Genomic DNA, 51405 nt, shown 5'->3' on the forward strand with positions numbered 1-51405 from the left:
AGAATCCGCTGCCGACGACCCTCATTTGCAGGCCGTCTTCGGTTTCAGACCATTCAAGCTCATAAATCGTCCTGACTTTATCTTTCACCTCGGTTTTGGCCGTGCAAAAACTTGTGAAATCGTGGGTGCCGACCAAAAACCGCGATGCTTTCTCCACCTTCTGCATATCGAGTTCGTACGGGATGTGATATGCGTAATGGCGTTTGAACACATTCGGGTATCTTCCCCTGTAAATCATGTACCTGTATTCTTTTTTCTTTGCAGAAAACCGCGCATGAAACTGGTCATCGACAACCTCCGCTTTCGTGACCGCTACATCGTCAGGAAGCAGAGCATTTAAAGCATACGGCCATTTTGCCACAGGGATGGAAAGCGGACTGTCAAAATGAATCGTCTGTCCGACCGCATGAACGCCGCTGTCGGTTCTTCCGGATGAAACGACGGGAATGCGCTCCTTCGTTTTATGAAGGGTTTTCAGCGCCTTTTCCAGCTCATCCTGCACGGTTCTCTGCCCAGGCTGGACCTGATAACCGTAAAAAAGATGTCCGTCGTATGAAATGGTGCACTTTACTCTCATCATGTATCACCTAAGTCCGCAATAGGATTAATAAGGCTGCAAGAATGACTAAAATGAGGAGAACGGCAGTGTCCTTCCCTTTCCATGTCAGCTGCCTGTACTTCGTACGGCCTTCCCCTCCCCGGTAGCCGCGCGCCTCCATCGCCGTCGCCAGTTCTTCAGCTCTTTTAAAGGCGCTGACAAACAGCGGGACAAGAAGGGGAACGACCGCTTTGACGCGGTCTTTCAGCGGACCGCTTGTAAAATCTGCGCCTCTCGCCATTTGCGCCTTCATGATCTTATCCGTCTCTTCGATAAGAGTCGGTATAAATCGAAGCGAAATGGACATCATTAAAGCGAGTTCGTGAACGGGCAGCTTCAGTTTTTTAAACGGGCCGAGCAAACGCTCAAGCCCATCCGTTACTTCGATCGGAGTGGTTGTCAGCGTTAAAAGCGTCGTGATGACGATCAAATAAATAAACCGAAGCGAAATAAAAATGCCCTGAACAAGACCCTGCTCATAAATTTTAAATAAGCGGAGATCGGCGAGGACGGGTCCTTCACGCGTCATTAGGATATGGAGCAGAAACGTAAACAGCACGATCCATACCACCGGTTTCATCCCTTTTAAAAGAAAGCGGACGGGGACTTTCGACAAGGCGGCCGCAAGAACGGTAAACACGCCGAGCAAAGCGTATGTTACGGTGTTATTGGCAAAAAAAACGATAAAGACGAAAAGAAATATGGATAACAGCTTCGTACGCGGATCAAGACGATGGATAACCGAAGAACCAGGAACATACTTGCCGATAATGATACTATCCATCATAGGGCATTTTCCTCCTGAAAGAGCGCTTTAATTTCGGAAGCCGCTTCTTCGATCGTCAGGATCGGCGATTTAAACCTGATGCCGAATGCCTCTTCAAGCCGTTTTTGAAATTTAATCGTTTCCGGCATATCAAGGCCGAAAGCCGAAATTTCATCGCTTTTTGAAAAGATCTCGCGAGGGGTTCCTTTTGCTTTTACAGTCCCCTTGTGCATGACGATCAGCTCGTCGGCATATGCTGCTGCGTCTTCCATACTGTGGGTGACGAGAATTGTCGTCAGCTTTCTCTTTTTGTGCAAATCGTAAAACATGTCCATGATTTCTTTGCGGCCTCTTGGATCAAGCCCTGCAGTCGGTTCATCGAGAACGAGAACCTCGGGCTCCATCGCCAGCACTCCCGCAATTGCCACGCGTCTCATTTGTCCGCCGCTCAGCTCGAACGGAGACCGGTCGCTCAGCTCCTCAGGCAGTCCAACAAGCTTCAGCATTTCCCTTGCCTTTTCTTCAGCCTGCTTTTGGCTTACCCCAAAATTGACGGGTCCAAAAGCAATGTCCTTTAAAATCGTTTCTTCGAACAGCTGGTGTTCCGGAAACTGAAACACGATGCCGACTTTTTTTCGGAGCGCTTTTAAGTGCTTATTCTTTTTTCCTGCTTCAATCACTTCTTTACCGAGGCGGATCTGTCCTTTCGTCGGCTTTAACAGCCCGTTCAGGTGCTGAAGCAAGGTCGATTTCCCTGACCCTGTATGCCCGATAACGGCGACATAGCTTCCCTCGTTGATCACGGCATTGACATCGTAAAGCGCCAGGCGTTCAAAAGGCGTTTTCATCTGGTATCGGTGCTCTACATCTTTGATCGCAATGTCCATAGCTCATTCACCAATCCTTCTTGTGTCAGATGATCGCCGTTTACAGCCAGTCCTCTTTCTTTTAAGAGCCGGCCAAGCTGAACGGAAAAAGGCAGGTCAAGTCCGATTTCAATGAGTTCTTTATCGCGGCGGAAGACTTCTTCCGGCGATCCTTCGGCATATTTTTTTCCGCCGTTCATGACGATGATCCGGTCCGCCTTTGCCGCCTCGTTTAAATCATGGGTAATCGAAATGACCGTCACCATTCCTTCGTCTTTTAACCGTCTGACCGTCTCAAGCACTTCCTCTCTTCCCATCGGGTCGAGCATTGAAGTGGCTTCATCAAGGATCATGATGTCAGGCCGGGCGGCAAGCACTCCCGCAATCGCCACACGCTGCTTTTGCCCTCCTGAGAGATGGTGCGGCTCTTGATCGAGAAAGTCCTGCATATTCACCTGTTGAACAGCCCAATCTACCCTTTCCACCATGTCTTCTCTTGGAACGCCGTTGTTTTCTAAACCAAAAGCCACATCATCGCGAACGGTGGTCCCGACAAATTGGTTATCGGGATTTTGAAAAACCATGCCGACTTTTTTCCTGACATCCCAGACCGTTTCTTCTGTCAGCTTGATGCCGCCGACTTCGATCGATCCTTCATCAGGCAGAATCAGGCCGTTTAAAGCCCGGGCAAGCGTCGATTTCCCTGAACCATTGTGGCCGACGATCGCGAGCCATTCTCCTTTCGAAACATGAAACGATACATGATCAAGCGCAGCACTGTCCGCGTCTTTCTGGTAACGGAATGTGATATCCTCTACAGCTATCAATCGCTCTTGATTCATTTTGCCCATCCGGCCTCCTCTCATCTAAAAACTCTGCTTATCTGACTATTCGTTAACGACAAAAAAACCCGATATCTAAAAAAAGGGCATAGATCCAGTTAAAAACTGTCCCGCCCTTCTTTAGACACACAATATATGTGATTAAACCAATTCGATGATAGCCATTGGTGCTCCGTCACCACGGCGAGGACCAAGCTTCATAATGCGTGTGTATCCGCCTTGGCGCTCTTCATAACGAGGTGCTACTTCAGAGAAAAGTTTTTGAAGTGCATCTTGGTCTTTCTCTGCGTCTGCTACCTCGTTGCGGATGTATGCAGCTGCTTGGCGGCGTGCGTGTAAATCTCCACGCTTGCCAAGTGTAATCATTTTTTCTACAACAGAGCGAAGTTCTTTCGCGCGAGCTTCTGTTGTTTCGATTCTTTCGTTGATGATCAAGTCTGTTGTAAGATCACGCAGCATTGCTTTACGCTGTGCACTAGTGCGTCCCAGTTTTCTGTATGACATGTGGTGTCCCCTCCTTTATTGAAATACTCTATCTGAAATAAAAAACACACGAAAATCCTAGTTCACATGGAAACTAGTCAATCGTCTTTGCGAAGGCCGAGTCCAAGCTCTTCAAGTTTCGCTTTCACTTCTTCAAGTGATTTGCGACCCAGGTTGCGAACTTTCATCATATCTTCTTCAGTCTTGTTCGCAAGCTCTTGAACCGTATTGATGCCCGCACGTTTCAAGCAGTTGTAAGAACGGACGGAAAGGTCAAGTTCTTCAATTGTCATCTCCAGAACTTTTTCTTTCTGATCCTCTTCTTTTTCAACCATGATTTCAGCATGCTGGGCTTCGTCGGTCAAGCCGACAAAAATATTAAGGTGTTCAGTTAAAATCTTTGAACCAAGCGCAATCGCTTCTTTTGGTCCAGTGCTTCCATCTGTCCATACGTCAAGCGTAAGTTTGTCATAGTTTGTAATCTGACCCACACGAGTATTCTCTACTTGATATGAAACGCGAGAAACAGGTGTATAGATGGAATCAATCGGGATGACGCCAATCGGCTGATCGTCTCTTTTATTCGCATCAGCTGGTGTGTACCCGCGACCTCTTTGAGCTGTTAAGCGAACTCGGAAACTCGCGTTTTGGCCAAGAGTCGCAATGTGAAGATCAGGATTCAAAATCTCAACATCACTGTCGTGGGTAATATCAGCAGCCGTTACAACTCCTTCACCCTGAACATCAATCTCAAGCGTCTTCTCTTCTTCAGAGTAGATTTTCAATGCAAGTTTTTTAATGTTTAAGATAATCGTTGTAACATCTTCAACAACGCCTTCAATCGTCGAGAATTCATGCAGTACACCATCTATCTGGATCGATGTTACAGCGGCACCAGGGAGTGAGGATAAAAGGATACGACGTAAGGAGTTACCCAAAGTTGTACCATATCCACGCTCAAGTGGCTCTACGACAAATTTACCATACTTGGCATCGTCGCTGATTTCAACCGTTTCGATTTTTGGTTTTTCAATCTCGATCATTTCATAAAACCCTCCTTCAAAACGTCGAAACCCCGGACAGAATTCCTCTCATTCTATCCGAAATTCCCCATTGTTTAGTCCCGTATGTGCTCAGGCAACGAGTGTGCATTCGTTTTATAAATTAACTGTATCATAACCCATTATTGACAGGGACACAAAATCTATACAAACAAATTACACGCGGCGACGTTTTGGCGGACGGCAACCGTTATGAGGAACAGGCGTTACGTCTCTGATCGCAGTAACTTCAAGTCCGGCAGCTTGCAGTGCACGGATTGCAGCTTCACGGCCAGAACCCGGTCCTTTAACAGTAACTTCAAGAGTTTTCAGTCCATGTTCCATTGAAGCTTTTGCAGCTGTTTCAGCGGCCATTTGTGCAGCGAATGGAGTGGATTTACGAGATCCTTTAAATCCTAGAGCTCCGGCACTTGACCAAGAAAGAGCATTGCCATGAACATCAGTAATTGTAACGATCGTGTTGTTGAAAGTTGAACGAATATGAGCGATTCCAGATTCAATATTCTTTTTCACGCGGCGTTTACGCGTGTTTGATTTACGAGCAGCAGCCATTGTTCAAATACCTCCCTTGCTTATTTTTTCTTGTTAGCTACAGTACGACGCGGACCTTTACGAGTACGCGCATTGTTTTTCGTATTTTGACCGCGAACAGGCAATCCGCGACGATGGCGAATTCCGCGGTAGCTTCCGATTTCGATCAGACGTTTGATGTTAAGAGACACTTCACGGCGAAGGTCACCTTCAACTTTCAATTTGTCGATCGCGTCACGGATTTTACCAAGTTCCTCTTCAGTCAAATCACGAACGCGAGTATCTTCAGAAACACCAGCTTCTTTTAATACTTGCTGAGCCGTTGTACGGCCGATTCCATAGATGTATGTCAATGAAATAACAACACGTTTGTCACGTGGGATATCTACACCAGCAATACGAGCCATTCTCTCTCGCACCTCCTTAAAAATTAGCCTTGTTTTTGTTTATGCTTTGGATTTTCACAGATCACCATTACTTTTCCTTTTCTGCGAATGACCTTGCATTTTTCACAGATCGGTTTAACTGATGGTCTCACTTTCATGTGTTTCCAACCTCCTTCAATTTCCGGAGTGCCTTATTTGTAACGGTACGTAATTCTACCACGAGTTAAGTCATATGGAGATAATTCTACCGTAACTTTGTCTCCAGGTAAAATGCGAATGAAGTGCATACGGATCTTACCGGATACATGAGCCAAAACCGTGTGGCCATTTTCAAGTTCAACTTTGAACATTGCGTTTGGCAGCGTTTCGACTACTGTACCTTCCACTTCAATTACATCGTCTTTCGCCATTCAAGTGTTCTCCCTTCTTCAAATCAGTAACTTGCTCTCTGACAAATTTCAAAAGAGAATATCTCAATTTTCCATTTGTCACACGCCCAGTTTCGTTTATACTGTTCTGAACTTCCGGAGATACGCAATCATAAAAGGTTAAATGATTGATATTCTTTTTCTTAGGAGAATGAAATTTACGTTTTTCTCCGTCTGCTACCAGCACATGATGATGATCGAAGATATCGATAACAACTGCGTATTGGTTCGTTTCGCGTCCTCGTGTAATACGTACGAACTGTCCAATTTCAGGCGTTTTCCGAATCATCTCATTCACCTAGGCTTTTGTCAGTATATCAAAACCTGTCTCCGTAATCGCAATCGTGTGTTCAAAATGAGCACACTTTTTCCCGTCCACAGTAACAACCGTCCAATTATCAGCCAGCGTTTTGACATACCGGCTGCCTGCGTTGACCATCGGTTCAATGGCCAAGACCATGCCGGGCTTTAACCGCGGACCTTTATTCGGCGGACCGTAGTGAGGAATTTGCGGGTCCTCATGCAGATCCTGCCCGACCCCATGTCCGACATATTCCCTGACAACAGAAAAATGTTCGCTTTCGACATACGTTTGTATTGCGTGGGAAATATTCGACAAACGTTCTCCCGGTTTTGCTTCCTGCAAGCCTCTATATAAAGATTCCTCTGTCACGTCCAGCAGCTTTTGATCCTCATCGCTGATCGTTCCCACTGGATACGTCCATGCAGAGTCACCATGATAACCGTTTAGCTTCGCACCGATATCGATGCTGATGATGTCTCCGTCACGAAGCACCCGGCTTCCAGGTATACCGTGAACCAGCTCTTCGTTGACTGAAACGCAAATGCTCCCGCGAAAACCATTATACCCTTTAAAAGATGGGATTGCACCCTGCTTCGTAATAAAACGTTCGGCAATTTGATCCAATTCTTTTGTCGAGATTCCGGGTGTAATGTGCTTTTTAAGCTCCTCGTGAGTTAAAGCAACAATCCGGCCTGCTTCACGCATGATTTCGATTTCTCGGGGAGTTTTACAAATAATCATTTGTCCCGGCCTCCGAGAAGCTCTTTTATATCTGCGTAAACTTCATTGATGTGCTGTTGCCCTTCAATGTTTACAAGATATCCTTTATCCGCATAAAAATCGAGTAAAGGCTGAGTCTGCTTCAAGTTGACCTCAAGACGCGTGGATACCGTAGCCTCATTATCATCTTCGCGCTGATAGAGTTCTCCTCCACACTTGTCGCATACATTTTCCTTTGCAGGCGGATTAAAGACTAAATGATAAGTTGCACCGCAATTTTTGCAGATTCTGCGCCCAGTAAGACGTTCCATCAAGGCATCTTTATCGACTTGAATATTGATGACATAATCAATCGACTTGCCCAGTTCTTTAAGAATTTCCTCTAGTGCCTCAGCTTGAGCGACTGTTCTCGGAAATCCGTCCAGAAGAAAACCCCGGTCACAATCATTCTTGCCAAGTCTCTCCCTGACAATACCAATCGTCACTTCATCCGGAACAAGTTCACCTTTATCAATGTATGATTTGGCTTCAAGTCCAAGATCCGTTTCTTCTTTCATGGCAGCGCGGAACATGTCTCCTGTTGAGATATGAGGTATCCCAAAATCGTCAACAATCCGTTCAGCCTGTGTTCCTTTACCGGCTCCAGGCAGTCCCATTAAGACTAAGTTCATTTCGGATTCCCCGTCCTCTCTATTTTTAGAGGGAATGGGCACATCCCATTTCCTCTAGTGCTTCATAAATCCACGATAGTTTCGCTTCACCAGCTGGCTTTCAAGCTGCTTCATAGTTTCAAGTGCTACACCGATCACAATCAGCAAGCTCGTGCCGCCGATTTGTGCAGAAGAAGGCAGCCCAGCAAAATTAACGAACAAGACAGGAAGAATGGCGATCACAGCCAAGAATATGGAGCCGACAAATGTAAGTCGATACAAAATGCTCGTAATTCTTTCCTGAGTCATTTTTCCTGGACGAACTCCCGGAATATAGCCACCTTGTTTTTTAAGATTATCGGCCATTTGCTCAGGGTTTACCTGGACAAATGCATAGAAGTAGGTAAAGGCAATAATCAATGCTGCATAGACGCACATTCCGACCGGATGCGTGTAATCAAACGTTTTTTGGATCCAGTTCGTTACATCGTTGGAGCCAAAGAATGATGCCACGGTCCGCGGCGTAATGATAAACGAAACAGCAAAGATGACCGGAATGACACCCGCCGGGTTAACTTTCAGCGGCAGATGCGTTGACTGACCGCCAGGAGCAGGTGAACGGCCTGAACCTTTTGCATATTGAATTGAGATTTTTCTTACCGCCTGTTGAATAAAAATAACTCCAACGACGATCGCCAAAATCGCAACCAATATAATGACAACCTTTAAGATTTGCATGAATAACTGATCTCCAGCATCTACAAACTGCTGAGCATAGATCTGATTGATCGTCTGCGGAATACCGGCAACGATACCAGCAAAGATGATGATGGAAATTCCGTTGCCAACTCCATGAGCCGTGATTTGTTCACCGAGCCACATTAAAAAAGCAGTTCCGGCAGTGAGTACAATCGCAATGGTCAAATAAGTGCCGACTCCCGGGTCATTGATTAACGCGCCGCCGGCCATGTTATTAAACCCGTAGGACATACCTAAAGCTTGGATGAAACCAAGAACGATTGTGAAGTACCTTGTGAACTGAGCTAATTTACGGCGGCCAACTTCACCCTGCTTCGACCATTCCGTGAACTTCGGAACAACATCCATCTGCAAAAGCTGAATGATAATTGAAGCGGTGATGTATGGCATAATCCCCATCGCGAGAATGGAAAAGTTGTATAATGCACCGCCGCCAAATGTGTTTAGGACCCCAAATACGCTCATTTGATCCTGTGCCTTCAGAACCTCTGTATTTACATTCGGCACAGGAATGAATGAACCGATACGAAAGACGATAAGCATTAAAAGAGTGAAGATAATCTTATTCCGAATATCCTTCACACGCATAAAATTGGAGATTGTCTTAAACAAGTTAGATCACCTCAGCTGTACCGCCAGCAGCCTCAATTGCTTGTTTAGCAGAAGCGGAGAATTTATTGGCTTTAACAGTTAATTTCTTTTCTAATTTACCGTCGCCAAGAATTTTCACTCCAGATTTCAACTTGCTGATTACACCTGTTTCTAAAAGAAGTTCAGGAGTAACTTCCGTCCCTTCTGCAAAGCTGTTGAGTTTGTCTAGGTTGATCACAGCGAATTCCTTGCGGTTGATGTTTGTAAAACCGCGTTTAGGAAGACGTTGGAATAAAGGCATTTGTCCACCCTCGAATCCAGGACGTACACCGCCGCCAGAACGAGCGTTTTGACCTTTATGACCTTTACCAGCTGTTTTACCGTTACCTGAACCAATACCACGACCTACGCGGTTGCGCGTTTTGCGTGAACCTTCTGCGGGCTTTAATTCATGAAGTTTCATTAGGACACCTCCTTAGCCTATCATTTATTTTTATTGTTGTTCTTTAACAGAAACTAAATGAGATACTTTGTTGATCATGCCGCGGATCGCAGCGTTATCTTCGTGAACAACGGTTTGGTTTGTTTTCTTTAAACCAAGCGTTCTCACAGTGATGCGCTGATCTTCCGGACGGCCGATTACACTGCGTTTGAGGGTAATTTCTAATTTAGCCATTAATGTTCCCTCCTTATCCTAACAGTTCTTCTACAGATTTTCCACGAAGCTTCGCAACATCCTCAGCGCGCTTCAGTTCGCTCAATCCTTGGATTGTTGCACGGATCATGTTGATCGGTGTGTTAGAACCTAAAGATTTAGAAAGGATATCAGATACACCGGCAAGCTCAAGCACCGCACGTACTGGGCCTCCAGCGATAACTCCCGTACCTTCAGAAGCAGGTTTTAACAAGATGTTTCCTGCACCGAAATGTCCGATGATTTCGTGTGGAATTGTAGTTCCAACCATTGGTACTTCGATCAAATTCTTTTTCGCATCTTCAACAGCTTTGCGGATCGCTTCCGGCACTTCTTGTGCTTTACCAGTTCCGAATCCGACGTGACCGTTCTTGTCACCGACAACGACTAGAGCTGCGAAACGGAAACGACGACCACCTTTAACAACTTTCGCTACGCGGTTAACCGTAACTAAGCGTTCTTCTAACTCTAATTTGCTTGGGTCAATACGACGCATATTCACATGTCCCTCCTTCTTTTATTAAAATTCCAGACCAGCTTCGCGTGCAGCGTCAGCCAATGCTTTTACACGTCCATGATACAGGTATCCGCCACGGTCGAACACGACGTTTTTAATACCTTTCTCAGAAGCGCGTTTTGCAACAAGCTCTCCAACTTTTGCAGCCGCAGACGTATCGCTGCTTTTTTCAGCGTCAAAGTCTTTATCAAGAGTAGATGCACTCACAAGTGTAACACCGTTCACGTCATCGATCACTTGTGCGTAGATATGTTTGTTTGAACGGAAAACATTTAGGCGAGGTCTCTCAGGCGTTCCTGAAAGCTTCGCGCGAACACGGGCGTGTCTTTTAAGACGTGCAGCATTCTTGCTTGTTTTCGTAATCATCCAGAGTCACTCCTTTCTCACTTTAAGCGGTTTTACTTAGCAGATTTACCTTCTTTACGACGAACCATTTCTCCTTCATAGCGGATCCCTTTGCCTTTGTAAGGCTCTGGAGAACGTACAGCGCGGATGTTTGCAGCAGTTGCTCCAACACGCTCTTTATCTGTACCTTTTACGACTATTTTCGTTTGAGACGGAACTTCGATTTCAATTCCGTTTTCAGGAACGATTTCTACCGGATGAGAGTATCCAACGTTCAAAACAAGTTTGTTTCCGGACTTAGAAGCACGGTAACCGACACCGACTAATTCCAAACCTCTTTCAAAACCTTTAGATACACCTTCAACCATGTTTCCGATGATGCTGCGTGTCGTACCATGCAGCGCGCGATGTTCTTTGTTATCAGAAGGACGTTCTACAGTAAGTACATTGTCCTCAATTTTAATGTTCATATCAGGATGAAACGTACGAGTTAATTCTCCTTTTGGTCCTTTCACGGTTACAGTGTTGTCGTTAAGAGTAACTGTAACGCCAGAAGGAATCTCAAGTAGCTTCTTACCTACACGAGACATACCAAGCACCTCCATTCATGTTAAACTTCTTACCAAACGTATGCTAAAACTTCTCCGCCAGCTTGTTTAGCGCGGGCTTCTTTATCTGTTAACACACCATGTGATGTAGAAAGAATCGCGATTCCAAGTCCGTTCAGTACGCGAGGCACTTCGTTTGACTTAGCGTATACGCGCAGACCAGGTTTGCTGATTCTTTTAAGACCAGTGATGACACGTTCGTTGTTTTGTCCGTATTTCAAGAATACACGGATGATGCCTTGTTTGTTGTCTTCAATGTATTCTACGTCACGGATGAAACCTTCTCTTTTCAAGATTTCAGCGATTTCTCTTTTCAATTTAGAAGCGGGGATTTCAAGCTTCTCATGACGTACCATGTTTGCATTACGAATACGAGTCAGCATATCTGCAATCGGATCTGTCATAACCATTATTTAATAACCTCCTTCCCATTAACGGGGATTACCAGCTGGCTTTTTTAACGCCAGGAATTTGTCCTTTATATGCAAGTTCACGGAAACAAATACGGCAAAGTTTAAATTTACGAATTACAGAGTGCGGACGGCCGCAGCGTTCGCAGCGAGTGTACTCTTGCACTTTAAACTTCGGTGTGCGTTTTTGTTTCGCAATCATTGACTTTTTAGCCACGATTTCGCCTCCCTTTCATTGATTATTTCTGGAATGGCATACCTAATTGAGTTAATAGTTCACGAGCTTCTTCATCCGTATTGGCAGTCGTTACGATAACGATGTCCATACCGCGAACTTTAGTTACCTTATCATAGTCAATTTCAGGGAAGATCAGCTGTTCTTTAATTCCCAGCGTGTAGTTTCCACGTCCGTCGAAAGACTTTTTAGAGATACCGCGGAAGTCGCGTACACGTGGTAAAGAAACAGAAATCAGTTTATCAAGGAAATCATACATGCGCTCTCCGCGAAGAGTTACTTTCGCACCGATCGGCATTCCTTCACGAAGACGGAATCCAGCAATAGATTTCTTCGCACGAGTAACGACAGGTTTCTGACCTGCGATAAACGTTAATTCTTCAACAGCGCTATCGATCGCTTTAGCGTTTTGAACAGCGTCACCAACACCCATGTTGATTACGATTTTTTCGATTTTTGGCACTTGCATCACAGATTTGTAATTAAACTTGTTCATTAATGCAGGTGTAATTTCTTTAGTGTATTTTTCTTTAAGGCGGTTCATGAGATAGACCTCCCTTCCTTTATTACTAGTTATCTAGAACTTGCCCAGATTTTTTTGCAATACGAACTTTTTTGCCATTTTCAACTTTGTATCCTACGCGAGTCACTTCACCTGTTTTAGGATCGAGCGGCATTACGTTTGACACATGAATTGGCGCCTCTTGGTTTAAAATTCCGCCTTGAGGATTTGCTTGCGTCGGTTTAGAGTGCTTCTTCACCATGTTGACACCCTCAACGATTACGCGGTCTTTTTTAGGGAACGCTGCAAGGATCACTCCTTGTTTCCCTTTATCTTTACCAGAGATAACCATTACTTTATCGCCTTTTTTAACATGCATCCTGATCGCACCTCCTTAAGTCCGGCATTGATATCATTAAAGTACTTCTGGAGCTAGAGAAACAATTTTCATAAAGTTGTTGTCACGAAGTTCACGTGCTACAGGTCCGAAGATACGAGTTCCGCGCGGGCTTTTGTCGTCACGGATGATAACACATGCATTCTCATCGAATTTGATGTAAGATCCGTCGTTTCTGCGCGCACCGCTTTTTGAACGAACGATAACAGCTTTTACGACATCACCTTTTTTGACAACGCCTCCTGGTGTTGCTTGTTTAACCGTGCAAACAATGACATCACCGATGTTAGCCGTTTTACGTCCGGAACCGCCAAGAACTTTGATCGTCAGAACTTCACGAGCACCAGAGTTGTCAGCTACTTTTAAACGAGTCTCTTGTTGAATCATTATTTGTTACCTCCCTTCGGAAAAAGGTTTCCGAACTTTATTAGATAATAACAGCTTCTTCGACAACTTCAACTAGACGAAAACGTTTAGTCGCAGATAATGGACGAGTTTCCATGATCTTTACGATGTCTCCGATTTTAGCCTGATTATTTTCATCATGTGCTTTGAATTTTTTAGAGTACTTTACGCGTTTACCGTAAAGAGGGTGTTTTTTGTAAGTTTCTACAACAACAGTGATGGTTTTATCCATTTTGTCAGAAACGACACGTCCTTGGTAAACTTTGCGCTGATTGCGTTCGCTCATGTTTTAGAGAACCTCCCTCCGGAATTATTTGTTGGCAGCAATTTCTCTTTCCCGAATCACAGTTTTCATGCGCGCGATTGACTTGCGCACTTCACGGATGCGAGCAGTGTTTTCAAGTTGTCCTGTCGCTAATTGAAAGCGAAGATTGAAAAGTTCTTCTTTAAGAGACTTTACTTTTTGTTCAATTTCAGCAGTGGTAAGGTCACGAATTTCATTAGCTTTCATTTGATTCACCACCAATTTCTTCACGTTTTACGAACTTCGTTTTAATTGGCAATTTGTGAGATGCAAGACGAAGAGCTTCACGAGCGACTTCCTCAGACACACCAGAAATTTCAAATAAAACTTTGCCCGGTTTTACAACAGCTACCCATCCTTCAGGAGCACCTTTACCGGAACCCATCCGAACCTCTAGAGGCTTAGCTGTGTATGGTTTAGAAGGGAAAATTTTGATCCAAACTTTACCGCCACGTTTCATGTAACGAGTCATCGCGATACGGGCAGCTTCGATTTGGCGGTTTGTGATCCAAGAAGCTTCTTGAGCTTGGATACCGTATTCACCGAAATGCACTTCAGTGCCGCCTTTGGCACGGCCGCGCATTTTTCCGCGATGCTCTCTGCGATATTTAACGCGTTTTGGCATTAACATATTATTTTCCTCCTTCCTCAGTTTTCTTCTTAGTAGGAAGAACCTCTCCACGATAGATCCAGACTTTTACACCAAGCTTGCCGTAAGTTGTGTCAGCTTCTGATGTAGCATAGTCGATGTCAGCACGCAATGTGTGCAATGGAACAGTTCCTTCACTGTAGTATTCAGAACGGGCGATATCTGCGCCGCCAAGACGACCGGATACCATCGTTTTCACACCTTGTGCACCAGCGCGCATTGTGCGTTGGATTTGTTGCTTTTGCGCACGACGGAATGAAATACGGTTTTCCAATTGACGAGCGATATTGTCTGCAACCAGCTGAGCGTCAAGATCAGCTTTTTTGATTTCAAGAATGTTGATGTGTACACGCTTGCCAGTAAGGTTGTTAAGGGCTTTGCGAAGCGCTTCGACTTCAGAACCGCCTTTACCGATAACCATACCAGGCTTAGCTGTGTGGATCGTAATGTTTACACGGTTTGCCGCACGCTCGATTTCCACTTTAGAAACAGAAGCGTCAGACAGGCGTTGATTAATAAATTCACGGATTTTAAGATCCTCATGAAGGAAGTCAGCGTAATCTTTGCCAGCGAACCACTTAGATTCCCAATCACGAATGACTCCGATACGAAGACCGACTGGATTTACCTTTTGACCCACGAGTTATCCCTCCTTCTTTTCTGATACAACGATAGTAATGTGGCTCGTACGTTTGTTGATTTGGCTTGCACGTCCCATAGCGCGAGGACGGAATCTTTTCAACGTAGGGCCTTCGTTCACGTAAGCTTGAGTAACAACCAGGTTGTTAACATCCATCTCATAGTTGTGCTCAGCGTTAGCGACAGCAGATTTTAAAACTTTTTCAATAATCGGGGAAGCAGCTTTTGGCGTGTGGTTCAAAATCGATACTGCTTCACCTACTTGCTTGCCTCGAATCAGGTCCATTACTAGACGTGCCTTACGAGGAGCAATACGGACTGTTCTTGCGACAGCTTTAGCTTGTTGCATTTAAAAGCCTCCTCTCATTAGCGTCTTGTTTTTTTGTCATCACTAGCATGACCTTTGTAAGTACGAGTCGGTGCGAATTCACCCAACTTGTGACCTACCATATCTTCAGAGATGTAAACAGGCACATGTTTGCGTCCGTCATAGACTGCGATTGTGTGACCGATAAATTGCGGGAAAATTGTAGAACGGCGAGACCAAGTTTTTACAACTTGCTTCTTATCCGTTTCATTTAATTTCTCGATTTTTGTCATTAGATGATCATCGACAAATGGTCCTTTTTTCAAGCTGCGAGCCATTTTGGAACCTCCCTTCGTGATTGCACTACGGTCCGATAAGAACCGTAGACAACCCCGTTATTTATTTTTACGACGACGTACGATGAATTTATCTGATTTGTTCTTTTTCTTACGGGTTTTGAATCCAAGAGTTGGTTTACCCCATGGAGACATAGGTGATTTACGTCCGATTGGAGCGCGTCCTTCACCACCGCCGTGCGGGTGATCGTTAGGGTTCATTACAGAACCGCGAACTGTAGGGCGAACGCCTTTCCAGCGTGAACGTCCCGCTTTACCGATGTTGATCAGTTCGTGCTGTTCGTTACCCACTTGACCGATCGAAGCGCGGCAAGCAGAAAGAATCATGCGGACCTCACCGGAGTTAAGACGTACAAGAACGTATTTACCTTCTTTACCAAGAACTTGGGCAGATGTACCAGCAGAGCGTACAAGCTGTCCGCCTTTTCCAGGTTTTAATTCGATGTTGTGCACAACTGTACCAACAGGGATGTTGATAAGTGGAAGTGCATTACCTACTTTAATGTCAGCTTCTGGTCCTGACATAATTTCAGTTCCTACTTGCAGGCCCTTAGGAGCCAGAATGTAGCGTTTTTCTCCGTCTACATAGTTAATTAGAGCAATGTTCGCTGAACGGTTTGGATCGTATTCAACTGTAGCAACGCGTCCAGGTATACCATCTTTATCGCGTTTGAAGTCGATAATACGGTATTGGCGTTTATGTCCGCCGCCTTGATGACGTACAGTCAATTTACCTTGGTTGTTGCGTCCGCCTTTTTTGTGAAGCGGGGCAAGCAAGGATTTTTCCGGCTGATCTGTCGTGATTTCAGCGAAATCAGAAGATGTCATGCCGCGACGTCCGTTTGAGGTCGGTTTGTACTTTTTAATCGCCATTTTGAATTTCCCTCCTTCTTTTTACAAGTGATTAAGCTTCAAAAATTTCGATTTCTTTGCTGTCTGCAGTAAGCTTCACAATTGCTTTTCTGCGACGGTTTGTCATACCAGAGTAGCGGCCGACACGTTTGAATTTCCCTTTGTAGTTCATAATGTTGACTTTTTCAACCTTCACTCCAAAGATTTCTTCAACTGCGTCTTTCACTTCTGTTTTATTAGCTTTAACGTCTACTTCAAACGTATATTTCTTTTCAGCCATTAAATCAGCAGAACGTTCAGTAATGACGGGGCGCTTAAGAACATCACGAGGATCTTTCATTATGCAAGCACCTCCTCTACTTTTTCAACCGCTGCTTTTGTCATCACAAGCTTCTCGTGACCGACAACATCGAGAACGTTGATTCCGTTAGCTTCAACGACCGTAACTCCCGGAAGGTTGCGAGCAGATAGCGCAACTGTTTCGTTAGCATCTGCAGTTACGATTAAAGCTTTTTTCTCGATAGACAGACCTTTAAGGATGGCTGCCATTTCTTTTGTTTTAACCGCATCAAGAGTAAGATCTTCAAGAACGATCAAGTTGTTGTCCTGCACTTTAGAAGACAATGCTGATTTGATTGCCAAGCGGCGAACTTTTTTCGGTAATTTATAAGAATAGCTGCGTGGTGTCGGACCGAATACGATACCACCTCCGCGCCATTGCGGTGAACGGATAGATCCCTGACGGGCACGCCCAGTACCTTTTTGACGCCAAGGTTTGCGACCTCCGCCACTAACTTCAGAACGATTTTTGACTTTGTGAGTTCCTTGTCGCAAGGAAGCTCTTTGCATAATAATAGCGTCGAATACCACGCTCTCATTCGGCTCGATTCCAAATACAGAGTCGTTTAATTCGATATCACCAGCAGTAGAACCGTTTTGGTTGTATAATGCTACTTTTGGCATGATCAATTTCCTCCTTTCCTAAGAGAATTATTTAGATTTAACAGCACTTTTTACAGTGACTAGTGATTTTTTTGCACCAGGAACGTTACCTTTAACTAAAAGAAGATTGCGCTCAGCATCAACTTTTACGATTTCAAGGTTTTGAACAGTGATTTGATCTCCGCCCATACGTCCAGGCAACAGCTTTCCTTTGAATACACGGTTAGGGTCTACCGGTCCCATTGAACCAGGACGACGATGGTAGCGGGAACCGTGAGACATAGGTCCGCGAGATTGTCCGTGGCGTTTGATTGCACCTTGGAAACCTTTACCTTTTGAAATTCCTGTTACATCTACGATATCTCCGTTAGAGAAAATATCAACTTTGACTTCCTGACCAACTTCATACGCATCCATATCCACTCCGCGTAATTCTTTAACGAAGCGCTTAGGTGCAGTTTCCGCTTTTGCGACGTGTCCTTTTTCCGGCTTGTTGGCAAGCTTTTCACGCTTGTCTTCAAAACCGATTTGGATCGCTTCATAACCGTCGTTTTCAACTGTTTTCTTTTGAAGTACAACGTTAGCTGCAGCTTCGATAACAGTTACCGGAATAAGATCACCGTTTTCTGCGAAAACTTGCGTCATACCAATTTTTCTTCCTAAGATTCCTTTGGTCATTCGTCACACCTCCTGTTAAGATCATTCTATATTTAGATTAAAGTTTAATTTCGATATCAACACCAGATGGTAAATCCAAACGCATAAGAGCATCGACAGTTTGCGGTGTTGGGTTCACAATGTCGATTAAACGTTTATGTGTACGCATTTCAAATTGCTCACGAGAATCTTTGTATTTGTGCACCGCACGAAGGATTGTGTATACTGATTTCTCAGTTGGCAACGGGATCGGACCAGATACGCTGGCACCGGAGCGTTTAGCCGTTTCAACAATCTTTTCAGCGGATTGATCAAGGATTCTATGATCATACGCTTTTAAACGAATACGAATTTTTTGTTTTGCCATTATTTTCCCTCCTTTTCGCCTACTTACATTAGACAATTCTCCGTGAGAAAAACCTGAATCACCTTGCCATGGCAAAGCGGCCGGGTGTGTCAGCAACCTCTCACTTCATCGCAGTCAAAGACCAACATGCACTATTATACAAAATTTATAGGCATGTTGCAAGGCAATATTCAATATTACCGGCATTTGCACACTTTTTTAATTATACAGATCAAACCTCAGGTTATCAAGGACTTATCAGCGGAAAAATTCTCCCATTATATCTAGTATAATCACACATGAACTAAGGACGCCCAAATAAAAAAACGAGACCCTAGCGGATCTCGTTTTTCATTTTATTAGTATTATTCAACGATTGAAGTAACAACGCCTGAACCAACAGTGCGTCCGCCTTCACGGATAGAGAAGCGAGTACCGTCTTCGATCGCGATGTTTGAGATCAGTTCAACGTTCATTTCAATGTTGTCTCCAGGCATAACCATTTCTACGCCTTCTGGAAGCTGAATGATACCAGTTACGTCAGTTGTACGGAAGTAGAACTGAGGACGGTAGTTAGAGAAGAATGGAGTGTGACGTCCGCCTTCTTCTTTAGAAAGAACGTAAACTTCAGCTTTGAATTTTTTGTGTGGAGTGATTGTACCTGGTTGAGCAAGTACTTGGCCACGTTGGATTTCTTCACGAGCTACACCGCGAAGAAGCGCACCGATGTTGTCTCCAGCTTCAGCATAGTCAAGAAGCTTACGGAACATTTCAACACCTGTAACAGTTGTTTTCTTGTTTTCTTCTTGAAGACCGATGATTTCAACTTCGTCACCGACTTTAACTTGACCGCGTTCTACACGACCAGTAGCAACAGTACCACGACCAGTGATTGAGAATACGTCCTCAACAGGCATCATGAACGGTTTGTCAGTTTCACGTTCTGGAGTTGGGATGTACTCGTCAACAGCAGCCATAAGCTCAAGAATTTTTTCTTCGTATTGAGCGTCGCCTTCAAGAGCTTTAAGAGCAGAACCTTTGATAACTGGTACATCGTCACCAGGGAATTCGTACTCAGAAAGAAGATCGCGAACCTCCATTTCAACTAGTTCAAGAAGCTCTTCGTCGTCTACCATGTCGCATTTGTTCAAGAATACAACGATGTAAGGCACGCCTACGTTACGAGAAAGAAGGATGTGCTCACGAGTTTGTGGCATTGGACCGTCAGCTGCAGAAACAACTAGGATCGCTCCGTCCATTTGCGCAGCACCAGTGATCATGTTTTTAACATAGTCAGCGTGTCCTGGGCAGTCAACGTGTGCATAGTGACGAGTGTCAGTTTCGTACTCAACGTGTGCAGTAGAGATTGTGATTCCGCGCTCACGCTCTTCTGGAGCACCGTCGATTTGATCGTATGCACGAGCTTCTGCTTTACCTGATTTAGATAGAACAGTTGTGATAGCTGCAGTTAATGTAGTTTTACCATGGTCAACGTGTCCAATTGTACCGATGTTGGCATGTGATTTGGAACGGTCGAATTTTTCTTTAGCCATTCTGAAAATCCTCCTTAAAAGGGTTTATTTTAATATATAGAGTGATAGAAAGTGAAAGCTGTGTTTCACTTTCTCATCTTACAATAGTAGTTATACTTTAATGAAGCGGCAAAATCAATTATTCGCCTTTATTTTTTTTGATGATCTCATCAGCGATGCTCTTAGGCACTTCTTCGTAGTGATCGAAGACCATTGTGAACGTACCGCGTCCTTGTGTGTTTGAACGGAGCGCCGTAGCGTAACCGAACATTTCAGAAAGTGGAACCATCGCGCGAACGACTTGAGCGTTTCCGCGTCCTTCCATACCTTCTACGCGACCGCGGCGTGATGTGATGTCACCCATGATGTCTCCCATGTATTCTTCTGGGATAACGACTTCAACTTTGGAGATCGGCTCAAGAATAACCGGGTTACACTTGCTTGCCGCGTTTTTAAGCGCCATGGAAGCAGCGATTTTAAACGCCATTTCGTTAGAGTCGACATCGTGGTAAGAACCATCAAACAGTTTTGCTTTGATATCGATGACAGGGTAGCCTGCGATAACACCGTTTTGCAGTGCATCTTCAAGCCCTGCTTGAACAGCCGGAATGTATTCACGAGGAACGACACCGCCGACGATTGCATTTTCGAATTCAAAGCCTTTTCCTTCTTCGTTTGGAGAGAATTCAATCCAAACGTGACCGAATTGTCCGCGTCCACCGGATTGACGTACGAATTTACCTTCAACTTGCGCGCTCGCACGGAATGTTTCGCGATACGCAACTTGAGGAGCACCGACGTTGGCTTCCACTTTAAATTCGCGTTTCATACGGTCAACGATGATATCAAGGTGAAGCTCACCCATACCGCCGATGATCGTTTGGCCTGTTTCAGCGTCAGTATGCGCACGGAACGTTGGATCCTCTTCAGCCAGTTTAGCCAGTGCAGTAGACATTTTGTCTTGGTCTGCCTTAGATTTAGGCTCGATCGCAACGTGGATAACAGGCTCAGGGAATTCCATTGATTCCAGGATAACAAGGTTTTTCTCGTCGCATAGCGTGTCACCAGTTGTCGTATCCTTTAGACCTACAGCTGCTGCGATATCCCCTGCGTATACAGTTGAGATTTCTTCACGGCTGTTGGCGTGCATTTGCAGGATACGTCCGACGCGCTCACGTTTGCCTTTTGTTGAGTTTCTTACGTATGAACCGGAATCAAGCGTTCCTGAGTACACACGGAAGAACGTCAGCTTACCAACGTAAGGGTCAGTCATAACTTTGAACGCCAATGCTGAGAAAGGAGCATCGTCAGAAGACTCACGAGTAACCTCTTCATCAGAATCAGGCAGAATACCTTTGATTGCCGGTACGTCAGTCGGAGCTGGCAGGTAGTCAAGAACTGCGTCAAGCACTAATTGAACACCTTTGTTTTTGAAAGCTGAACCACATAGAACCGGGTAGAATTCTACGTTACAAGTTCCTTTGCGGATTGCCGCTTTCAGCTCGTCAACTGTGATTTCTTCGCCTTCCAAGTACTTCATCATAAGCTCTTCGTCAAGCTCAGCAACAGCTTCAATCAAGCTTGCGCGAAGCTCTTCGGCTTTGTCTTTGTACTCAGCAGGGATTTCACGCGCATCAGAGCGTGTTCCAAGATCATCTTCGTAGTAGTACGCAACGTTTTCTACAAGGTCAATGATCCCTTCGAAGTTGTCTTCAGCGCCAATCGGTAATTGGATCGCGTGAGCGTTCGCCTCAAGACGGTCTCTAAGAGTTCCTACAGAGTAAAGGAAATCCGCACCGGTTTTGTCCATTTTGTTGACAAATACGATACGAGGTACTCCGTAAGTTGTCGCCTGACGCCAAACTGTTTCAGTTTGCGGCTCAACGCCTGATTGCGCGTCAAGAACGGCAACGGCACCATCAAGTACGCGCAGGGAACGTTCAACTTCAACCGTGAAGTCTACGTGTCCTGGTGTATCGATGATGTTAACGCGGTGTCCTTTCCATTGTGCTGTCGTCGCAGCAGATGTAATCGTGATACCGCGTTCTTGTTCCTGCTCCATCCAGTCCATTTGGGAAGCCCCTTCATGAGTTTCACCAATTTTGTGGATACGGCCTGTATAGAACAAGATACGTTCTGTTGTAGTCGTCTTACCGGCATCGATGTGAGCCATGATTCCGATATTACGAGTTTTTTCTAAGGAGAACTCTCTTGCCATTGGGTCTTTTCTCCTTCCTTCTAGGAAATAATATTTTGTCGCGTAAGATTACCAGCGATAGTGAGCAAACGCTTTGTTCGCTTCAGCCATCTTATGTGTATCTTCACGTTTCTTAACAGCAGCGCCAGTATTGTTGGCTGCATCTAAAATTTCGTTAGCCAAACGCTCTTCCATCGTTTTTTCTCCGCGGAGACGAGCGTAGTTTACTAACCAGCGAAGTCCAAGAGTCGTACGACGTTCAGGACGAACCTCTACAGGCACTTGGTAGTTCGCACCACCTACACGGCGTGCTTTAACTTCAAGTACAGGCATGATGTTTTTCAATGCTTGTTCGAAAACCTCCATTGCATCGTTGCCGGTACGTTCTTTAATGATATCGAATGACTTGTATAGGATTGTTTGAGCTTTGCCTTTTTTACCGTCGATCATCATTTTGTTGATCAAACGAGTAACCAGCTTAGAGTTGTAAATTGGATCAGGCAAAACGTCTCTTTTTGCTACAGGACCTTTACGTGGCATCTGATTAGCCTCCCTTCTCTTGTTACGGGTTTCAAGCAGAGGGGGGTTTTTCACGGCATCTGATACAGCACGGAAACATCCGCTTCCCGCGGAAGTCCGATACCCTAACAGCTTTGCCAGATTTCCCCGCTTTTAAAAACCCTTTTCTTTGTATTTAAACTGAATTATTTTTTCTTAGGACGTTTTGTACCGTATTTAGAACGGCCTTGTGCACGGTTTTCAACTCCGGCAGTATCAAGCGCGCCACGCACGATGTGGTAGCGTACCCCCGGTAAGTCTTTAACACGTCCGCCGCGGATCAATACGACACTGTGCTCTTGCAGGTTGTGTCCGATACCAGGAATGTAGGCAGTAACCTCGATTCCGTTTGTTAAGCGAACACGGGCATATTTACGAAGCGCTGAGTTCGGCTTCTTCGGTGTCATTGTACCAACACGAGTACATACCCCGCGTTTTTGTGGTGAAGATACGTTAGTGTGCTCTTTCTTAAAGCTGTTGTATCCTTTGTTAAGTGCAGGAGACTTTGAAGTTTCTACTTTGTTCACGCGTCCCTTGCGTACTAACTGATTAATTGTAGGCATGTTGTATTTCCTCCCTTCATCATGTTTTATAACCCACATACCCAGGTGGTTCATTTAAAACCAAAAAACAATGTCTTTGCATGCAAGCAAAAACAACGAGTACGTTATTGAATAATGGCAACAGCTGCCGCTCCGACTTCAATTCCGCAGGCTTTGCCGAGCTTCTTCATGGAATCTGCCATGGAGACGGGAATGCCTTGTTCGTTTGCCAGATTGATAACACCTGTCGTCAGACAAGGATCTGCGTCTTTCGCTACGACAACTTCTTTGACAGAATTGCGTTTGAGAGCTTTAACTGTCTGCTTCGTACCGATAATAATAGATTGAGCCTGTGATACTTTATCATAAGACATTATACATCCTCCAAAGTAACAGGTTTAAATTGAGCACCTTGGTTATATTATCATCCTGAAAGAAGGATGTCAACACAGTATGACAATTTTTAGTGACATCCTTCTTTAGGATATTTTAAATCTATTCTGCCGGAACCATTTCTTCTGAAGATTCAACTTGTAAAACCGGCTTTACTTTGCGGTAGTTCAGCATACCCGTTCCAGCCGGAACAAGTTTACCGATGATAACATTCTCTTTCAGGCCGAGAAGTTCATCGCGTTTTCCTTTGATCGCTGCATCTGTCAGGACGCGTGTTGTTTCCTGGAATGATGCGGCGGACAGGAAGGAATCCGTTTCAAGCGATGCTTTGGTGATACCGAGCAGTACAGGACGTCCTGTCGCAGGTCGTTTTCCTTCAAGCAACACTTTTTTGTTCGCTTGGGTAAACTGGTGAATATCGAGCAATGTACCAGGCAGCACTTCTGTGTCGCCGGCATCGATGACACGAACTTTGCGAAGCATTTGGCGAACCATAACTTCGACGTGTTTATCCCCGATTTCAACCCCCTGCATACGGTAAACCTTTTGCACCTCGTGCAGAAGATATTCCTGAACCGTCGTGATATCCGTTACTTTCAGAAGCTCTTTCGGGTCAACCGAACCTTCTGTCAGGACTTGGCCGCGGGAAATCTTCTCGCCTTCGGTTACTTTCAGGCGTGCATTGTAAGGCGCCGTGTATGAACGGGTTTCAACTTCGCCCTGCACCACAATTTCCTGCTGCTTGTCACGGACTTCATTAATTTCGGCTACGACACCGTCAATTTCGGAGATCGTCGCCTGACCTTTAGGGTTACGCGCTTCAAACAATTCCTGAATACGCGGCAAACCTTGTGTAATATCGTCTCCGGCAACACCGCCCGTATGGAAGGTACGCATTGTAAGCTGTGTACCCGGCTCACCGATGGATTGGGCAGCGATGATTCCGACTGCTTCACCGACTTCAACATCGGTTCCTGTCGCAAGGTTGCGGCCGTAGCATCGTTTACATACCCCGTGTGACGTATTACATGTAAATGCGGAACGGATCCACACTTCTTCAATGCCTGCTTCAACGATTTCCATTGCTTTGTCTTCGTCGATCAGCTCGTTTTCCTTCACAAGGATTTCCCCTGTTTCAGGATGTTTGACAGGCTTTCTCGCAAAGCGGCCGATGAGGCGCTCTTCAAGACGCTCGATTACTTCTGTACCTTCCGTGATGGCTTTCGCAAGGATACCGCGGTCAGTACCGCAATCCGTCTCACGGATGATGACGTCTTGGGCAACGTCTACGAGACGTCGCGTTAAGTAACCTGAGTCAGCTGTCTTAAGGGCTGTATCAGCAAGACCTTTACGCGCACCGTGAGTGGAGATAAAGTACTCCAATACTGTTAAGCCTTCGCGGAAGCTTGATTTGATCGGGAGCTCGATAATCCGTCCGGCCGGGTTGGCCATCAGTCCGCGCATTCCCGCAAGCTGCGTAAAGTTCGAGGCGTTACCCCGGGCTCCAGAGTCACTCATCATGTAGATCGGGTTGATTTCATCCAAGGACTTCATCAGCTTGCCTTGGATCGTATCCTTAGCCGCGCTCCAGATGGAGATGACGCGTTCATAACGCTCTTCTTCCGTAATCAGACCGCGTCTGAACTGCTTCATGACGTTGTCGACTTTTCCTTGGGCTTCTTCAAGGATTTCCTGTTTGTCATCCAAAACGACGATATCGGAAACACCGACCGTAATTCCGGCTTTTGTTGAATATTTAAAGCCGAGGTTTTTCATGCGGTCAAGCATTTTGGACGTTTCGGTAATGTGGAATCTTTTGAAGATCTCCGCAATGATTTTACCCAATATGCCTTTTTTGAACGGCGCGTTGATTTCCTGATTGCGGATTGCCTCTTTTACATCGGCGCCGTAATCAAGGAAGAAGCGCTCAGGCGTTTTTTCCTCAATGTTGCTCTTCGTCGGTTCATTAATGTATGGGAACGACGGCGGAAGAATCTCGTTGAAGATCAGCTTTCCGACTGTCGTGATCAAAAGTTTTGAACGCTGTTCTTCAGTGAATGTTTCATTTTTCAGCGAGTTGACCGCAACGGCCACTCTCGTATGCAAATGAACATATCCGTTTTGGTAAGCAAGCAGCGCTTCATCCGTATCTTTGAAAATCATGCCTTCGCCGACAGCGCCAGGGCGTTCAAGCGTGAGGTAGTAGTTTCCAAGCACCATATCCTGAGACGGCGTAACAACCGGTTTTCCGTCTTTCGGGTTCAGGATGTTTTGCGCAGCAAGCATAAGGATGCGGGCTTCAGCTTGCGCCTCTGCTGATAAAGGAACGTGGACCGCCATTTGGTCACCGTCAAAGTCAGCGTTGTACGCTGTACATACAAGAGGGTGAAGACGGATGGCACGGCCTTCAACAAGCGTTGGTTCAAACGCCTGAATCCCAAGTCTGTGAAGCGTAGGTGCACGGTTGAGAAGAACCGGGTGCTCCTTGATGACTGACTCAAGAACATCCCAGACTTCAGGCTGAACGCGCTCGATTTTGCGCTTCGCACTCTTAATGTTATGGGCAAGGCCCTTTTCAACAAGCTCTTTCATTACGAAAGGCTTGAACAGTTCCAAAGCCATTTCTTTCGGCAGTCCGCATTGATACATTTTCAGGTTCGGACCTACGACGATAACCGAACGGCCTGAGTAGTCAACACGTTTACCGAGAAGGTTTTGACGGAAACGGCCTTGTTTACCTTTCAGCATGTGAGAAAGGGATTTTAACGGTCTGTTCCCCGGACCGGTAACAGGACGGCCTCTGCGTCCGTTATCGATTAATGCGTCAACGGCTTCCTGAAGCATGCGCTTCTCGTTTTGAACGATGATGCTAGGCGCTCCAAGATCCAGAAGACGTTTTAAACGATTGTTGCGGTTGATAACACGGCGGTACAAATCGTTCAGATCGGAAGTCGCAAAACGTCCGCCGTCAAGCTGCACCATTGGTCTCAGCTCAGGAGGAATAACCGGAAGAACATCAAGGATCATCCAAGATGGTTTGTTTCCGGAATTACGGAAAGCCTCCAACACTTCAAGGCGCTTGATCGCACGGGTGCGGCGCTGTCCTTGAGACGTTTTCAGCTCTTCTTTAAGCATATCGACTTCTTTTTCGAGGTCGATATCCTGAAGGAGCTTGTGAATTGCTTCAGCTCCCATTGAAGCTTGAAACTTATTGCCGTATTTATCGAGGTATGCACGATATTCTTTTTCAGAAAGAAGCTGTTTTTTCTCAAGCGGCGTGTTTGCCGGGTCTGTTACGACATAAGAAGCAAAGTAGATGACTTCTTCCAATGCGCGCGGAGACATATCCAGCACAAGACCCATGCGGCTTGGGATTCCTTTAAAATACCAGATGTGAGAAACCGGGGCAGCCAGTTCGATATGCCCCATTCTCTCACGACGGACTTTAGCCCGGGTTACTTCAACTCCACAACGGTCACAAACAACGCCTTTATAACGAACCCGCTTGTACTTTCCGCAATGGCATTCCCAGTCCTTTTGGGGACCGAAAATGCGCTCGCAGAACAGACCATCTTTTTCAGGTTTCAAAGTACGATAGTTGATTGTTTCAGGCTTTTTCACTTCTCCGTAAGACCATGAACGGATTTTGTCAGGTGAAGCGAGACCGATGTTCATATACTCAAAATTGTTCACATCCAGCAAGGGGCCTACCTCCCTTTCAATCTTCGGGTTATACCCATGTCACTTGCGTAAATAATTTCGTTTATTCTTTCGTGACGACATCACGTTCTATGTCAGCAGAAACAAACTCTTCGGTTTCTTCATCATTTGTTAATGAAAGGCCTTCGTTTTGTTTTGCATCTTCATCGTCTTCCAAGTCTCTCATTTCGATTTCTTCTTCATCGCTTGACAGGATTTTGACGTCCATACCCAAGCTTTGAAGTTCTTTAATCAATACTTTGAACGATTCCGGAACACCCGGTTCTGGAACATTGTCGCCTTTAACGATCGCTTCGTATGTTTTCACACGGCCCACGACATCATCGGATTTAACGGTAAGGATCTCTTGAAGCGTGTATGCTGCACCGTAAGCTTCAAGCGCCCATACTTCCATCTCACCGAAACGCTGTCCGCCGAACTGCGCTTTACCTCCGAGAGGCTGTTGGGTAACGAGTGAATAAGGACCGGTTGAACGGGCATGGAGTTTGTCATCAACCATGTGGGCAAGCTTGATCATGTACATGATACCCACGGAAACCCTGTTATCAAATGGTTCTCCGGTACGGCCGTCGTAAAGGACGGTTTTCGCGTCTCTTGACATGCCGGCTTCTTCAAGCGTTTCCCACACGTCTTCTTCGCGGGCTCCGTCAAATACCGGTGATGCGACATGCAGGCCAAGGCGGCGTGCAGCCATACCAAGGTGAAGCTCCAATACCTGACCGATGTTCATCCGCGATGGAACGCCCAGCGGGTTCAACATGATGTCGATCGGTGTTCCGTCAGGAAGATACGGCATATCTTCTTCAGGAAGAATCTTCGAAATAACACCTTTGTTACCGTGACGTCCGGCCATTTTGTCCCCTTCAGAGATTTTACGCTTCTGAACAATGTATACGCGGACAAGCTGGTTGACGCCAGGAGGCAGTTCGTCTCCGTCTTCGCGGTTGAAGACTTTTACGTCAAGAATGATACCGCCGCCTCCGTGCGGAACGCGGAGTGACGTATCGCGGACTTCGCGCGCTTTTTCTCCGAAGATGGCGTGAAGCAGGCGTTCTTCTGCCGTAAGCTCTGTAACCCCTTTTGGCGTTACTTTTCCTACGAGCAGGTCTCCGTCTTTTACTTCGGCACCGACGCGGATAATTCCGCGCTCATCCAGGTTGCGGAGAGCATCCTCACCGACGTTTGGAATATCACGGGTGATTTCTTCAGGTCCGAGCTTTGTATCCCGGGCTTCTGATTCGTATTCTTCAATATGGATAGACGTATAAACATCGTCTTTTACAAGGCGTTCGCTCATGATGATGGCATCCTCATAGTTGTAGCCATCCCATGTCATGAAGCCGACCATGACGTTGCGTCCGAGGGCAAGTTCCCCTTTTTCCATAGATGGACCGTCAGCCAAAATTTCACCTTTTTCAACTTCATCTCCGACGCTTACGATCGGACGCTGGTTGTAGCACGTTCCCTGGTTGGAACGGACGAACTTCAGCAAGCTGTATTTATCAAGGTTTCCTTTTACTTTTTGTCCGTCTACTTCTTCATAGCGGCGCACCCAGATGTTTTTCGCTTCAACACGTTCGACGATTCCCGGGTGGCGGCAAATAACAGCGGCGCCGGAATCTTTCGCAGATACATATTCCATTCCGGTTCCGACGATCGGCGATTCAGGCTGCATAAGCGGAACAGCCTGACGCTGCATGTTCGCTCCCATCAAGGCGCGGTTTGAGTCATCGTTTTCCAAGAAAGGAATACATGCAGTCGCGGCAGAAACAACCTGTTTAGGCGAAACGTCCATGTAGTCAACGCGGTCTTTCGAAACGACGGTGTTCTCCCCTCTGAAGCGGGCAACGATGCTGTCGTCAACAAATGATCCGTCTTCATTCAGGCGGGCGTTCGCCTGTGCCACAACATAGTTGTCTTCTTCATCAGCCGTTAAATAGTCGATTCTCGGCGTTACTTTTCCAGTCTCAGGATCAACGCGGCGGTAAGGCGTTTCAATAAAGCCGAACCGGTTCACTTTCGCAAATGTAGAAAGCGAGTTGATCAATCCGATGTTCGGGCCCTCAGGCGTTTCAATCGGACACATCCGGCCATAGTGGGAGTAGTGAACGTCACGCACTTCCATTCCGGCGCGTTCACGCGTCAAACCACCAGGTCCGAGCGCTGATAAACGGCGTTTATGCGTCAGCTCAGCGAGCGGATTCGTCTGATCCATGAATTGAGAAAGCTGTGAGCTTCCGAAAAACTCTTTGATTGAAGCGATGACAGGGCGAATATTAATCAGCTGCTGAGGCGTGATCGTATTTGTATCCTGAATGGACATTCTTTCACGAACAACGCGCTCCATTCTGCTTAAACCGATTCTGAATTGGTTTTGCAGAAGCTCGCCTACTGAACGAAGGCGGCGGTTTCCCAGATGGTCGATATCATCTGTATCGCCTACTCCGTGAAGCAGGTTAAAGAAATAGCTGATGGATGCGATAATGTCAGAAGGTGTAATGTTTTTAACGCCTTCCTCGATATAAGCGTTTCCGAGAACATTGATCGTCTGCTCCCCTTCAGGGTCATTCGGAGCGAAGATTTTAATGGATTGAAGCGTCACTTCATCTTCGACTACTCCGCCGTTCGGGTACAGCTTTTTAAAGCCGATTCCGTTTTCCAGGTACGGCAGCACTTTGTCGAGTGTTCTTCTGTCCAAAATCGTTCCTTTTTCAGCAAGGATTTCACCCGTTTCAGGATCTACGAGCGTTTCAGCAAGCCGCTGATTGAAAAGACGGTTTTTGATGTGAAGCTTTTTATTAATTTTGTAGCGTCCTACACTTGCAAGGTCATATCTTTTCGGATCAAAGAATCTTGAATCAAGTAAGCTTTTCGCATTTTCAACCGTCGGCGGCTCTCCAGGGCGAAGGCGCTCGTAGATTTCAAGAAGCGCTTTGTCGGTGTTTTCTGTATTATCTTTATCAAGCGTGTTGCGCAAGTACTCGTTTTCACCGATCAGATCGATGATTTCCTGATCAGATCCGAAGCCAAGAGCACGCAAAAGAACCGTAACCGGCAACTTACGTGTGCGATCAATGCGGACATACACAACATCTTTCGCATCAGTCTCGTATTCTAACCATGCGCCACGGTTTGGAATGACAGTCGCGGTAAAACCTTTTTTACCGTTTTTGTCTACTTTACCACTGTAATATACACTTGGAGAACGAACGAGCTGAGATACGATGACGCGCTCCGCACCGTTGATAATAAAGGTTCCGGTGTCAGTCATGATAGGGAAATCGCCCATAAAGACTTCCTGGTCCTTAACCTCGCCGGTCTCTTTGTTGATCAAGCGGACTTTGACTCGCAGCGGCGCTGAGTAAGTCACATCGCGCTCTTTTGATTCTTCTACCGGATACTTAGGCTCACCCAAGCTGTAATCAATAAATTCCAGAGAGAGGTTACCAGTGAAATCCTCAATTGGCGATATGTCTTGAAACATCTCTCTAAGACCCTCATCAAGAAACCACTGATAAGAAGAGGTTTGAATTTCAATGAGATTTGGTAATTCTAACACTTCGCTAATGCGTGCATAGCTTCTGCGCTGGCGGTGTCGTCCATACTGAACTAGTTGACCTGTCAACTGATTCACCCCTCAAATCATGCGTAATATATGTGTAACAAGCATTTCTTCCCCATATATGTAAGAAATACTTTTACAAGACAAAAGAAAAAAGGGTTTCTAATTAGAAAACCACATCCAAAAACAAAATACCGATTTTATTAGCGTTCCCAAAAATGTATATTTTATACAGGTCTAGGCGTTTCTTAAAAGCGGCAAGCAAAATATATACATTGGCATTTTATAATGTTAACATAGCTGAAAATCCGAGTCAAACTTTTTTTGCTTTTATGATATAATACCCTTTCTTTTTTTGGACGACTTCAACGTCCGCAAAAAGCTGTTTTAATTTTTCAATAGCGGAAGGACCGCCCTGCTTTTTCTGAATGACGACCCACAAATCACCTGAAGGCCTTAAATGTTCAGCGCTTTTTTCAAAAATGGCGTGTACCGTTTTTTTCCCGGCTCGTATGGGGGGATTGGTGATAATGGAAGCGAATTGTTTTGCAGGTTCGACGTTGGAAAACAGATCACTTTGATATACCGTAACATTTTCAATCTGATTATTTAACGCATTTTCCTTTGAAAGTTCTACAGCCCTTTCATTAACATCGATCATATGAACCATTCGATCTTTGAAATCAGCAGCAAGCGAAATGCCGATCGGACCGTAGCCGCAGCCCACATCCAAAAAATCACCGTCTTGATCAGGTTCACGGAAAGCTTCGATCAGCAGTCTGGAACCGAAGTCCACTTCATTTTTTGAAAAGACTCCGCTGTCGCTGATAAATGTAAACGTCCGGTTTCTTAATTGGAATGCCCACGTTTTTCTGCTGCTTTTTGCTGAAGGTTTCTCCGAATAATAATGGTCAGTCATCCCAGAACCTCCTCAGTTGGTGAACTCTCCAGATATCTTGAGACAAGATGGGTTATCTTATGCGGAAAGAACTCATTTATTTAGCAAAGAAAAAGCCCGCTTTTAACAGCGAGCTTTCTCCTAAAAGATTAGGCGAAGATTACTTAACTTCTACAGAAGCGCCAACTTCTTCAAGTTTAGCTTTAAGCTCTTCAGCTTCTTCTTTCGCAATACCTTCTTTAAGAGGTTTTGGAGTGTTGTCAACAAGTTCTTTAGCTTCTTTCAAGCCAAGACCAGTGATTTCACGAACAACTTTGATAACTTTGATCTTTTGGTCTCCTGCACCAGCAAGGATAAGATCAAATTCAGTTTTCTCTTCAGCAGCTCCGCCGGCAGCAGCTCCGCCAGCTACAGCTACAGGAGCAGCAGCAGTTACGCCAAATTCTTCTTCGATTGCTTTTACTAATTCGTTCAACTCAAGAACAGTTGCTTCTTTAACGGAAGCAATGATTTCTTCGATATTTAAAGCCATTTGTAATTCCTCCATTTGTTTTAATTTTTAAAGACTGGTAAGATTAAGCGCCTTGTTCTTCCTTCTGATCTGCCACAGCTTTTGCAGCAAGAGCAAGGTTGCGAACTGGAGCTTGAAGTACGCTAAGCAACATAGAAAGCAAGCCTTCGCGTGATGGAAGTTCAGCAAGAGCTTTCACTTCTTCAACAGTAGAAACTTTGCCTTCGATAACGCCGGCTTTGATTTCAAGAGCTTCGTTCTTTTTGGCAAACTCGTTAAGAACTTTTGCCGGAGCGACAACATCTTCTGTGCTGAATGCGATCGCATTCGGTCCAGTTAAGAACTCGTTTAAACCATCAAGCTCAGCTTGTTCTACCGCACGGCGAGTCATCGTGTTTTTGTAAACTTTGAACTCAACGCCAGCTTCGCGAAGCTGTTTGCGAAGTTCTGTTACTTCAGCTACGTTAAGACCGCGATAGTCAACGATGATCGTTGATTTACTTTCTTTCAGTTTAGAAGTAATTTCTTCAACAACAACTTTTTTTGTTTCGATTGCGCTGCTCATGGTTACACCTCCTGTAGATTCTTGTGTAACACTTATACCGTTCGGTGATCACGTTCTTTAACGACAGATTCCATATAAAAAGCCTCCATTCGACATGGAGGCTGTATATACAAGCATACGTAGCGTAAAAGCTGTGATATATATACACCTCGGTAGGAAATTAAGCCTCTGAAGGCACCTACTGTCTACGGTATAAATGGACATATTTTATTTTACAACGCTTTGAATTATATCAGAACGTATCAAGCTAAGTCAATATTATTTTACGTTGAAAGTTGAAGGGTCCACTTTGATTCCAGGTCCCATTGTAGATGTAACGGAAACGTTCTTCACGTATACACCTTTAGCAGCAGCAGGTTTTGCTTTTAAGATTGTGTCATACATTGTCGCGAAGTTTTCAACAAGTTTCTCGTCTTCGAATGACACTTTACCGATCGGAACATGAATGTTTCCGGCTTTATCAACGCGGTATTCAACTTTACCCGCTTTGATTTCGTTTACTGCTTTTTCAACTTCAAATGTAACCGTTCCTGTTTTAGGGTTTGGCATAAGACCTTTTGGTCCGAGCACGCGGCCGATTTTACCGACTTCACCCATCATGTCAGGTGTTGCAACGATTACATCGAAATCGAACCAGCCTTGCTGGATTTTGTTGATGTAATCAACATCACCTACATAATCTGCACCAGCAGCTTCTGCTTCTTTCGCTTTTTCTCCTTTAGCGAAAACAAGGACGCGCTGAGTTTTACCCGTTCCGTTCGGAAGAACAACTGCACCGCGGATTTGCTGGTCGTTTTTACGAGGGTCAACACCTAAACGGAATGCCGCTTCAACTGTGGCATCGAATTTAGCTGTGTTTGTTTTTTTTACGAGCTCGATCGCTTCGTTTACATCGTAAGCTTTTGTACGCTCTACAAGCTTGGCAGCTTCAACGTACTTTTTACCTTTTTTAGCCATTTCAAAATTTCCTCCTTAGTGGTTTTAGCGGAAATAACCTCCCACGAATAAGGGTTGCGAACTTGTCTGATCCAAACTCGCAACCCACAAAGAAACAAATTAGTCTTCGATCACAATACCCATACTGCGGGCAGTTCCTTCAACCATACGCATAGCCGCTTCAACATCTGCCGCATTCAAGTCAGGCATTTTTGTTTCGGCGATTTCACGTACTTTATCGCGTTTAACGGTTGCGACTTTATTACGGTTAGGCTCACCAGAACCTGACTCAATTCCAGCCGCTTTTTTAAGCAATACAGCAGCAGGCGGAGTTTTTGTAATAAATGTAAATGAACGGTCTTCGTAAACCGAAATTTCTACAGGAATGATAAGACCAGCCTGGTCAGATGTACGAGCGTTAAACTCCTTACAGAATCCCATGATGTTAACACCGGCTTGACCTAATGCAGGACCAACTGGCGGAGCTGGATTTGCTTTCCCAGCAGGAATTTGCAATTTTACAACTTTAACTACTTTTTTAGCCACGAGACACACCTCCTTAAGTCCGTGATGTGGTAATAGGGTGAACCCTCCCACTCAAGGTCTCATTCTTTATATGAATGATGAAAAAATATCAAGCTAGCCGACTTGGCCTTTTTGCCAAGACGCACCTTTGTATATTACCACTTTTATATAGTGATTTCAAGCGCTTTTCCATTACAATTTGTCAACTTGAGTAAATTCAAGTTCAACAGGGGTCTCTCTCCCGAACATGTTAACGAATACCTTGACTTTGTTTTTATCATGGTCGATTTCCTCGATCGTGCCCGTGAAATCGGCAAACGGTCCGTCGATCACCTTCACGGTTTCCTTCAGTTCAAAGTCGATTTCCGTTTTGCGTTCTTCAAGACCCATCCGCTTCAGAATTTTTTCGACTTCGCCCGGAAGCAGAGCCGTCGGCTTTGAGCCTGATCCGGCAGAACCGACAAATCCCGTCACGCCCGGCGTATTTCGCACGACATACCAGGAGTCGTCCGTCATGACAAGCTCGACAAGAACATAGCCAGGGAAGACCTTCTTTTTAACAACTTTCTTCTTGCCGTTTTTAATATCTGTTTCTTCTTCTTCAGGCACGACGACGCGGAAGATTTTATCCTGCATCCCCATCGACTCGACCCGTTTTTCCAAATTCGCTTTCACCTTGTTTTCGTAGCCGGAGTACGTATGCACAACATACCATTTCTTTTCCATTCTCATTCAGGACCCTTTTAAGTCCTTCCCTCCCCACACCTTAATGTTTATTGGCCGTACCGGGAAACTGACACTTCTTTTATACGAGCCTCATATTTTGAAACAATGAAAAAACCCGTCGAACGGGTTTTTTGGCAAGTCATATTAAGATCTATTATAACACGTTATGCTGATCATTATTCAACTATTAAACGAATTAATTGAGTAATTCCTGAATCGATCAGTGCAAAAAAGATGACGAAAAAGATAACGGTGGTAATAACGGTGACCGTATAGCTCGTTAATTCTTTTCCTTTTGGCCACGTGACCTTCTTCATTTCTTTTCCGACGTTCTTAAAGAATTTCATAATACCCATGGTAAGAAACCTCCACAACCTAAAAACAAAAAACCCTATTTTGTTTCCAGATGTACTGTATGAGAATTGCAGTTATTGCAGTATTTCTTTACTTCGAGCCGTTCAGCCAAAGCTGCGGAGCTTTTCATTGTCGTATAATTACGGTTCCCGCAATTTTTACAGGCCAGCGTGATTTTTTTCTTCATGTTTACACCTTTTTCTGGACAATCATTTCTTTAGTAAGATATCACAGTCCCAAAATCACTGTCAATATGCCGCAGGTTTCCCTACAAGCTGATTTCGCGGAGCTCCAGGTATTTCTCGAGCTTCCTTTTGACGCGCTGGAGCGCATTATCAATTGATTTTACATGGCGGTTTAATTCTTCGGATATTTCCTGATAGGATCTTCCGTCGAGATAGAGTGCAAGAACTTTTCTTTCCAAATCGCTGAGCAATTCACCCATTTTCAGCTCGATGTCATCAAATTCTTCCTGGTTGATAATCAGTTCCTCAGGATTCATTACTTTAGCTCCCGAAATAACGTCGAGGAGCGTCCTGTCCGATTCTTCGTCATAAATAGGCTTGTCCAGCGACACATAAGAATTTAGCGGAATGTGTTTCTGGCGAGTAGCTGTTTTGATAGCGGTAATAATCTGGCGGGTAATGCACAATTCGGCAAAAGCTTTAAACGAAGTCAGCTTGTCCTCTCTAAAATCACGGATAGATTTGTAGAGCCCGATCAATCCTTCCTGAACGATGTCCTCCCGATCGGCCCCTATTAAAAAGTAGGATCTCGCTTTTGCCCTTACAAAGTTCCGGTACTTTGTAATCAAGTAATCTAACGCATCACTGTCTCCGACATGAACCATTTCAATGACCTGCTCGTCTTCCAACTGGCAAAACCGTTCTTTGCTGAACTGTTCTTTGCTGAATTTTCCCTGGTTGTTTCCTAAGTTCACTCCGATCCCCCCGACCGCACGTAGATAGAAATATTATACAGTAATGGGCAAAAAAGCGTCAACCTACTCCAAATCACCGCGCCGCCATTTTTCAAATATTTTCAAAACATCTTCAGATAAAGGGATTTTTCCGACGGGACGCTCCGTGGTAATTTTTTTAACGCGTTTTTCGATTTTTCTTTCGATCGCTTCAACTTCCCTCAGCAGCTCCCTCGCAGATTTGCGCAGCGCTCCCTGTCCAAAGATCGCCCACTGCTCGGTATAATCGGATGTGGCAACATGGATTTGCGTCTGAATGTTGTTCAAGTCTGACGCCAGTTTTTCAATCCGCTCGTCAGCCGTCTCATTCTCCCTCGTAAAAATCACCTCTACACGGTGATTGATCCTTTTCTTCTCGATTCCTTTCACGAGATGCGCATCGAATACGACAATCACCCGAAAACCGGTGTAAGCTTGATATTCCGCCATTTTTTGAATCAAAAGGTCCCTTGCTTCTTCGAAGCTGTTCGCTTTCAGATCCTTCAGCTGAGGCCACGCCCCAATCATGTTATAACCGTCGACTAAAAGGATATCCATCCTTTTCTATTCTCCCAAGGGGCTTCGTTTCCGGTACACTTCGTACATCAACAGTCCCGCTGCAACCGAAGCGTTCAGGGACGTGACTTTTCCCGCCATCGGAAGGCGAATGAGGAAATCGCATGTTTCCTTGACAAGCCTTCCCATACCTTTGCCTTCGCTTCCGATCACAAGCGCGAGCGGCATGTTTCCGTCAAGCGACCTGTAATCCTGCTTTCCCGACGCATCGGTGCCGACGATCCAAATGCCCCGTTCTTTCAATTCTTCCAATGTCCGCGAAAGGTTCGTCACCTTCACGACCGGTATATGTTCGATCGCTCCTGTCGAGGCTTTGGCGACGGTTGTCGTAAGGCCGACGGCACGCCTTTTTGGAATGATGATCCCGTGCGCGCCGACCGCGTCAGCCGTACGCATGATCGATCCGAGATTATGCGGGTCTTCGATTTCATCTAAAACGATGAAAAACGGCTGCTCATTTCTGTCCTCGGCCTTTTGAAAAAGATCATCCAGCTCGGCGTATTCATAAGCCGCGACTTGAGCGACGACGCCTTGATGCTGGCCGGAAACCATTTGATCGAGCTTTTTGCGGGGGACATAATGAATCGTGATTCCTTTTTTCGCGGCGAGCTCAACGACCTGCTGTGCCTGTCCCTTCACCGTGTTTTCCGCCATCCATAACTTGTACAGTTCACGGCCGGATTTTAACGTTTCAATTACCGCGTTTTTCCCTATGACGTAATCGTGCTGCTGGCTCATTTGACTTCCTCCCTGCCGTCCCGTTTTTCCAACGCTTTTTTTATGAGCTCTTCAAGTCTCGCTTCTTTTTTCTCAAGAAAAAGATATCCAATAACGGCTTCGAAAGCAGTGCTGTAACGGTATGTTTGGACATCCGTGTTTTTAGGCACTGTTCCGGATTTTGCATTTCTCCCTCTTCTGAGCACGGCCTTTTCTTCTTCTGTGAAAAAATCCTGCTCTTCAAGGGCAAACAGCATGCTCGCCTGCGCTTTTGCCGAAACATAGCGGCTCGAGTGCTTGTGGAGATCATTGGGCTTTGTCATACCTTGCTTTAACAGGTGATGCCTGACGTAGATTTCCAAAACGGCATCACCCATGTAAGCAAGCGCCAAACCGTTTAATTGTTTGGCGTCTTTAACGGCTTCCAAATTCATGTTTACGATTCTCCTCTTTTCCAGCGGGTTCCTTGAGGAGTATCCTCCAAAATGATGTTCATGCTTTTGAGCTGATCGCGTATTTGATCAGACGTAGCGAAGTCTCTGTTTCTGCGGGCTTTGTTTCTCTTTTCAATAAGCTCTTCGATATCCTTGTCAAGCAATTCCTGCTCCTGAAGAGAGAATCCGAGAACGGAGCAGATCTCGTCAAACATTTGAATGAACGCTTGAATCACATGTTCAGCGGTGTTCTTTTCCTGCAAATAATAATTGGCGTGCTTAGCAAGATCAAACAGGACAGAAATCGCATTCGCGGTGTTGAAGTCATCGTCCATTGCCGCAACGAAAGCTTCCCTCTGCTCCTCGATTTTCTTAAGCCATTCGGAATCGCCCTCTGTTAAATTTGTACTGCTTTTCAGGCGATGCTGCAAATTGCTATAAGCCGTTTTTAATCGGCCAAAAGCATTTTTTGTATTTTCGAGAAGTTCGGCTGAATAGTTGATCGGATGCCTGTAGTGAACGGAGAGCATGAAAAACCGCAGCACTTGCGGATCGTGCTCTTTAATGATGTCATGCACAAGCACAAAATTCCCGAGCGATTTTGACATTTTCTCATTGTCAATATTGATGTAGCCGTTATGAAGCCAATATTTCGCAAACAGTTTGCCGGTTAAAGCTTCAGACTGGGCAATTTCGTTTTCGTGGTGCGGGAAGGTCAAATCCTGGCCGCCTGCATGGATATCGATCGAATCCCCCAAATATTTTTTCGCCATGGCGGAGCATTCGATGTGCCAGCCCGGACGGCCTTTGCCCCAAGGGCTATCCCAGAAGATTTCGTTCTCTTTCGCCGCTTTCCATAAAGCGAAATCGAGGGCATCTTCTTTTTTCTCGCCCACCTGAATCCGCGCGCCGGATCTCAATTCGTCGATCGACTGATGCGATAGTTTGCCGTAGTCTTTGAACGACCTTGTTTTATAGTAAACATCACCGTCCGCTTCATAGGCATAGCCTTTATCAATGAGCGTCTGGATAAACTCGATGATGTCGTCCATGTTTTCGGTTACCCGCGGATGGCAGTCGGCTTTTGAGCAGCCGAGCGCACCGACATCCTCAAAATAAGCCTTGATAAACCGTTCAGCGATGACCGGCACTTCTTCTCCGAGCTCATTTGCCGATTTGATCAGTTTGTCATCCACGTCGGTAAAGTTTGAAACGTAGTGAACATCGTAGCCTTTGTACTCCAAATATTTTCTGACCGTATCATATACGATGGCCGGCCTTGCGTTTCCAATGTGAATGTAATTATATACGGTCGGGCCGCACACATACATTTTGACCTTGCCTTCTTCAAGAGGCACAAACGGCTCTTTTTTTCTTGTCAGCGTATTATAAAGTGTAATGGTCACAACTCATCTTCCCTTTCTTTTCTCTAAAAGCTCCTGTTTCAGCTGCCTGATTTCGTTCTCTAATTCTTTGAAGCGGTCGGCAACCGGATCCGGCAAATCCTGATGGTTCAGGTCGCGTCTAATTTTCTTTCCGTTTTGCACTACGACGCGTCCGGGAATGCCGACAACGGTGGAGCATTCAGGCACATCGTGCAGGACGACCGAACCGGCGCCGATCTTTGAGCCTCTTCCGATCGTAATCGAACCAAGCACCTTAGCTCCCGTTGAAATCATGGCATCATCCTCTATTGTCGGATGCCGTTTCCCTTTTTCTTTCCCTGTTCCTCCGAGCGTAACGCCCTGAAAGACCGTCACATTATTTCCGATCTCACACGTTTCGCCGATCACGACCCCCATCCCGTGATCGATAAAAAAGCGCCTGCCGATCTTGGCTCCCGGATGAATTTCAATCCCGGTGAAGAAGCGGGCAATTTGAGAGATCGCTCTGGCAATGAAAAACCTTTTTCTCTTATATAAAGCATGTGCAATTCGATGCGCCCATATAGCATGTAACCCCGAATATGTTAATATGACTTCGATGTAGCTTCTCGCAGCCGGATCTTGTTCAAATACGACATCTACATCTTCTTTCAGCATTTTAAAGAACACACGATTTCCCCCCGTTCCCCGCTTCCTGCTTTCTGCTGTTATCTGTTTTGCGTATAAAAAAACGCCTCTGTCTGATGACAGAGACGCTTTTTACACGCGGTTCCACTCTGTTTAGAAAACAGCGGATCTGTTTTCTCAAACTCGAATCCATAACGGCGGATACCGCCTTTGAATACTTGTTTCGCGAACGTTCTTCAAAGGTCTCAAGAGGTGCATTTCTAAAGCCCGGCGCTTAAGTCTTTTCCAGCCGATGAAGACTCTCTCTTTAAAGGCCGCTGGCTTTATACTTCTCCCTGTCAACGATTTTACTTATTGATCAATGTACTGAGACGTTTTAATACGGTATCTTTTCCTAATAATTCAATGGATTGCGGCAGCTCCGGACCGTGTGTCTGTCCGGTTGTCGCAACGCGGATCGGCATAAACAGTTTTTTCCCCTTATGCCCCGTTTCTTTTTGAACTGCTTTGATCGATGCTTTAATCTGATCTGCGGTGAATTCCTCGAGCTGTTCGAGCTTTTCGGCGAATGCACTCAGCACTTCAGGCACCTGCTCTTCATCTAAAACAGTCCTTGCTTCACGATTATACTCGATTTCTTCTTTAAAGAACAACTCTGTTAACTCGACGATTTCAGCACCGTAGCTTAATTGATCCTGGTAAAGGGAAATCAGCTTGGAGACCCATTCGCGTTCGCTCTCGGAAAGCTCTTCAGATACTTTGCCGGCTTTTTGCAAATGAGGTACCGCGAGATCGATGACCTGATCAAGGTCAAGCTTTTTCACATACTGGTTGTTGACCCATTTCAGTTTATGCGCGTCAAACACAGCAGGTGATTTTGACAAACGGTTCACATCAAATATCTCGATAAACTGCTCTTTTGTAAACAGCTCTTCTTCTCCAACCGGAGACCATCCGAGCAGCGCGATAAAGTTGAACAGCGCTTCCGGCAAATAGCCGAGCTCTTCATATTGCTCGATAAACTGAATAATCGATTCATCCCGTTTGCTGAGCTTTTTGCGATTTTCGTTGACGATCAGCGTCATATGTCCAAAAACCGGGATATCCCAGCCAAACGCATTGTAGATCATAATCTGCTTCGGCGTATTTGAGATGTGGTCTTCCCCGCGAAGCACATGCGTCATTTTCATTAAATAGTCATCGACTGCTACAGCAAAATTGTAGGTTGGCGTTCCGTCTTTTTTAACGATAACGAAATCGCCGATTCCGTCCGATTCGAATGAAATCTCATCTTTGACGATATCCTTGAAGGTGATGACTTCCCCTTGAGGGACTTTAAAGCGGATGCTCGGCTTCCTTCCTTCAGCCTCAAGCTTTTCCTGTTCTTCTTTTGTCAGGTTGCGGCATTTACCGGAGTAGCGAGGCATTTCTCCGCGGGCTGCCTGTTCCTCGCGCTCTTTTTCAAGCTCTTCCTCTGTACAATAGCACTTATAGGCGAGGCCTTTCTCAAGAAGCTCGTCATAATATGTTTTATAAATGTCATTTCTTTCAGATTGACGGTACGGTCCATATTCTCCGCCGACATCGATGCTTTCATCCCAATCGATGCCGAGCCACTTCAAGTAGTTGAGCTGGCTCTGCTCCCCGCCTTCGATATTCCGCTTTTTATCCGTGTCTTCAATCCGGATAATGAATTTTCCGCCTTGGCTGCGGGCAAATAAATAATTGAAGAGAGCGGTTCTTGCATTTCCGATATGTAAATGGCCTGTAGGGCTCGGCGCATAACGGACCCGAACTTCGTTTCCCATCTGTCAAACTTCCTTTCGTCTCAATCAGAGTTCAAATTTATATTTATTCTATCATCAAATGAAACGGTCTTCAAAATGAATTATGCCTTTTGGAGCAGAACGGAAGCCTGAGCAGCGATTCCTTCAGCTCTTCCCGTAAATCCGAGCTTTTCCGTCGTTGTCGCTTTTACATTAATTTGCGATACATCCGCTTCCAAGCCTTCAGCGATTCTGGCTCTCATGTCATCGATATAAGGAGCCATTTTTGGTTTTTGGGCGATGATTGTACAATCAAGGTTCACAAGCGTGTAGCCTTTTTCTTTCACAAGCGCCCATACATGCTGAAGCAGTTTGAATGAATCAGCATCTTTGAATTCCGGATCCGTATCGGGAAAATGCTTTCCGATATCTCCTTCGCCAATGGCGCCGAGGCAGGCATCCGCAATCGTATGCAAAAGCACATCAGCGTCGGAGTGCCCCAGAAGCCCTTTTTCATAAGGAATCGTGACGCCCCCTATAATGAGCGGTCTGCCTTCTGTGAGCTGATGGACGTCAAAACCTTGACCAATTCTAAACATGTTCATTCCTTCTTTCCGCTTCTAATATCGCTTCGGCAACGAGCAAGTCATCAGGGGTCGTCAGCTTAATGTTTTGATAATCCCCATGGATAATGGCGACCTTGCCTCCGGCTTCCTCGACTAGACTCGCGTCATCCGTCCCGAGAAAGCCTTTTGCTTCAGCTTCGGTATGGGCGTTCATTAAAATAGAAAGACGAAAAGCTTGTGGGGTTTGAGCGGCCCACAAGCTTGAACGTTCAATCGTTCCGGCTACCTCTTCGTCTTGAACGCGTTTTATCGTGTCTTTTACGGGTACGGCAACGATCGCTGCCCCCGTTTGTTTCGCTTTCATGACAAGCTGTTCGATATGCTCCCGTTTAATAAAGGGTCTGGCTCCGTCATGAACCAAAACGATCTCTTCATTTCCGGCAACTTTAACGCCTTGAAAAACGCTTTGCTGGCGTTCTTTGCCGCCCGGAACGATCTCGATCGGTGTCTTGAAATGATGCTTTTTCAAAAGGTTGTCAAATTCGCCGAATTCGCGCTCATTGATGACAAGAATAATCCTTTTGCAGGCGTCATGGTCTTCAAACACCTTTAATGTATGAATAATGACTGGCAGTCCTTTTGCCTCGATAAACAGTTTGTTTTTTCCGGCATTCATTCGTTTGCCTTGTCCGGCGGCAGGAATGACGACTTCGTAATTCATCTTCTGTCTCCCTTTTTAAAGCGCCTTTTCCAGCAGTTTCGGCTTGGCAAAAATCATTCTGCCGGCCGCTGTCTGCAGCACACTGGTTACAAGCACATCAATGTGTTTGCCGATATAGTTCCGTCCCTCTTCTACGACAATCATTGTGCCATCGTCCAAATACGCCACGCCCTGGTTATGTTCCTTACCGTCTTTAATTACCTGCACTTTCATTTCTTCCCCTGGAAGCACGACAGGTTTGACGGCGTTGGCCAGATCATTTATGTTCAATACGGCTACTTTCTGAAGCTCGCATACTTTGTTTAAATTGAAATCGTTTGTGACGACGACCCCGGACGTCAGCTTAGCAAGCTTGACCAGTTTGCTATCGACCTCTTGAATATCCTCAAAGTCGCCTTCATAGATTTCAACTTTGATATCCAGTTCCTTTTGAATCCGGTTTAAAATATCGAGCCCTCTTCGTCCCCTGTTTCGTTTAAGGACGTCAGAAGAGTCGGCGATATGCTGGAGCTCTTCCAGCACAAACTGCGGAATCACAATGACGCCTTCGAGAAATCCGGTCTGACAAATATCAGCAATTCTCCCATCTATAATAACACTTGTATCTAAAATTTTCAGCTTTTTGTCCTCTTCAGTCCGCTCTTCTTCAGCATTTCCTTTTTTCTTCCGGGACGAGAACAGCGTGAGCATCTCATCTTTTTTCTTAAAGCCTACCCGGAACCCGAGATAGCCGAGAAAAGCGGCGAGAACGATCGGGATGACCGTACTGATCAGCTGATACGGGATGTTTTTTAACGGGATGACATTGACGATTAGAAAAGCTAGCATAAGTCCGAAGATTAATCCTAAAGATCCGAACAGCAAATCTGATACAGGGGCTTTTATGAGAGAATCCTCAATCCCTTTCACCCAGTTGATCACATGATCCGCACACCAGATGCCCAGCAGAAAAAAGATGACGGCTCCCAAACAAGCGGACGTATACGGGTTTGTTATTAAAGGTATGTCCTGTGCGTTTAACAACACAAACAATTCCGGTATTAGAAAAATACCGATAACGCCTCCCAAAATCGCAAAGAACGCTAGAACTATTCGTTTCAACATACCTTCACCTCCTTTTATTGTCATTTATTTTTTATGAAAGCAGCTGTTTAAGGGAAAACAAAAAGTAAAAATAATATACCCATAAATTGCAATTTTTAATCAGTTCGATGAAAATTTCTTACAGCTGTCTATCAATATAATGTTTTTCCTGAAGCCGTTTTAACCCTTTCTTTATCTTTTGGGCACGAACAGCCCCAATTCCTTCCACTTCATCCAATTCTTTTACATCCGCCTCGATAATAAGCTTTAAATGACCAAACGCTTCAACAACATTTTCGACGATCGGCATAGGGAGACGGGGTATTTTATGAAGAAGTCTGTAACCGCGCGGGAACACGTATTCCTCCATATTCGTAGTAGCTGAATAACCTAGAAGCTTCAGCAGAATGGAATCATCCAGCAATTCAAAGCTTGACATATCCTGAAGCTGTTTTAAAAGGACGAACGGGTCTTTGATTTTTTCTTTGACATAGTCTTTCACAAAGAGGGCCGCTTCCTGCTCCATGTCCGTGATCAGTTCGCTGACTTGGAGCCTGATTAAATGTCCTTCCGTTCCCAGCTCTTTAATATACATATTAATCTCATTTTTGATTCTCAGCACCATTTCATAGCGATGCATCACGGAAATGACGTCGCCGAATGTGACAAGCTCTTCGAACTCCAAAGCGCTCAATGTAGAAATGGCATTGTCCAAGATCAGCTTGTATTTTTCAAGAGTCTGAATCGCCTGGTTGGCTTTTGTTAAAATAAAGCCGATATCTTTTAAAATATATTTCATGTTTTCCTGATAAAGCGTGATCACATTCCGTCTTTCGGATATGGCGATGATCAGGCACCCTGTCTGCTTTGCCACACGCTCTGCGGTTCTGTGCCTCATCCCTGTTTCCGAAGAAGGGATCGTGGCTTCCGGCATGAGCTGCGTATTGGCATAGAGGATTTTCTGACCCGAATCGCTTAGAATAATCGCACCGTCCATTTTCGCAAGCTCGTACAAATGGGCGGGTGAAAAAGCGGAATTAATGTGAAATCCGCCGTCAACAACCTCTTTTACTTTATCGTTAAAACCGACGACGATTAACCCGCCGGTTTTCGCCCGCAACACATTTTCGATTCCCTCGCGGAGAGGAGTCCCCGGCGCGACAAACTGCAAAATTTCTGAAAGGTCCTGTTTCGCTCCTTTTTTTTCTTTTTCCATCTATTATGATCCTCCTAATGAAGTTCGAAGAGCCTCAGCTACATTTTCAACACCGACGACCTCAATTCCTTTCGGTTTTGTCCATCCGTCCGCATTTGCGGCAGGAATGATCATTCTCTTGAACCCGAGCTTGGCCGCTTCCTGAACCCTCTGTTCGATTCTCGATACTCTGCGGACCTCTCCTGTCAGCCCGACCTCACCGATAAAACAATCGGTCGGACTCGGCGGGGTATCCCGGAAGCTTGACGCAATGCTCACCGTAACGGCGAGGTCTATCGCCGGTTCATCGAGCTTCACGCCGCCGGCGACTTTTAAATAGGCATCCTGGTTTTGAAGAAGCAGGCCGACCCTTTTTTCCAGCACGGCCATCAATAGCGACACACGGTTATGATCGATCCCGGTAGCCATCCTGCGGGGATTGCCGAAGCTTGTCGGCGAAATCAGCGCCTGAATTTCGACGAGGACCGGCCTCGTCCCTTCCATTGATGCTACGACGCTCGATCCGGCTGCGCCCGCCGAACGCTCTTCAAGAAAAATTTCCGACGGGTTCAGCACCTCTGTGAGGCCTTCTTCCCTCATCTCAAAAATCCCCATTTCATTTGTCGAACCGAACCGGTTTTTGACGGCTCGTAAAATCCGGAAAGTATGATGCCTCTCCCCTTCAAAATAAAGGACGGTGTCGACCATATGCTCAAGCAGTCTCGGTCCGGCAATCGAGCCTTCTTTCGTGACGTGCCCGACGATAAAAATCGGAATTCCTTTTGTTTTGGCAATCCTCATCAGCTCCGCAGTACACTCTCTAACCTGGGACACGCTGCCCGGGGCAGAGGTAATGTCGCTTTGATAAACGGTTTGAATCGAATCCACCACAACAAATGAAGGGTTCATCTCTTCTATAGAAGACGTAATATACTCCATATCGGTTTCAGATAAAACGTGCAGAGTTGAACTGTTGATCCCCAGCCGGTCCGCTCTCAGCTTCGTTTGTTTGACAGATTCTTCTCCTGATATGTACAGGACGTTTTCATTTGCATCGGCAAGCTGGGCAGATACCTGCAGCAGCAAAGTCGACTTTCCGATGCCGGGATCGCCTCCGATTAAGACAAGCGAGCCCTTGACGATTCCATCGCCCAACACGCGGTTGAATTCGCCCAGTTTCGTCTTGATCCGCGGCTCTTCCGTCGTTTCGATCGATGAGATGGGGGACGGTTTCTGAACCCTTTGAACGGAATGTGCAAAAGCGGTTCTTCGGTTGGCGGCCGGCTTTTTAATCGTTTCTTCCACCATCGTGTTCCATGCGCCGCATCCCGGGCACTTTCCCATCCACTTGGCGGACTCATAGCCGCACGATTGGCAAATAAATTTAGTCTTTGTTTTAGCCATAGATTTTTAAAATCTCCCTTTTATAAGAAAGTGAGGCATACTGGTCAATCGTATGCCTCTTTCTTTTTTCTCTATATTAGTTCGTTTTAGCTTCGGTTTTTACGACAAACTCTCCGTTTTCCACATCGAGCACGATATGCTGCCCTTTTGTAATGTTGCCCTTCAAGAGCTCTTCAGACAGCCGGTCTTCGACGTGTTTCTGGATGGCTCTTCTGAGCGGACGGGCTCCGTATTCAAGGTCAACGCCTTCTTCGGCGATTTTTTCTTTTGCCGCCTCTGTCAATTCAATTGAAAGATCCTGTTCTTTCAGACGCTTTGTCAATTGGTCTGACATGAGGGAGACGATGTCTTTCAAATGTTTTTTCTCCAGAGAGTGGAAAACGATAATTTCATCAATCCGGTTGATGAACTCCGGTCTGAAGGCGCGTTTTAATTCGCCCATGACTTTGTCTTTCATATCTTTGTAGTTCTGCGTTTCGTCCTGTACGTTAAACCCGACGTATTTGTTTCTTCTCAGCTCGCTTGCGCCGACGTTTGACGTCATGATCAGGATTGTATTTCTAAAGTCAACAGTGCGTCCTTTTGAATCTGTCAAACGGCCGTCTTCAAGCACTTGCAGCAGAATATTGAAGACATCAGGGTGGGCTTTTTCAATCTCATCGAGCAGGACGACTGAATAAGGTTTTCTTCTCACCTTTTCAGTAAGCTGTCCGCCTTCATCATAGCCGACATATCCCGGAGGAGAACCGACGAGTCTTGATGTCGAATGCTTCTCCATATATTCAGACATATCGATGCGGATCATCGCTTCTTCATCGCCGAAAATCGATTCTGCAAGCGCGCGGGCAAGCTCTGTTTTACCGACGCCTGTCGGTCCGAGGAAAATAAACGAGCCGATCGGGCGCTTCGGATCTTTTAGTCCGGCGCGCGCGCGTCTTACTGCTTTCGCAACAGCGACAACGGCTTCATCCTGACCGATAACCCGCGAATGAAGGATGCTTTCCATATTCAGCAGCTTATCTGTTTCAGTCTGGGCGATTTTTGACACAGGCACTCCTGTCCAGCTTGATACTACCATCGCAATATCGTCAACCGTCACTTCGGAGTTTTCTTGCCCCTGCTTTTCTTTCCACGTTTTCTTGGTTTCTTCTACCTGTTCCCGCAAACGCTGCTCCGTATCGCGCAATGACGCTGCTTTTTCAAATTCCTGGCTTTGAACTGCGGCATCTTTTTCTTTACGGACTTCATCGAGTTTTTGTTCAAGCTCTTTCAGGTTAGGAGGCGTTGTAAATGAACGCAGTCGAACCTTTGAACCGGCCTCATCGATTAAATCGATCGCTTTGTCAGGCAGGAAGCGGTCGGAAATATACCGGTCTGACAGTTTAACAGCCGCTTCGATCGCTTCGTCAGTGATAGAAACGCGGTGATGTGCTTCATAACGGTCCCGCAGCCCTTTCAAAATCTGAATGCTTTCCTCAGGTGACGGCTGATCTACCTGAATTGGCTGGAAGCGCCGTTCAAGCGCAGCATCTTTTTCAATGTATTTGCGATACTCGTCAAGGGTTGTAGCCCCGATGCATTGCAATTCTCCGCGCGCCAGGGAAGGCTTCAGGATATTGGAGGCATCGATTGCCCCTTCAGCTCCGCCTGCACCGATCAGTGTATGAAGTTCATCGATAAACAGGATGATGTTTCCTGCCTGACGGATTTCGTCCATCACTTTTTTAAGGCGGTCTTCAAATTCCCCGCGGTATTTTGTACCTGCAACTACCGTTCCCATATCAAGCGTCATCACCCGCTTGTCACGCAAAATTTCAGGCACTTCATTATTGATGATCTGCTGGGCTAAGCCTTCAGCTATCGCTGTCTTACCGACACCGGGCTCCCCGATTAACACAGGATTGTTTTTCGTTCTGCGGCTCAGTACTTCGATGACGCGCTGAATTTCTTTGCTGCGCCCGATGACCGGATCGAGGCTGTCCTCTTTTGCAATCGCGGTTAAATCGCGGGCGAGGCTGTCCAAGGTAGGTGTGTTGGCATTGCTGTTTGCCCCTGATGCGCCGCCTCCGCTCTCATTGCTGCCCAACAGCTGCAGCACCTGCTGCCTTGCTTTATTCAAGCTGACGCCCAAATTATTCAGCACTCTGGCAGCGACGCCTTCGCCTTCACGAATTAATCCCAGGAGGATGTGTTCGGTTCCGACATATGAGTGCCCGAGCTTTCTCGCTTCATCCATCGCGAGTTCCGTCACTTTTTTTGCCCTCGGTGTATAGTGGATGGATTGGGACATTTCCTGTCCGCGGCCGATCAGGCTTTCAACCTCTTTTTGAATTTTCTCGGGGCTGAGTCCCAGCGCCTGCAGCGCCTTTGCAGCAATCCCTTCTCCCTCGCGGACAAGTCCCAGCAGGATATGCTCAGTTCCAATATTATTGTGCCCGAGACGCAGAGCCTCTTCCTGGGCAAGCGCCAATACTTTTTGTGCTCTTTCTGTGAATCTTCCAAACATCATATCGTTTCATCCTCCTGTCTATTGCCGTTGTTTTCTAATTTCAATCGTTCTCTGATGAGGGCTGCTCTCCTGATGTCCCTCTCGTTAGCCCTTAATGCCCCTCCCGAATATTGCTGCAGGAAGCCGGGCTGAGTCAGAATCATCAGTTCATTCAATATATTCCTTGAAAGACCTTTAATGATACCGAGGTCAATTCCGAGCCGAACGTCTGAAAGGCATCTTGCCGTCTCTTTTGATTCGATCATCCGGCAGTTCGATAAAACGCCGTAAGATCTGTAGACACGGTCTTCAAGCTCAATTTGCGAAGTCTGATAAAGCGCCCTCCTCGCAGATCGTTCTTGTTCGATTAACTGGGCAACCACGCTGTTAAGGTCTTCAACAATGTCATGCTCCGATTTTCCAAGAGTGATTTGATTCGAAATTTGAAAGATATTCCCTAAAGCTTCGCTGCCTTCACCGTAAATTCCTCTAACCACAAGGCCCAATTGATTAATTGCCGGTATAATTCGATTAATTTGCCTTGTTAATACGAGAGCAGGAAGGTGCATCATGACAGATGCCCTGAGTCCCGTTCCCACATTCGTAGGGCAGCTTGTCAAGTAGCCTCTTTGCTCAGAGAAAGCGTAATCGATTCTTTCTTCAATCCAGTCATCGACTTGATTGGCCGCTTTTAAAGCCTCAGACAGCTGAAAACCAGGGAACAGGCATTGAATGCGGACATGGTCTTCTTCATTCAGCATAATGCTGACTTCTTCATTTTCAGAAAGAAGGCACGCGCCTAAAGAGGCTTCTGTCAAATGCGGGCTGATCAAATGCTTCTCAACAAGCACCCTTTTCTCCAGCGGCTGAATCTGCTCCATTTTCACCAGTTCAAACTTACCGATGCCCGGCACTTCATATCCGGTGAATTGCTCTTCAAATAGGGCAATAATGGCTGAAGCCTCTTCATTCGAAAAAAGTGTGGGGAAGCGGACTTTCTCTAAATTGCGGGCAAGACGAATCCTGCTGCTCAACACGATGTCACTTTCAGGGCCTTCTTGCCGCATCCAATTGCTTAAAGCGTCCTGAATAAAACGCTGCAGCGACATCAGTCTTCCCCCTCCTTATTGTTTGTGTCCAAGTTTTGTTCAAGTGATCTGATCTGGTCCCTGACATTGGCCGCTTTTTCAAACTCCTCCTGCTGAATCAATTCGTTAAGCTCTCTTTTCAACGTTTCGATTTGTCTTCTCACATGAAGGTTTCCGCCGATCCGCTTCGGAATTTTTCCAGCATGGACGGTGTTGCCGCTATGGACTTTCCGTAAAATCGGGGTGATGTAAGAGTGAAACGTTTTATAGCACTCCGAACATCCAAAACGCCCCGTTTTTCGGAATTCCGGGAATGACATATTGCAATTTTTGCAGCGCAAGACTTGTTCAGGCTGCTGAAAAAGCTGAGCTTCCCCGGTATTTGTAAATGATGAATCAAAATTTAACAAACCGGATAATAAATTATGAATAGAAAATCCATTGTTCTCATTCATAGAGTATGATTCACTGTTCTCTTTCGCACATTGTTCACAAATATGCATTTCTTGTTTCTCGCCATTAATGACTTTCGTAAAGTGAAAAGTTGCCGGCCTTTCTTTACATTCTTGACATATCACGCTTTTCACCCGCTTTACTTAAATTTCAGTGATTTCAGCATGGCTTTCATCATTCTAGCCCTTAACTCATCGCGTTCAGGCAAATCAATATATAGAACAGAACGATCCATTACACTGACCATCAATTTTGCTTCACTTTCCGTGATCACTCCATTTTCCAACAGCCGTAAAATGATGTCATCTGAAGCAGCCTGTGAAAGCCTTGTGTAGATTTGATCCAAAATATTATTGATCAAATCGATTTTGTCGTTCATTTTAATTTTAATAATTCGGATATATCCTCCGCCGCCTCGTTTGCTTTCAACAATGTACCCGCGTTCACTTGTGAACCGCGTATTGATCACGTAATTGATCTGAGAAGGTACGCACTGGAACTTATCGGCGATTTCGCTCCGTTTAATCTCCAAAATTTCCTTCCCGTTTTTTTCTAATATTTGTTTTAAATATTGTTCGATGATATCGGAAATATTTTGCCCCACTCAGCCCCCTCCTTCACTTGACTTTGACTATATTTGACTTTAACTTTACTATAAGTGGTTTTTTGTTTTTTTTCAACTAATTGCTCTTCACTCTTTATTATTTCCACTTTTGACTGTCATAAAACATGAAGAAAAACTGAACGACAAAAAAAGCCAGCTTTACTAAGCTGG

Annotated in this window: 65 protein-coding genes, 1 pseudogene and 2 other annotated features; all 66 genes and pseudogenes read right to left on the reverse strand. The window is 45.5% G+C overall.

What is annotated here, in order from left to right; genetic code table 11:
* On the reverse strand, positions 1–577 hold a 577-nt coding region (gene truA / locus V7126_RS15815; protein ID WP_335497709.1), incomplete at its 3' end, for a tRNA pseudouridine(38-40) synthase TruA.
* A gap of 10 nt (positions 578–587) precedes the next feature.
* Complete coding sequence (locus V7126_RS15820; protein WP_046128869.1) at positions 588–1385, reverse strand: energy-coupling factor transporter transmembrane component T family protein; 798 nt, start codon at positions 1383–1385, stop codon at positions 588–590.
* On the reverse strand, positions 1382–2251 hold the full coding sequence (locus V7126_RS15825) for an energy-coupling factor ABC transporter ATP-binding protein (RefSeq protein WP_046128868.1): 870 nt from the start codon (positions 2249–2251) through the stop codon (positions 1382–1384). Before V7126_RS15825 ends, V7126_RS15820 begins: the two co-directional genes overlap by 4 nt.
* The gene (locus tag V7126_RS15830) at positions 2227–3072 is read right to left on the reverse strand and encodes an energy-coupling factor ABC transporter ATP-binding protein (RefSeq protein ID WP_046128881.1); all 846 of its coding nucleotides are present in this window, start codon (positions 3070–3072) and stop codon (positions 2227–2229) included. The genes V7126_RS15825 and V7126_RS15830 overlap by 25 nt, the downstream gene beginning before the upstream one ends.
* A gap of 141 nt (positions 3073–3213) precedes the next feature.
* Positions 3214–3576, reverse strand: a complete 363-nt coding sequence (gene rplQ / locus V7126_RS15835) for a 50S ribosomal protein L17 (protein ID WP_046128867.1) — start codon at positions 3574–3576, stop codon at positions 3214–3216.
* A 77-nt stretch (positions 3577–3653) separates the two neighbouring features.
* The gene (locus V7126_RS15840) at positions 3654–4598 is read right to left on the reverse strand and encodes a DNA-directed RNA polymerase subunit alpha (protein ID WP_046128866.1); all 945 of its coding nucleotides are present in this window, start codon (positions 4596–4598) and stop codon (positions 3654–3656) included.
* A gap of 174 nt (positions 4599–4772) precedes the next feature.
* Complete coding sequence (gene rpsK / locus V7126_RS15845) at positions 4773–5168, reverse strand: 30S ribosomal protein S11 (RefSeq protein ID WP_046128865.1); 396 nt, start codon at positions 5166–5168, stop codon at positions 4773–4775.
* Positions 5169–5188: 20 nt separating this feature from the next.
* Positions 5189–5554, reverse strand: coding sequence for a 30S ribosomal protein S13 (gene rpsM / locus V7126_RS15850; protein ID WP_046128864.1), 366 nt, complete (start codon positions 5552–5554; stop codon positions 5189–5191).
* 23 nt (positions 5555–5577) lie between these two features.
* Positions 5578–5691: a 50S ribosomal protein L36 gene (rpmJ, locus tag V7126_RS15855; RefSeq protein WP_003156543.1), complete on the reverse strand. Its 114-nt coding sequence runs from the start codon at positions 5689–5691 to the stop codon at positions 5578–5580.
* 33 nt (positions 5692–5724) lie between these two features.
* The gene (gene infA, locus V7126_RS15860) at positions 5725–5943 is read right to left on the reverse strand and encodes a translation initiation factor IF-1 (RefSeq protein WP_003178377.1); all 219 of its coding nucleotides are present in this window, start codon (positions 5941–5943) and stop codon (positions 5725–5727) included.
* Positions 5921–6250, reverse strand: a complete 330-nt coding sequence (locus V7126_RS15865) for a KOW domain-containing RNA-binding protein (protein WP_046128863.1) — start codon at positions 6248–6250, stop codon at positions 5921–5923. Before V7126_RS15865 ends, infA begins: the two co-directional genes overlap by 23 nt.
* Positions 6251–6259: 9 nt before the next feature.
* Positions 6260–7006: a type I methionyl aminopeptidase gene (gene map, locus V7126_RS15870; protein ID WP_046128862.1), complete on the reverse strand. Its 747-nt coding sequence runs from the start codon at positions 7004–7006 to the stop codon at positions 6260–6262.
* A complete protein-coding gene (locus V7126_RS15875) occupies positions 7003–7656 on the reverse strand; it encodes an adenylate kinase (protein ID WP_046128880.1) in 654 nt (217 codons plus the stop codon). The genes map and V7126_RS15875 overlap by 4 nt, the downstream gene beginning before the upstream one ends.
* A gap of 54 nt (positions 7657–7710) precedes the next feature.
* Complete coding sequence (secY, locus tag V7126_RS15880) at positions 7711–9006, reverse strand: preprotein translocase subunit SecY (RefSeq protein ID WP_046128861.1); 1296 nt, start codon at positions 9004–9006, stop codon at positions 7711–7713.
* 1 nt (position 9007) lies between these two features.
* The gene (rplO, locus tag V7126_RS15885) at positions 9008–9448 is read right to left on the reverse strand and encodes a 50S ribosomal protein L15 (protein ID WP_029418438.1); all 441 of its coding nucleotides are present in this window, start codon (positions 9446–9448) and stop codon (positions 9008–9010) included.
* A 30-nt stretch (positions 9449–9478) separates the two neighbouring features.
* Positions 9479–9661, reverse strand: coding sequence for a 50S ribosomal protein L30 (gene rpmD / locus V7126_RS15890; RefSeq protein ID WP_046128860.1), 183 nt, complete (start codon positions 9659–9661; stop codon positions 9479–9481).
* A gap of 13 nt (positions 9662–9674) precedes the next feature.
* Positions 9675–10175 (reverse strand): 30S ribosomal protein S5, encoded by a 501-nt coding sequence (rpsE, locus tag V7126_RS15895; RefSeq protein WP_046128859.1) that lies wholly within the window; start codon positions 10173–10175, stop codon positions 9675–9677.
* A 24-nt stretch (positions 10176–10199) separates the two neighbouring features.
* Positions 10200–10562 carry a 50S ribosomal protein L18 gene (gene rplR, locus V7126_RS15900; protein ID WP_046128858.1) on the reverse strand — a complete coding sequence of 121 codons (363 nt, stop codon included), beginning with the start codon at positions 10560–10562 and terminating at the stop codon, positions 10200–10202.
* A gap of 32 nt (positions 10563–10594) precedes the next feature.
* A complete protein-coding gene (gene rplF / locus V7126_RS15905; RefSeq protein ID WP_046128857.1) occupies positions 10595–11131 on the reverse strand; it encodes a 50S ribosomal protein L6 in 537 nt (178 codons plus the stop codon).
* A 29-nt stretch (positions 11132–11160) separates the two neighbouring features.
* Complete coding sequence (gene rpsH / locus V7126_RS15910; RefSeq protein WP_006640329.1) at positions 11161–11559, reverse strand: 30S ribosomal protein S8; 399 nt, start codon at positions 11557–11559, stop codon at positions 11161–11163.
* 31 nt (positions 11560–11590) lie between these two features.
* Complete coding sequence (gene rpsN / locus V7126_RS15915) at positions 11591–11776, reverse strand: 30S ribosomal protein S14 (RefSeq protein ID WP_003178353.1); 186 nt, start codon at positions 11774–11776, stop codon at positions 11591–11593.
* Between the two features lie 22 nt (positions 11777–11798).
* A complete protein-coding gene (gene rplE / locus V7126_RS15920; protein WP_046128856.1) occupies positions 11799–12338 on the reverse strand; it encodes a 50S ribosomal protein L5 in 540 nt (179 codons plus the stop codon).
* A gap of 25 nt (positions 12339–12363) precedes the next feature.
* On the reverse strand, positions 12364–12675 hold the full coding sequence (rplX, locus tag V7126_RS15925) for a 50S ribosomal protein L24 (RefSeq protein ID WP_003178350.1): 312 nt from the start codon (positions 12673–12675) through the stop codon (positions 12364–12366).
* A 36-nt stretch (positions 12676–12711) separates the two neighbouring features.
* Positions 12712–13080, reverse strand: a complete 369-nt coding sequence (rplN, locus tag V7126_RS15930; RefSeq protein WP_026586062.1) for a 50S ribosomal protein L14 — start codon at positions 13078–13080, stop codon at positions 12712–12714.
* A gap of 40 nt (positions 13081–13120) precedes the next feature.
* Positions 13121–13384: a 30S ribosomal protein S17 gene (gene rpsQ, locus V7126_RS15935; RefSeq protein WP_006640325.1), complete on the reverse strand. Its 264-nt coding sequence runs from the start codon at positions 13382–13384 to the stop codon at positions 13121–13123.
* 24 nt (positions 13385–13408) lie between these two features.
* Positions 13409–13609, reverse strand: a complete 201-nt coding sequence (rpmC, locus tag V7126_RS15940) for a 50S ribosomal protein L29 (RefSeq protein WP_003178343.1) — start codon at positions 13607–13609, stop codon at positions 13409–13411.
* Positions 13599–14033, reverse strand: a complete 435-nt coding sequence (rplP, locus tag V7126_RS15945; protein ID WP_006640324.1) for a 50S ribosomal protein L16 — start codon at positions 14031–14033, stop codon at positions 13599–13601. Before rplP ends, rpmC begins: the two co-directional genes overlap by 11 nt.
* Position 14034: 1 nt before the next feature.
* Complete coding sequence (gene rpsC / locus V7126_RS15950) at positions 14035–14691, reverse strand: 30S ribosomal protein S3 (RefSeq protein WP_046128855.1); 657 nt, start codon at positions 14689–14691, stop codon at positions 14035–14037.
* Between the two features lie 3 nt (positions 14692–14694).
* The gene (gene rplV / locus V7126_RS15955; protein ID WP_046128854.1) at positions 14695–15039 is read right to left on the reverse strand and encodes a 50S ribosomal protein L22; all 345 of its coding nucleotides are present in this window, start codon (positions 15037–15039) and stop codon (positions 14695–14697) included.
* Between the two features lie 17 nt (positions 15040–15056).
* The gene (gene rpsS, locus V7126_RS15960; RefSeq protein WP_006640321.1) at positions 15057–15335 is read right to left on the reverse strand and encodes a 30S ribosomal protein S19; all 279 of its coding nucleotides are present in this window, start codon (positions 15333–15335) and stop codon (positions 15057–15059) included.
* A 57-nt stretch (positions 15336–15392) separates the two neighbouring features.
* Entirely contained in the window at positions 15393–16226 is an 834-nt protein-coding gene (gene rplB, locus V7126_RS15965) for a 50S ribosomal protein L2 (protein WP_046128853.1), read from the reverse strand.
* A 31-nt stretch (positions 16227–16257) separates the two neighbouring features.
* Positions 16258–16545, reverse strand: coding sequence for a 50S ribosomal protein L23 (rplW, locus tag V7126_RS15970; RefSeq protein ID WP_006640319.1), 288 nt, complete (start codon positions 16543–16545; stop codon positions 16258–16260).
* Positions 16545–17168, reverse strand: a complete 624-nt coding sequence (gene rplD, locus V7126_RS15975; protein ID WP_046128852.1) for a 50S ribosomal protein L4 — start codon at positions 17166–17168, stop codon at positions 16545–16547. The genes rplW and rplD overlap by 1 nt, the downstream gene beginning before the upstream one ends.
* A 27-nt stretch (positions 17169–17195) precedes the next feature.
* Complete coding sequence (rplC, locus tag V7126_RS15980; RefSeq protein WP_046128851.1) at positions 17196–17825, reverse strand: 50S ribosomal protein L3; 630 nt, start codon at positions 17823–17825, stop codon at positions 17196–17198.
* 37 nt (positions 17826–17862) lie between these two features.
* Positions 17863–18171, reverse strand: coding sequence for a 30S ribosomal protein S10 (rpsJ, locus tag V7126_RS15985; RefSeq protein WP_003156464.1), 309 nt, complete (start codon positions 18169–18171; stop codon positions 17863–17865).
* A 344-nt stretch (positions 18172–18515) separates the two neighbouring features.
* Positions 18516–19703 carry an elongation factor Tu gene (tuf, locus tag V7126_RS15990; RefSeq protein ID WP_046128850.1) on the reverse strand — a complete coding sequence of 396 codons (1188 nt, stop codon included), beginning with the start codon at positions 19701–19703 and terminating at the stop codon, positions 18516–18518.
* Between the two features lie 118 nt (positions 19704–19821).
* Positions 19822–21900: an elongation factor G gene (gene fusA / locus V7126_RS15995; protein ID WP_006640315.1), complete on the reverse strand. Its 2079-nt coding sequence runs from the start codon at positions 21898–21900 to the stop codon at positions 19822–19824.
* Between the two features lie 48 nt (positions 21901–21948).
* Positions 21949–22419, reverse strand: coding sequence for a 30S ribosomal protein S7 (gene rpsG / locus V7126_RS16000; protein ID WP_006640314.1), 471 nt, complete (start codon positions 22417–22419; stop codon positions 21949–21951).
* Positions 22420–22583: 164 nt separating this feature from the next.
* Positions 22584–23000, reverse strand: coding sequence for a 30S ribosomal protein S12 (gene rpsL / locus V7126_RS16005; RefSeq protein ID WP_006640313.1), 417 nt, complete (start codon positions 22998–23000; stop codon positions 22584–22586).
* Between the two features lie 104 nt (positions 23001–23104).
* Positions 23105–23353, reverse strand: a complete 249-nt coding sequence (locus V7126_RS16010; protein WP_046128849.1) for a 50S ribosomal protein L7ae-like protein — start codon at positions 23351–23353, stop codon at positions 23105–23107.
* A gap of 121 nt (positions 23354–23474) precedes the next feature.
* Positions 23475–27074, reverse strand: coding sequence for a DNA-directed RNA polymerase subunit beta' (gene rpoC / locus V7126_RS16015; RefSeq protein ID WP_046128848.1), 3600 nt, complete (start codon positions 27072–27074; stop codon positions 23475–23477).
* A gap of 61 nt (positions 27075–27135) precedes the next feature.
* Positions 27136–30717, reverse strand: a complete 3582-nt coding sequence (gene rpoB / locus V7126_RS16020; RefSeq protein WP_046128847.1) for a DNA-directed RNA polymerase subunit beta — start codon at positions 30715–30717, stop codon at positions 27136–27138.
* A 250-nt stretch (positions 30718–30967) separates the two neighbouring features.
* Complete coding sequence (locus V7126_RS16025) at positions 30968–31573, reverse strand: class I SAM-dependent methyltransferase (protein ID WP_046128846.1); 606 nt, start codon at positions 31571–31573, stop codon at positions 30968–30970.
* 139 nt (positions 31574–31712) lie between these two features.
* The gene (gene rplL / locus V7126_RS16030; RefSeq protein ID WP_046128845.1) at positions 31713–32084 is read right to left on the reverse strand and encodes a 50S ribosomal protein L7/L12; all 372 of its coding nucleotides are present in this window, start codon (positions 32082–32084) and stop codon (positions 31713–31715) included.
* Between the two features lie 43 nt (positions 32085–32127).
* Entirely contained in the window at positions 32128–32628 is a 501-nt protein-coding gene (gene rplJ, locus V7126_RS16035; protein WP_046128844.1) for a 50S ribosomal protein L10, read from the reverse strand.
* Between the two features lie 66 nt (positions 32629–32694).
* Positions 32695–32837: a sequence feature (ribosomal protein L10 leader region), on the reverse strand.
* Positions 32838–32886: 49 nt separating this feature from the next.
* Positions 32887–33585: a 50S ribosomal protein L1 gene (rplA, locus tag V7126_RS16040; protein WP_046128843.1), complete on the reverse strand. Its 699-nt coding sequence runs from the start codon at positions 33583–33585 to the stop codon at positions 32887–32889.
* Positions 33586–33684: 99 nt separating this feature from the next.
* Positions 33685–34110, reverse strand: a complete 426-nt coding sequence (rplK, locus tag V7126_RS16045; protein WP_003178300.1) for a 50S ribosomal protein L11 — start codon at positions 34108–34110, stop codon at positions 33685–33687.
* Between the two features lie 171 nt (positions 34111–34281).
* Positions 34282–34815 carry a transcription termination/antitermination protein NusG gene (gene nusG, locus V7126_RS16050; RefSeq protein ID WP_046128842.1) on the reverse strand — a complete coding sequence of 178 codons (534 nt, stop codon included), beginning with the start codon at positions 34813–34815 and terminating at the stop codon, positions 34282–34284.
* Positions 34816–34991: 176 nt separating this feature from the next.
* On the reverse strand, positions 34992–35171 hold the full coding sequence (gene secE, locus V7126_RS16055; protein WP_046128841.1) for a preprotein translocase subunit SecE: 180 nt from the start codon (positions 35169–35171) through the stop codon (positions 34992–34994).
* A gap of 35 nt (positions 35172–35206) precedes the next feature.
* Positions 35207–35356 (reverse strand): 50S ribosomal protein L33, encoded by a 150-nt coding sequence (gene rpmG, locus V7126_RS16060; RefSeq protein WP_006640304.1) that lies wholly within the window; start codon positions 35354–35356, stop codon positions 35207–35209.
* Positions 35357–35437: 81 nt separating this feature from the next.
* A complete protein-coding gene (sigH, locus tag V7126_RS16065) occupies positions 35438–36109 on the reverse strand; it encodes an RNA polymerase sporulation sigma factor SigH (protein WP_046128840.1) in 672 nt (223 codons plus the stop codon).
* Positions 36110–36172: 63 nt separating this feature from the next.
* Positions 36173–36685 carry a ribosome-dependent mRNA decay endonuclease Rae1/YacP gene (rae1, locus tag V7126_RS16070; RefSeq protein WP_046128839.1) on the reverse strand — a complete coding sequence of 171 codons (513 nt, stop codon included), beginning with the start codon at positions 36683–36685 and terminating at the stop codon, positions 36173–36175.
* 6 nt (positions 36686–36691) lie between these two features.
* Complete coding sequence (gene rlmB, locus V7126_RS16075) at positions 36692–37441, reverse strand: 23S rRNA (guanosine(2251)-2'-O)-methyltransferase RlmB (protein WP_046128838.1); 750 nt, start codon at positions 37439–37441, stop codon at positions 36692–36694.
* Positions 37395–37854 (reverse strand): annotated as a pseudogene (locus tag V7126_RS16080) (Mini-ribonuclease 3). Before V7126_RS16080 ends, rlmB begins: the two are co-directional and overlap by 47 nt.
* 2 nt (positions 37855–37856) lie before the next feature.
* Positions 37857–39260 (reverse strand): cysteine--tRNA ligase, encoded by a 1404-nt coding sequence (gene cysS, locus V7126_RS16085; RefSeq protein WP_175077144.1) that lies wholly within the window; start codon positions 39258–39260, stop codon positions 37857–37859.
* A 3-nt stretch (positions 39261–39263) separates the two neighbouring features.
* Positions 39264–39908, reverse strand: a complete 645-nt coding sequence (cysE, locus tag V7126_RS16090; protein ID WP_046128835.1) for a serine O-acetyltransferase — start codon at positions 39906–39908, stop codon at positions 39264–39266.
* A gap of 76 nt (positions 39909–39984) precedes the next feature.
* Positions 39985–40217: a binding site (T-box leader), on the reverse strand.
* Positions 40214–41674: a glutamate--tRNA ligase gene (gltX, locus tag V7126_RS16095; protein WP_175077143.1), complete on the reverse strand. Its 1461-nt coding sequence runs from the start codon at positions 41672–41674 to the stop codon at positions 40214–40216. (Overlaps the previous feature by 4 nt.)
* Positions 41675–41754: 80 nt before the next feature.
* Complete coding sequence (gene ispF / locus V7126_RS16100) at positions 41755–42231, reverse strand: 2-C-methyl-D-erythritol 2,4-cyclodiphosphate synthase (protein WP_046128833.1); 477 nt, start codon at positions 42229–42231, stop codon at positions 41755–41757.
* Positions 42224–42919 (reverse strand): 2-C-methyl-D-erythritol 4-phosphate cytidylyltransferase, encoded by a 696-nt coding sequence (ispD, locus tag V7126_RS16105; RefSeq protein WP_175077142.1) that lies wholly within the window; start codon positions 42917–42919, stop codon positions 42224–42226. The genes ispF and ispD overlap by 8 nt, the downstream gene beginning before the upstream one ends.
* Before the next feature lie 15 nt (positions 42920–42934).
* Complete coding sequence (locus tag V7126_RS16110) at positions 42935–44023, reverse strand: PIN/TRAM domain-containing protein (RefSeq protein ID WP_046128831.1); 1089 nt, start codon at positions 44021–44023, stop codon at positions 42935–42937.
* Positions 44024–44141: 118 nt separating this feature from the next.
* Positions 44142–45218 (reverse strand): DNA integrity scanning diadenylate cyclase DisA, encoded by a 1077-nt coding sequence (disA, locus tag V7126_RS16115; RefSeq protein WP_046128830.1) that lies wholly within the window; start codon positions 45216–45218, stop codon positions 44142–44144.
* 3 nt (positions 45219–45221) lie between these two features.
* Positions 45222–46601 (reverse strand): DNA repair protein RadA, encoded by a 1380-nt coding sequence (gene radA, locus V7126_RS16120; protein WP_175077141.1) that lies wholly within the window; start codon positions 46599–46601, stop codon positions 45222–45224.
* A gap of 76 nt (positions 46602–46677) precedes the next feature.
* Entirely contained in the window at positions 46678–49110 is a 2433-nt protein-coding gene (gene clpC, locus V7126_RS16125; RefSeq protein ID WP_175077140.1) for an ATP-dependent protease ATP-binding subunit ClpC, read from the reverse strand.
* Positions 49107–50198 (reverse strand): protein arginine kinase, encoded by a 1092-nt coding sequence (locus tag V7126_RS16130; protein ID WP_175077139.1) that lies wholly within the window; start codon positions 50196–50198, stop codon positions 49107–49109. Before V7126_RS16130 ends, clpC begins: the two co-directional genes overlap by 4 nt.
* Positions 50198–50755: a UvrB/UvrC motif-containing protein gene (locus V7126_RS16135; RefSeq protein ID WP_046128827.1), complete on the reverse strand. Its 558-nt coding sequence runs from the start codon at positions 50753–50755 to the stop codon at positions 50198–50200. Before V7126_RS16135 ends, V7126_RS16130 begins: the two co-directional genes overlap by 1 nt.
* Before the next feature lie 14 nt (positions 50756–50769).
* Entirely contained in the window at positions 50770–51234 is a 465-nt protein-coding gene (locus V7126_RS16140; RefSeq protein WP_046128826.1) for a CtsR family transcriptional regulator, read from the reverse strand.
* Positions 51235–51405: the final 171 nt, after the last annotated feature.

The organism is Bacillus sp. JJ675 (genome assembly GCF_036963165.1).
GTDB classification, from domain to species: domain Bacteria; phylum Bacillota; class Bacilli; order Bacillales; family Bacillaceae; genus Bacillus; species Bacillus glycinifermentans.

Bases quoted from the DNA above. Each gene is read 5' to 3' on its own strand.
- V7126_RS15820 (WP_046128869.1), bottom strand. From the start codon at position 1,385: ATGATGGATAGTATCATTATCGGCAAGTATGTTCCTGGTTCTTCGGTT.
- V7126_RS15825 (WP_046128868.1), bottom strand. From the start codon at position 2,251: ATGGACATTGCGATCAAAGATGTAGAGCACCGATACCAGATGAAAACG.
- V7126_RS15830 (WP_046128881.1), bottom strand. From the start codon at position 3,072: ATGAATCAAGAGCGATTGATAGCTGTAGAGGATATCACATTCCGTTAC.
- rplQ (WP_046128867.1), bottom strand. From the start codon at position 3,576: ATGTCATACAGAAAACTGGGACGCACTAGTGCACAGCGTAAAGCAATG.
- V7126_RS15840 (WP_046128866.1), bottom strand. From the start codon at position 4,598: ATGATCGAGATTGAAAAACCAAAAATCGAAACGGTTGAAATCAGCGAC.
- rpsK (WP_046128865.1), bottom strand. From the start codon at position 5,168: ATGGCTGCTGCTCGTAAATCAAACACGCGTAAACGCCGCGTGAAAAAG.
- rpsM (WP_046128864.1), bottom strand. From the start codon at position 5,554: ATGGCTCGTATTGCTGGTGTAGATATCCCACGTGACAAACGTGTTGTT.
- rpmJ (WP_003156543.1), bottom strand. From the start codon at position 5,691: ATGAAAGTGAGACCATCAGTTAAACCGATCTGTGAAAAATGCAAGGTC.
- infA (WP_003178377.1), bottom strand. From the start codon at position 5,943: ATGGCGAAAGACGATGTAATTGAAGTGGAAGGTACAGTAGTCGAAACG.
- V7126_RS15865 (WP_046128863.1), bottom strand. From the start codon at position 6,250: ATGATTCGGAAAACGCCTGAAATTGGACAGTTCGTACGTATTACACGA.
- map (WP_046128862.1), bottom strand. From the start codon at position 7,006: ATGATTATTTGTAAAACTCCCCGAGAAATCGAAATCATGCGTGAAGCA.
- V7126_RS15875 (WP_046128880.1), bottom strand. From the start codon at position 7,656: ATGAACTTAGTCTTAATGGGACTGCCTGGAGCCGGTAAAGGAACACAG.
- rplO (WP_029418438.1), bottom strand. From the start codon at position 9,448: ATGAAACTTCATGAATTAAAGCCCGCAGAAGGTTCACGCAAAACGCGC.
- rpmD (WP_046128860.1), bottom strand. From the start codon at position 9,661: ATGGCTAAATTAGAAATTACCCTCAAACGCAGTGTAATCGGCCGTCCG.
- rpsE (WP_046128859.1), bottom strand. From the start codon at position 10,175: ATGCGTCGTATTGACCCAAGCAAATTAGAGTTAGAAGAACGCTTAGTT.
- rplR (WP_046128858.1), bottom strand. From the start codon at position 10,562: ATGATTACGAAAACAAGCAAGAATGCTGCACGTCTTAAAAGACACGCC.
- rplF (WP_046128857.1), bottom strand. From the start codon at position 11,131: ATGTCTCGTGTAGGTAAGAAGCTACTTGAGATTCCTTCTGGCGTTACA.
- rpsH (WP_006640329.1), bottom strand. From the start codon at position 11,559: ATGGTTATGACAGATCCGATTGCAGATATGCTGACTCGTATTCGTAAT.
- rplE (WP_046128856.1), bottom strand. From the start codon at position 12,338: ATGAACCGCCTTAAAGAAAAATACACTAAAGAAATTACACCTGCATTA.
- rplX (WP_003178350.1), bottom strand. From the start codon at position 12,675: ATGCATGTTAAAAAAGGCGATAAAGTAATGGTTATCTCTGGTAAAGAT.
- rplN (WP_026586062.1), bottom strand. From the start codon at position 13,080: ATGATTCAACAAGAGACTCGTTTAAAAGTAGCTGACAACTCTGGTGCT.
- rpsQ (WP_006640325.1), bottom strand. From the start codon at position 13,384: ATGAGCGAACGCAATCAGCGCAAAGTTTACCAAGGACGTGTCGTTTCT.
- rpmC (WP_003178343.1), bottom strand. From the start codon at position 13,609: ATGAAAGCTAATGAAATTCGTGACCTTACCACTGCTGAAATTGAACAA.
- rplP (WP_006640324.1), bottom strand. From the start codon at position 14,033: ATGTTAATGCCAAAACGCGTTAAATATCGCAGAGAGCATCGCGGAAAA.
- rplV (WP_046128854.1), bottom strand. From the start codon at position 15,039: ATGCAACAAGCTAAAGCTGTCGCAAGAACAGTCCGTATTGCTCCTCGT.
- rpsS (WP_006640321.1), bottom strand. From the start codon at position 15,335: ATGGCTCGCAGCTTGAAAAAAGGACCATTTGTCGATGATCATCTAATG.
- rplB (WP_046128853.1), bottom strand. From the start codon at position 16,226: ATGGCGATTAAAAAGTACAAACCGACCTCAAACGGACGTCGCGGCATG.
- rplW (WP_006640319.1), bottom strand. From the start codon at position 16,545: ATGAAAGATCCTCGTGATGTTCTTAAGCGCCCCGTCATTACTGAACGT.
- rplD (WP_046128852.1), bottom strand. From the start codon at position 17,168: ATGCCAAAAGTAGCATTATACAACCAAAACGGTTCTACTGCTGGTGAT.
- rplC (WP_046128851.1), bottom strand. From the start codon at position 17,825: ATGACCAAAGGAATCTTAGGAAGAAAAATTGGTATGACGCAAGTTTTC.
- rpsJ (WP_003156464.1), bottom strand. From the start codon at position 18,171: ATGGCAAAACAAAAAATTCGTATTCGTTTAAAAGCGTATGATCATAGA.
- tuf (WP_046128850.1), bottom strand. From the start codon at position 19,703: ATGGCTAAAGAAAAATTCGACCGTTCCAAATCACATGCCAACATCGGT.
- fusA (WP_006640315.1), bottom strand. From the start codon at position 21,900: ATGGCAAGAGAGTTCTCCTTAGAAAAAACTCGTAATATCGGAATCATG.
- rpsG (WP_006640314.1), bottom strand. From the start codon at position 22,419: ATGCCACGTAAAGGTCCTGTAGCAAAAAGAGACGTTTTGCCTGATCCA.
- rpsL (WP_006640313.1), bottom strand. From the start codon at position 23,000: ATGCCTACAATTAATCAGTTAGTACGCAAGGGACGCGTGAACAAAGTA.
- V7126_RS16010 (WP_046128849.1), bottom strand. From the start codon at position 23,353: ATGTCTTATGATAAAGTATCACAGGCTCAATCTATTATTATCGGTACG.
- V7126_RS16025 (WP_046128846.1), bottom strand. From the start codon at position 31,573: ATGACTGACCATTATTATTCGGAGAAACCTTCAGCAAAAAGCAGCAGA.
- rplL (WP_046128845.1), bottom strand. From the start codon at position 32,084: ATGGCTTTAAATATCGAAGAAATCATTGCTTCCGTTAAAGAAGCAACT.
- rplJ (WP_046128844.1), bottom strand. From the start codon at position 32,628: ATGAGCAGCGCAATCGAAACAAAAAAAGTTGTTGTTGAAGAAATTACT.
- rplA (WP_046128843.1), bottom strand. From the start codon at position 33,585: ATGGCTAAAAAAGGTAAAAAGTACGTTGAAGCTGCCAAGCTTGTAGAG.
- nusG (WP_046128842.1), bottom strand. From the start codon at position 34,815: ATGGAAAAGAAATGGTATGTTGTGCATACGTACTCCGGCTACGAAAAC.
- secE (WP_046128841.1), bottom strand. From the start codon at position 35,171: ATGGGTATTATGAAATTCTTTAAGAACGTCGGAAAAGAAATGAAGAAG.
- rpmG (WP_006640304.1), bottom strand. From the start codon at position 35,356: ATGAAGAAAAAAATCACGCTGGCCTGTAAAAATTGCGGGAACCGTAAT.
- rae1 (WP_046128839.1), bottom strand. From the start codon at position 36,685: ATGGATATCCTTTTAGTCGACGGTTATAACATGATTGGGGCGTGGCCT.
- rlmB (WP_046128838.1), bottom strand. From the start codon at position 37,441: ATGAGCCAGCAGCACGATTACGTCATAGGGAAAAACGCGGTAATTGAA.
- gltX (WP_175077143.1), bottom strand. From the start codon at position 41,674: ATGGGAAACGAAGTTCGGGTCCGTTATGCGCCGAGCCCTACAGGCCAT.
- ispF (WP_046128833.1), bottom strand. From the start codon at position 42,231: ATGTTTAGAATTGGTCAAGGTTTTGACGTCCATCAGCTCACAGAAGGC.
- ispD (WP_175077142.1), bottom strand. From the start codon at position 42,919: ATGAATTACGAAGTCGTCATTCCTGCCGCCGGACAAGGCAAACGAATG.
- V7126_RS16110 (WP_046128831.1), bottom strand. From the start codon at position 44,023: ATGTTGAAACGAATAGTTCTAGCGTTCTTTGCGATTTTGGGAGGCGTT.
- disA (WP_046128830.1), bottom strand. From the start codon at position 45,218: ATGGAAAAAGAAAAAAAAGGAGCGAAACAGGACCTTTCAGAAATTTTG.
- radA (WP_175077141.1), bottom strand. From the start codon at position 46,601: ATGGCTAAAACAAAGACTAAATTTATTTGCCAATCGTGCGGCTATGAG.
- clpC (WP_175077140.1), bottom strand. From the start codon at position 49,110: ATGATGTTTGGAAGATTCACAGAAAGAGCACAAAAAGTATTGGCGCTT.
- V7126_RS16130 (WP_175077139.1), bottom strand. From the start codon at position 50,198: ATGTCGCTGCAGCGTTTTATTCAGGACGCTTTAAGCAATTGGATGCGG.